Origin of the sequence: Flavobacterium franklandianum (genome assembly GCF_007097365.1) — a bacterium.
In the GTDB taxonomy this organism is placed as follows: domain Bacteria; phylum Bacteroidota; class Bacteroidia; order Flavobacteriales; family Flavobacteriaceae; genus Flavobacterium; species Flavobacterium franklandianum.
The window spans coordinates 1-57,671 of the sequence record NZ_VJZR01000011.1; the positions used below are offsets into that span (position 1 = coordinate 1).

General features: G+C 34.0%; 44 protein-coding genes, 1 tRNA gene and 1 pseudogene. 28 read left to right on the forward strand and 18 right to left on the reverse strand.

The genetic code is table 11. The features are described 5' to 3' along the window. Nucleotides 1-81 precede the first annotated feature (81 nt). The gene (locus FNW17_RS11930; protein ID WP_143391440.1) at nt 82-717 is read left to right on the forward strand and encodes a porin family protein; all 636 of its coding nucleotides are present in this window, start codon (nt 82-84) and stop codon (nt 715-717) included. Between the two features lie 70 nt (nt 718-787). Here the strand turns inward: FNW17_RS11930 and purL are convergent, their stop codons facing one another. The 3 genes from purL to FNW17_RS11945 all read right to left on the reverse strand — a co-directional run bounded on the left by purL (nt 788) and on the right by FNW17_RS11945 (nt 8,227). Beyond that, complete coding sequence (purL, locus tag FNW17_RS11935; protein ID WP_144071745.1) at nt 788-4,456, reverse strand: phosphoribosylformylglycinamidine synthase; 3,669 nt, start codon at nt 4,454-4,456, stop codon at nt 788-790. 93 nt (nt 4,457-4,549) lie between these two features. Next, nucleotides 4,550-6,604, reverse strand: coding sequence for an endonuclease (locus tag FNW17_RS11940; protein WP_144071746.1), 2,055 nt, complete (start codon nt 6,602-6,604; stop codon nt 4,550-4,552). Between the two features lie 96 nt (nt 6,605-6,700). Continuing rightward, on the reverse strand, nt 6,701-8,227 hold the full coding sequence (locus tag FNW17_RS11945; protein ID WP_144071747.1) for a hypothetical protein: 1,527 nt from the start codon (nt 8,225-8,227) through the stop codon (nt 6,701-6,703). 127 nt (nt 8,228-8,354) lie between these two features. On the opposite strand from FNW17_RS11945, the gene FNW17_RS11950 reads away from it, so the two are divergent. The 4 genes from FNW17_RS11950 to FNW17_RS11965 all read left to right on the forward strand — a co-directional run bounded on the left by FNW17_RS11950 (nt 8,355) and on the right by FNW17_RS11965 (nt 10,846). Beyond that, entirely contained in the window at nt 8,355-8,828 is a 474-nt protein-coding gene (locus FNW17_RS11950) for a PaaI family thioesterase (RefSeq protein ID WP_144071748.1), read from the forward strand. Next, on the forward strand, nt 8,828-9,901 hold the full coding sequence (locus tag FNW17_RS11955) for an isochorismate synthase (RefSeq protein ID WP_144071749.1): 1,074 nt from the start codon (nt 8,828-8,830) through the stop codon (nt 9,899-9,901). Before FNW17_RS11950 ends, FNW17_RS11955 begins: the two co-directional genes overlap by 1 nt. A gap of 92 nt (nt 9,902-9,993) precedes the next feature. Next, complete coding sequence (gene bshB1 / locus FNW17_RS11960) at nt 9,994-10,710, forward strand: bacillithiol biosynthesis deacetylase BshB1 (RefSeq protein ID WP_143391434.1); 717 nt, start codon at nt 9,994-9,996, stop codon at nt 10,708-10,710. 62 nt (nt 10,711-10,772) lie between these two features. Then, nucleotides 10,773-10,846: transfer RNA gene (locus FNW17_RS11965), tRNA-His, on the forward strand. Between the two features lie 104 nt (nt 10,847-10,950). Here FNW17_RS11965 and FNW17_RS11970 read toward each other — a convergent pair. The 3 genes from FNW17_RS11970 to FNW17_RS11980 all read right to left on the reverse strand — a co-directional run bounded on the left by FNW17_RS11970 (nt 10,951) and on the right by FNW17_RS11980 (nt 13,325). Then, entirely contained in the window at nt 10,951-11,967 is a 1,017-nt protein-coding gene (locus FNW17_RS11970) for a M28 family metallopeptidase (protein WP_144071750.1), read from the reverse strand. A gap of 37 nt (nt 11,968-12,004) precedes the next feature. Then, entirely contained in the window at nt 12,005-12,778 is a 774-nt protein-coding gene (locus FNW17_RS11975; RefSeq protein ID WP_143391432.1) for a dienelactone hydrolase family protein, read from the reverse strand. 94 nt (nt 12,779-12,872) lie between these two features. Then, the gene (locus FNW17_RS11980; RefSeq protein WP_143391431.1) at nt 12,873-13,325 is read right to left on the reverse strand and encodes an Lrp/AsnC family transcriptional regulator; all 453 of its coding nucleotides are present in this window, start codon (nt 13,323-13,325) and stop codon (nt 12,873-12,875) included. Between the two features lie 142 nt (nt 13,326-13,467). Here FNW17_RS11980 and rocD point away from each other — a divergent pair, with 142 nt between their 5' ends. Then, nucleotides 13,468-14,751, forward strand: a complete 1,284-nt coding sequence (gene rocD / locus FNW17_RS11985) for an ornithine--oxo-acid transaminase (RefSeq protein WP_144071751.1) — start codon at nt 13,468-13,470, stop codon at nt 14,749-14,751. A gap of 216 nt (nt 14,752-14,967) precedes the next feature. Further along, complete coding sequence (gloA2, locus tag FNW17_RS11990) at nt 14,968-15,351, forward strand: SMU1112c/YaeR family gloxylase I-like metalloprotein (protein ID WP_144071752.1); 384 nt, start codon at nt 14,968-14,970, stop codon at nt 15,349-15,351. Nucleotides 15,352-15,427: 76 nt separating this feature from the next. On the opposite strand, the gene FNW17_RS11995 is transcribed toward gloA2, so the two are convergent. After that, entirely contained in the window at nt 15,428-17,068 is a 1,641-nt protein-coding gene (locus FNW17_RS11995; RefSeq protein ID WP_143391428.1) for a CoA-disulfide reductase, read from the reverse strand. Nucleotides 17,069-17,289: 221 nt separating this feature from the next. Between FNW17_RS11995 and FNW17_RS12000 the strand changes: the two genes are divergently transcribed. The 16 genes from FNW17_RS12000 to FNW17_RS12075 all read left to right on the forward strand — a co-directional run bounded on the left by FNW17_RS12000 (nt 17,290) and on the right by FNW17_RS12075 (nt 30,087). Beyond that, the gene (locus FNW17_RS12000; protein ID WP_143391427.1) at nt 17,290-17,919 is read left to right on the forward strand and encodes a Crp/Fnr family transcriptional regulator; all 630 of its coding nucleotides are present in this window, start codon (nt 17,290-17,292) and stop codon (nt 17,917-17,919) included. Nucleotides 17,920-17,983: 64 nt separating this feature from the next. After that, nucleotides 17,984-18,787 carry a sulfite exporter TauE/SafE family protein gene (locus FNW17_RS12005; protein WP_143391426.1) on the forward strand — a complete coding sequence of 268 codons (804 nt, stop codon included), beginning with the start codon at nt 17,984-17,986 and terminating at the stop codon, nt 18,785-18,787. A gap of 82 nt (nt 18,788-18,869) precedes the next feature. Next, nucleotides 18,870-20,276 (forward strand): MBL fold metallo-hydrolase, encoded by a 1,407-nt coding sequence (locus FNW17_RS12010; protein ID WP_143391425.1) that lies wholly within the window; start codon nt 18,870-18,872, stop codon nt 20,274-20,276. Nucleotide 20,277: 1 nt separating this feature from the next. Further along, nucleotides 20,278-20,481, forward strand: coding sequence for a hypothetical protein (locus FNW17_RS12015; protein ID WP_143391424.1), 204 nt, complete (start codon nt 20,278-20,280; stop codon nt 20,479-20,481). Continuing rightward, the gene (trxA, locus tag FNW17_RS12020) at nt 20,478-20,783 is read left to right on the forward strand and encodes a thioredoxin (RefSeq protein ID WP_143391423.1); all 306 of its coding nucleotides are present in this window, start codon (nt 20,478-20,480) and stop codon (nt 20,781-20,783) included. Before FNW17_RS12015 ends, trxA begins: the two co-directional genes overlap by 4 nt. Further along, nucleotides 20,780-20,974, forward strand: a complete 195-nt coding sequence (locus FNW17_RS12025; RefSeq protein ID WP_143391422.1) for a DUF6132 family protein — start codon at nt 20,780-20,782, stop codon at nt 20,972-20,974. The genes trxA and FNW17_RS12025 overlap by 4 nt, the downstream gene beginning before the upstream one ends. A gap of 31 nt (nt 20,975-21,005) precedes the next feature. Beyond that, nucleotides 21,006-21,209 carry a YgaP family membrane protein gene (locus FNW17_RS12030; RefSeq protein ID WP_143391421.1) on the forward strand — a complete coding sequence of 68 codons (204 nt, stop codon included), beginning with the start codon at nt 21,006-21,008 and terminating at the stop codon, nt 21,207-21,209. 106 nt (nt 21,210-21,315) lie between these two features. Beyond that, nucleotides 21,316-21,909 (forward strand): TetR/AcrR family transcriptional regulator, encoded by a 594-nt coding sequence (locus FNW17_RS12035; protein ID WP_143391420.1) that lies wholly within the window; start codon nt 21,316-21,318, stop codon nt 21,907-21,909. Beyond that, a complete protein-coding gene (locus tag FNW17_RS12040) occupies nt 21,906-23,150 on the forward strand; it encodes a TolC family protein (protein WP_143391419.1) in 1,245 nt (414 codons plus the stop codon). Before FNW17_RS12035 ends, FNW17_RS12040 begins: the two co-directional genes overlap by 4 nt. Before the next feature lie 38 nt (nt 23,151-23,188). Continuing rightward, the gene (locus FNW17_RS12045; protein WP_143391418.1) at nt 23,189-24,064 is read left to right on the forward strand and encodes an HlyD family secretion protein; all 876 of its coding nucleotides are present in this window, start codon (nt 23,189-23,191) and stop codon (nt 24,062-24,064) included. A 7-nt stretch (nt 24,065-24,071) separates the two neighbouring features. Continuing rightward, nucleotides 24,072-24,968, forward strand: a complete 897-nt coding sequence (locus tag FNW17_RS12050) for an ABC transporter ATP-binding protein (RefSeq protein ID WP_144071753.1) — start codon at nt 24,072-24,074, stop codon at nt 24,966-24,968. A 190-nt stretch (nt 24,969-25,158) separates the two neighbouring features. Next, nucleotides 25,159-25,893 (forward strand): ABC transporter ATP-binding protein, encoded by a 735-nt coding sequence (locus FNW17_RS12055; RefSeq protein ID WP_143391416.1) that lies wholly within the window; start codon nt 25,159-25,161, stop codon nt 25,891-25,893. A 95-nt stretch (nt 25,894-25,988) separates the two neighbouring features. After that, a complete protein-coding gene (locus FNW17_RS12060) occupies nt 25,989-27,095 on the forward strand; it encodes an ABC transporter permease (protein ID WP_144071754.1) in 1,107 nt (368 codons plus the stop codon). Nucleotides 27,096-27,207: 112 nt separating this feature from the next. Beyond that, nucleotides 27,208-28,332 carry an ABC transporter permease gene (locus FNW17_RS12065; RefSeq protein WP_144071755.1) on the forward strand — a complete coding sequence of 375 codons (1,125 nt, stop codon included), beginning with the start codon at nt 27,208-27,210 and terminating at the stop codon, nt 28,330-28,332. Nucleotides 28,333-28,522: 190 nt separating this feature from the next. After that, entirely contained in the window at nt 28,523-29,392 is an 870-nt protein-coding gene (locus FNW17_RS12070; RefSeq protein ID WP_143391413.1) for a DUF5050 domain-containing protein, read from the forward strand. Between the two features lie 302 nt (nt 29,393-29,694). Continuing rightward, nucleotides 29,695-30,087 (forward strand): LOG family protein, encoded by a 393-nt coding sequence (locus FNW17_RS12075; protein WP_394344375.1) that lies wholly within the window; start codon nt 29,695-29,697, stop codon nt 30,085-30,087. Here FNW17_RS12075 and FNW17_RS16800 read toward each other — a convergent pair. Both FNW17_RS16800 and FNW17_RS16440 read right to left on the reverse strand, forming a co-directional pair. Further along, nucleotides 30,070-30,132, reverse strand: a pseudogene (locus tag FNW17_RS16800) (hypothetical protein); the annotation flags it as partial. The gene FNW17_RS12075 and the pseudogene FNW17_RS16800 overlap by 18 nt on opposite strands. A gap of 57 nt (nt 30,133-30,189) precedes the next feature. After that, on the reverse strand, nt 30,190-30,429 hold the full coding sequence (locus FNW17_RS16440; protein ID WP_218043870.1) for a carbonic anhydrase: 240 nt from the start codon (nt 30,427-30,429) through the stop codon (nt 30,190-30,192). 285 nt (nt 30,430-30,714) lie between these two features. On the opposite strand from FNW17_RS16440, the gene FNW17_RS16740 reads away from it, so the two are divergent. Both FNW17_RS16740 and FNW17_RS12085 read left to right on the forward strand, forming a co-directional pair. Further along, nucleotides 30,715-30,978: a YhjD/YihY/BrkB family envelope integrity protein gene (locus FNW17_RS16740; RefSeq protein ID WP_317129779.1), complete on the forward strand. Its 264-nt coding sequence runs from the start codon at nt 30,715-30,717 to the stop codon at nt 30,976-30,978. A gap of 1 nt (nt 30,979) precedes the next feature. Then, entirely contained in the window at nt 30,980-31,651 is a 672-nt protein-coding gene (locus FNW17_RS12085) for a YihY/virulence factor BrkB family protein (protein WP_317129780.1), read from the forward strand. 46 nt (nt 31,652-31,697) lie between these two features. On the opposite strand, the gene FNW17_RS12090 is transcribed toward FNW17_RS12085, so the two are convergent. From FNW17_RS12090 to FNW17_RS12125, 8 genes are all read right to left on the reverse strand, one after another. Further along, nucleotides 31,698-32,834 carry an acyltransferase family protein gene (locus FNW17_RS12090; protein WP_144071757.1) on the reverse strand — a complete coding sequence of 379 codons (1,137 nt, stop codon included), beginning with the start codon at nt 32,832-32,834 and terminating at the stop codon, nt 31,698-31,700. A gap of 640 nt (nt 32,835-33,474) precedes the next feature. Then, entirely contained in the window at nt 33,475-35,700 is a 2,226-nt protein-coding gene (locus FNW17_RS12095) for a glycoside hydrolase family 3 N-terminal domain-containing protein (RefSeq protein ID WP_144071758.1), read from the reverse strand. A gap of 77 nt (nt 35,701-35,777) precedes the next feature. After that, on the reverse strand, nt 35,778-38,189 hold the full coding sequence (locus tag FNW17_RS12100; protein ID WP_144071759.1) for a cellulase family glycosylhydrolase: 2,412 nt from the start codon (nt 38,187-38,189) through the stop codon (nt 35,778-35,780). A 25-nt stretch (nt 38,190-38,214) separates the two neighbouring features. Further along, nucleotides 38,215-39,678 (reverse strand): glycoside hydrolase family 30 protein, encoded by a 1,464-nt coding sequence (locus tag FNW17_RS12105; protein WP_144071760.1) that lies wholly within the window; start codon nt 39,676-39,678, stop codon nt 38,215-38,217. A gap of 1 nt (nt 39,679) precedes the next feature. Next, nucleotides 39,680-41,419 carry a glycoside hydrolase family 30 beta sandwich domain-containing protein gene (locus tag FNW17_RS12110; protein ID WP_144071761.1) on the reverse strand — a complete coding sequence of 580 codons (1,740 nt, stop codon included), beginning with the start codon at nt 41,417-41,419 and terminating at the stop codon, nt 39,680-39,682. A gap of 405 nt (nt 41,420-41,824) precedes the next feature. Beyond that, the gene (locus FNW17_RS12115; RefSeq protein WP_144071762.1) at nt 41,825-43,318 is read right to left on the reverse strand and encodes a RagB/SusD family nutrient uptake outer membrane protein; all 1,494 of its coding nucleotides are present in this window, start codon (nt 43,316-43,318) and stop codon (nt 41,825-41,827) included. Between the two features lie 23 nt (nt 43,319-43,341). Further along, a complete protein-coding gene (locus FNW17_RS12120) occupies nt 43,342-46,284 on the reverse strand; it encodes a SusC/RagA family TonB-linked outer membrane protein (protein WP_143389326.1) in 2,943 nt (980 codons plus the stop codon). Nucleotides 46,285-46,542: 258 nt separating this feature from the next. After that, nucleotides 46,543-47,787 (reverse strand): T9SS type A sorting domain-containing protein, encoded by a 1,245-nt coding sequence (locus FNW17_RS12125; RefSeq protein WP_144071763.1) that lies wholly within the window; start codon nt 47,785-47,787, stop codon nt 46,543-46,545. Nucleotides 47,788-48,087: 300 nt separating this feature from the next. On the opposite strand from FNW17_RS12125, the gene FNW17_RS12130 reads away from it, so the two are divergent. Further along, nucleotides 48,088-51,027, forward strand: coding sequence for a triple tyrosine motif-containing protein (locus FNW17_RS12130; RefSeq protein ID WP_144071764.1), 2,940 nt, complete (start codon nt 48,088-48,090; stop codon nt 51,025-51,027). Between the two features lie 32 nt (nt 51,028-51,059). On the opposite strand, the gene FNW17_RS12135 is transcribed toward FNW17_RS12130, so the two are convergent. Continuing rightward, a complete protein-coding gene (locus FNW17_RS12135; RefSeq protein ID WP_143389329.1) occupies nt 51,060-54,785 on the reverse strand; it encodes a PAS domain S-box protein in 3,726 nt (1,241 codons plus the stop codon). Nucleotides 54,786-54,957: 172 nt separating this feature from the next. Here FNW17_RS12135 and FNW17_RS12140 point away from each other — a divergent pair, with 172 nt between their 5' ends. Both FNW17_RS12140 and FNW17_RS12145 read left to right on the forward strand, forming a co-directional pair. After that, nucleotides 54,958-56,271 carry a TolC family protein gene (locus FNW17_RS12140; RefSeq protein ID WP_144071765.1) on the forward strand — a complete coding sequence of 438 codons (1,314 nt, stop codon included), beginning with the start codon at nt 54,958-54,960 and terminating at the stop codon, nt 56,269-56,271. Between the two features lie 239 nt (nt 56,272-56,510). Next, nucleotides 56,511-57,590, forward strand: a complete 1,080-nt coding sequence (locus FNW17_RS12145) for an efflux RND transporter periplasmic adaptor subunit (RefSeq protein WP_144071766.1) — start codon at nt 56,511-56,513, stop codon at nt 57,588-57,590. The last annotated feature ends 81 nt before the right edge of the window (nt 57,591-57,671 follow it).

Genomic DNA, 57,671 nt, shown 5'->3' on the forward strand with positions numbered 1-57,671 from the left:
ATCGTTTAACAAAAACCAGCTACGGTTAACTTTCGAGTAACACGATACCTCGAGGCTCTGCCTCGGGGTAATTCATTTAAAATGAAAAAAGTAATCTTAATGATTGCATTCGTTACTATTACGGTAATAAATGGGAATGCACAAGCGACAACCGACAATCGAGAAACATTGTCATTTGGATTAAAAGTAGGTGCCAATTATGCTAATGTGTATGATTCTAACAACGAGGATTTTGTTGCCGATGGTAAATTTGGACTTGCTGCAGGGGCTTTTGTCGCCATTCCTTTCGGAAAATTTATTGGAATTCAGCCTGAGATTTTGTATTCCCAAAAAGGGTTTAAATCTACTGGAACGTATTTTGGAAGTACTTATGAAATGATCAGAACTACTGATTTCATTGATGTTCCACTTTTATTTGCCGTGAAACCAATTGGACAGTTAACATTGTTATTTGGTCCTCAATTCTCTTATTTGATGAAACAAAAGGATGAATTTACAGGTGGAAACATTAGTTCGACCCAACAACAAGAGTTTGACAATGAAGACATCACAAAAAACATCTTAGGTTTAACTGGTGGTGCCGATTTCAATGTGGATAATTTGGTTTTTGGTTTGAGAGCCGGTTGGGATATTAAAACCAATGAAGGTGACGGAAATTCTTCAACACCACGTTATAAAAATATGTGGTATCAAGCAACGGTAGGTTATAGATTCTAATTTAAGACATACATAAAAAAAGAAAAGCGTCCCGATTTTAGGACGCTTTTTCTATTTTGTAAAATTAATGCTACTGTTTTTCAATCCACAATCGTGCATTCACAAAAGCTTCGTGCCAAGGCGAAACTTCATCGTTTCTATCTTTTGGATAATGTGCCCAGTTCCATTGGAATGTCGAACGCTCAATGTGTGGCATCATAACCAAGTGACGACCTGTGGTATCACATAACATCGCTGTATTGTAATCCGAACCATTTGGATTCGCAGGATAACTATCGTAACCATATTTTCCTACGATGTTGTAGTTTTCTTCGGCTAAAGGCAAATTGAATTTTCCTTCACCGTGCGAAACCCAAACTCCTAAAGTTGATCCCGCCAACGTAGATAACATCACCGATTTGTTTTCTTGAATCGTTACCGAGGTAAAAATACTTTCGTGTTTGTGACTGTCGTTGTGCAACATTTTTCCGTGAACTTCGTGCTCTGGATTCACTTTTTCCAATTCCATAAGCAATTGACAACCGTTACAAATTCCAACGGATAAAGTATCTTCTCTTTTGAAGAAATTATCTAAAGCAGTTTTGGCTTTTTCGTTGTATAAAAATGCTCCAGCCCAACCTTTGGCAGAACCCAAAACATCGGAATTCGAAAATCCACCAACAGCTCCAATAAACTGAATATCTTCCAGATTTTCACGTCCCGAAATCAAATCGGTCATATGTACATCTTTTACATCAAAACCAGCTAGATACATTGCATTCGCCATTTCACGCTCAGAATTACTTCCTTTTTCACGGATAATAGCAGCCTTTGGCCTTGGTTTTGAATTGTCAATAATTGGTGCTTTTCCCGTAAAATGAATTGGGAAAGTATAGTTTAATACTTGGGTTGCGTAATTTTCGAAACGCGCTTTTGCAGTTCCGTTTTTGGTTTGTTTTTGGTCTAACAAGAAAGAAGTTTTAAACCAAATGTCTCTGTATTTGGCAATATCCAATCCACAAGGGCCAAAATCTAAAATTCCATTGGTAGTTGCTGTTCCTAATTTGTAGAAAGAAACGCCTTTGTTATTCAATACATTTTCTATTGCAGCATCGTCTTTCGCTTGGAAAACTACTGCAATATTTTCAGAGAATAAATATTTGATGATGTCTTTTTCTTCAAAAACGGAGAAATCAATTTTAGCTCCCAAATTCACATCGGCAAAACACATTTCCAATAAAGTAGTAATCAATCCACCACTTCCAATGTCGTGACCTGCCAAAATTTGATTGTCTAAAATCAATTCTTGTAAAGTATTAAAAGCATTTTTGAAGAAAGCGGCATCCTTGATAGTTGGTGCTTCGTTTCCGATACTGTTTAAAGTTTGTGCTAATGAAGAACCTCCCAATTTGAATTCGTCTTGAGATAAGTTGATATAATAGATTGAACCACCGTCTTTTTGCAAAACAGGCTCCACCACTTTTCGAATATCGATACAGTTTCCTCCAGCCGAAATAATTACCGTTCCCGGTGCAATTACTTCGTCGTTTGGATATTTTTGTTTCATCGAAAGGGAGTCTTTTCCGGTTGGAATATTGATTCCTAATTCGATGGCAAATTCAGAACAAGCTTCAACGGCAGCATACAAACGAGCATCTTCACCTTCGTTTTTACAAGCCCACATCCAGTTAGCCGAAAGCGAAATTCCTTTCATTCCGTCTTTTATTGGAGCCCAAACAATATTCGATAACGATTCGGCAATAGCAGTTCTAGTTCCTGCAACAGGATCAATTAAAGAGGCAATAGGAGAGTGCCCAATGGAGGTCGCAACTCCTTCTTTTCCTTGATAATCCAAAGCCATTACACCAACATTGTTCAATGGCAATTGCAAAGGCCCAGCACATTGTTGTTTGGCTACTTTTCCACCCACACAACGATCGACTTTATTGGTCAACCAGTCTTTACAGGCTACGGCTTCCAGTTGTAATACTTGCTCTAAATAAGTGGAGATATTTTTTTTGTCATATTCTAATGCAGGATAGTTGTAATTAATGGTTTTATCCGTCATCACTGTTTTTGGCGAACTTCCGAAGAAATCTTCCAACGCATAATCCATTGGTTTTAAACCTGTAGTTTTAGACTCGAATGTAAAACGGTGATCGGCTGTAACGTCGCCCACTTGGTACATTGGAGAACGCTCCCGATTTGCAATTTTTTGAAGTAAATCGATGTCTTTTTTGCCAATAACCAATCCCATTCTTTCCTGAGATTCGTTACCAATAATTTCTTTTGCCGAAAGGGTAGGATCGCCAACTGGCAATTTGTCCAAATCAATCAAACCGCCTGTTTCTTCGACCAATTCCGATAGACAGTTCAAGTGTCCGCCAGCACCGTGATCGTGAATGGAAACTATTGGATTATGGTCGCTTTCTACCAAACCACGAATGGCATTTGCAGCACGTTTTTGCATCTCAGGGTTCGAACGTTGTACGGCATTCAACTCAATGCCAGAACTCATCGCTCCAGTATCGGCAGAAGAAACGGCAGCACCACCCATTCCAATTCTATAATTTTCTCCTCCAAGAATAACGATTTTGTCACCTTCTTGTGGTTTGTGTTTTATGGCTTGATCTAATTTTCCGTAACCAATTCCACCCGCTTGCATAATTACTTTGTCGTAACCAATTTTGCGATTGTTTTCCTCGTGTTCGAAAGTCAAAACAGAACCGGTAATAAGTGGTTGTCCAAATTTATTTCCAAAATCAGAAGCTCCGTTCGATGCTTTTATCAAAATATCCATCGGAGTTTGATACAACCATTTTCGTTCTTTCATTCCGTTTTCCCAAGGTTTGTCTTGGTTTAAACGAGAATACGATGTCATATAAACTGCTGTTCCTGCCAATGGCAACGAACCTTGACCACCAGCCAAACGATCTCGAATTTCACCTCCAGCTCCTGTTGCAGCTCCGTTGAAAGGTTCTACAGTGGTTGGGAAATTATGGGTTTCTGCTTTTAAGGAAATAACCGAATCAAATTCTTTTATTTCGTAAAAATCAGGTTTGTCAGCAGTTTTTGGAGCAAATTGTTGCACTCTTGGACCTTTTACAAATGCTACGTTGTCTTTGTAAGCCGAAACAATATCGTGTGGATTTTCTTGTGATGTTTTTTTGATTAATTTGAAAAGAGACGTTTCTTTTTCAACCCCATCTATAACAAAAGTTCCGTTGAAAATTTTGTGACGACAGTGTTCTGAATTGGCTTGTGAGAAAGCAAAAATCTCAGAATCGGTTAATTTTCTACCTAATTTGGTTGACAAATTATCTAAATAATCTACTTCTTCGCCACTCAAAGACAAACCTTCTGATTGATTATAAGCCGCAATATCTTCAATGTTTAGAATGGCTTCAGGTTGGATGTGAATCGTGAAAATATCTTGATTCAACTCGGTGTATTTTTGCGAAAGCATCGGATCGAAATCAAAAGAATCGTCAGTAGCTTTGTGGAATTCTTCGATTCGAATGATTCCGGAAATCCCCATATTTTGAGTAATTTCTACTGCATTGGTACTCCAAGGCGTAATCATAGTGGCACGAGGGCCAACAAAAAAATCCGACAATACGGATTTTTCTATTTTATGGGAGTCGGCAAAAAGCCAGTTGAGTTTTGAAATGTCTTGAGCTGACATTTCGTCTTCGCTCAATGCATTTTGCGTCTGAACAGCATATACCGTTTTGCTTTGGTTTTCAAAGAAATGAATCATTATGATAGTGAAGTTAGTATTGTTTTGGTTGCAAATTTAATCAATTAAGATTTAAAAAAAAAGCGTCCCGATTTTTATCTGGACGCTTTGAATTTAGTTGATGATAATCTTCTTGGTGGTTGATTTGGAATCTTTGGTGACCTTGAGCAAGTAGGTGCCTTTTGGAAGATTCGTTACCAATATTGATGAACTTTGTGTGTTGCTCTTTTCAAAAACTTTCTGCCCTAATAAAGAAAATATTGCAACAGAATGAACTCCATTGGAATCATCAAAAAGAATATTGAAATTCCCTTTTGATGGATTGGGATATATTTTGAAATCCTCTTGACTTAAAGTTTCCAATCCTAAACCTGAAAAACAAGTCCAAGAAAGGTCGTCAAAAGCCACACGATTTGTTGCAGTACTATTATCGGTAATACTTATAACCACATCCCCTGCAATATTGATTCCTGAAATGGTTGTGGTTGTCGATACACCTGTAGTGCTGTATGGAATGGTTCCCACAATATTTCCATTGACACGAAGATTGAAAGTTCCGCTAGTTCCAGTGAATCTTAGTTGAGTCGTAACGGTTAAACTACCAATTCCGTCAGCAGATGTTGAAGCCGAAAGAGATCCGTTTCTGATACAGATGGCTCTTGTAGTGTTTAATTTTTCGTCAGTCCGCGCATCAGTTGCTGTCCAATTCAAGCCTGAATCTCCTGTCCAAGTTTTTGGTAGCGTGTAGGATGAAGCAGCAGCAGGAATATTTTCGAAACTTTCGCTGGCACAAGAAGTTGAAATAACTGTCGTTGTTCCGTTTACGGAATTACTTTGCAGGGAAGAATTTCCTGCAGCATCTTTGGCAATTACATAAAAAGAATAAGTTGTTGTTGGTGCAAGTCCATTTACTAGTGCAGTTGTTCCAGAAACGGATGATTTAAAAATGGAATTCAGATACACATCGTAACTGGTTACCCCAATATTATCGGTGCCGGCAATCCAACTCAAGGATACCGTGCTTGATGAACTTCCTGTGACAGCCAAGTTTGATGCTGTTGTTGGATTTTGGGTGTCAGGAACAAAAACGGTTGTTGTTCCATTTACCGAATTACTTGCAAGAGATGAATTTACAGCAGCATCTTTTGCTATTACATAAAATGTATAACTTGTTGTGGCTGAAAGTCCAGTTATTGTTGCATTTACACCTGAAACAGAAGTTTTTAAAACACCGTCCATATAAATATCATAACTGGTAACGGCAACATTGTCTGTGCCAGCAGTCCAACTTAGGGAAACAGAACTGGATGTTGTTCCTGTAACTACTAAATTTGTGGCAGCGGTTGGTGTTTGTGTATCTGCAACTGGGTTCCAAACGGCTTGCACATATTCTGGATGATCGATATAAGGATTTCTATTATTCTGGCGGGCATAAATGGCATTATTTCTAGTGATTTCTCTAGCATTTACCGGGTCTTGAGCGTGCCAAGTCAATAGCATATTTAAGAATGATGTAGTGAAAACTTGATCTGTAGTACCGTTGAACATTGGAAAAGAATATCCAGCGACAGTATTTTCATAACGAGTTGCAAAATAAAAGTACATTCGAGCTATGTCACCTTTAAATTCATCGAGGGGTTCAAAAATATTTCCGCTATAACCCGCAATGGCACTTGAACCAAGTTTACTTCCATTTTTTGAAGTCCAAGATACTGAGCCAACAGTTCCGTGAGGATAATTACTCCTCATTCCATTTACTTTACCATCGGTTGGAGTGATGGAATGGGCATCGGATACCATTGGAGCATTAGAACCAAAAACCGATTGAGGAATAATGTGCTCTCTATTGTAACAATCACCTTCTGCAGAATAATTTCCACATCTTTGAGTTGAAGCTATAGAATAATTGTAGGGATCGACACTCGTGGGGTTTTCAGAATACATATCTAAAACGGTTCCATCATTTTCATAAAAATTGTCTATGTCTGATGTTTGATAGGTGGTATATAAACCACCATAACCATTATCGATGTGGCCTTTTATAATGTTATATAAATTTGTTTTTAGTGTATATCCTGTGCCTGTTGCTGTAGAATAATATCCTGCGGGAACTTGTGCATAAGAAATTAGAGAAAATAATAATGCTGTAAAAAGTAATTTTAGGTTCATTGAATGCAATTTAATAATGTAAATGTTTATTTTTGAAGTGCAAAATTAGATAAAAGTCAAACGGATTTAACTAGTTTGAACGTTAATTTAATACTATCATTTAGGAAATGGCTTGTTTTGGTAAGCACCCAAATCAGGAGGTAAAGTTCGGGTGTTTCCTAGAATATCCAACGAAATTAAATAAGTAGCATTGCCTTTGGCAAAAGCCGCAGAAGTATTGTCAATATTGAATTTATTTTCTGCTATTTTGAAGAATTTTGGGTCTTTATTTTGGATAATTGCGTTATAATGCAAAGGATCTGTAGTAAACTGATATTCAGGATTATTGGTGTATTGATTTGAATCATTGTTGAATTTAATCAAGCAATTATTGAATTGATAAACAAAGGCAGATCCCGTTTTTTTATTCAAAATCATTTCGTTGGAATAAGAACCATAAATAATACAATTATTGAATGTGGCAGCCGTTAAATCTTTGACTTCTGGCGTTGCACCAGTGTAGTAATTATTAACCAAAACCGCCACTTGGCTTGAACTGTTCCAATTATTATTGAAAGTACAATGAGTAAACTTATAATCTCCACCATAAGTGCAAGCCAAACTGCCTAATCCAGCATTATTGACAACTAAATTTTCGCCATTAATTTTCGCTGTTTGGGCAAGAATTCCATAATTAGAAGAATTGTAAATTTGGGTATTTTTTATATCAACCGTTGTACCGTTATTGTTTTGAATCAATAAACCAATCGCCGCATTTTTTATGGTTAAATGATTTATTTTATGATTGGTGCTTCCATCGGTAAGCCAAATAGCACCCCATTGTCCTGGAACATCGAAAAAATCGGGTTCCAATCGATCACCTTCAAAAACAACTTCATTCTCCATCTTATCTGTTGTAGAAGTAGTTCCATTTACATTTAATGAAGCATTTTTCGCTAAAATAAGTCCTGAATTTGCATGAAAATGAACTCTCGTTCCCGGATCAAAACTGACAGTTTTCCCAGAAGGAACCGCTGCATAACCATAAATCACATACGGTTTTTGCTTGGTGAATGTCAATTCATTGCCATTTACAGGATCATTTTCGTCTAAAAAGAAACCGTAAATTTCTTCATTACCAATAGGAAGTGATTCGGTTGTGCCATCGTCATAACGTTGCGGATAAAGAAAAATCGCATCTTGAATCAGTGTTACCAATTCCACTTTTTGAAGATTAGTTCCACCATCAAATAAAATTTGGTCAGTGTATAAAAAATCAGTTGGATTGGCATCGGCAATATTGGCGGTAGTTTCTACAAAAATATACACGCTGTCTTTAGCCAAAAGATTGACATTATTAAATATTTTGCCTTGATTTCCTTGCGTGCCATCAACGGTCATTCTGTATTTCGAATTGAGGCCTTTTCCTAATTGAATGGTCGGAATTGTGATATCATTTTTACTATTATTATAAACTTTCAGCGTATAAGTACTAGAACCAATGTTAGTAAAAACGGTATCTAAGTAGATAGTATCTCTCGAAAATTTTAAATCTCCTGTACTTGCAACGGTTTCAAAATCAGTTCTACAAGAACTAAGAGCTATAAGAATACCAATAATAAACAAAAATGTAAACTGACGCATTTTGATTGATTTTTTTGTAAAAATAGGAAATTCTAATTGTATAAAAGAAAGAAAATAAAATTTGAACTTCGATTAACATTTGTTTTTACCGTCTTTTATCTAAATTTACACTTTTAAAGCAAAATCAATGACATTCGACAAAGAAAAAATACTGCAGTATTGCAATTCTATTTCAGAAAATACTTTAATGCAAACACTAAATATCAAATATACCGATGCTGGACCAGATTTTTTAGTAGCAACAATGCCAGTAAACCCTACGGTTCACCAACCTATGGGATTACTGCACGGCGGAGCTACTGTGGCTTTGGCCGAAAGTGTAGGCAGTGCAGCTTCGTTTCTATTTGTAAATGAAGAACATAGCGAAGTACGTGGAATCGAAATCTCGGCCAATCATGTCAAAGCAAAACGCAACGGTCTGGTAACTGCAACGGCAAGAATTATTCACAAAGGAAGTAGTATTCACCTATGGGAAATTCGTATCACCGACGAAAACGAATCGCTAATTTCGATTTGCAAATTGACTACGATGATTTTGCCAAAAAGAAAAATTCCCCTAACCCCCGAAGAGGGAATTAAAGTTGAACCTACTAAACAATAATGAAACAATTTTTAGATAAAGCCAAGAACCATTTGGCACAAAATCTTCCTTTTGTACTTTATAAAAAGCCAAAAGAAACCAATATTACAGGTCTTTTTCAGAAAAATGATACGCTTTTCGCTGTAACTGATTTTACCGAAAAAGGGTTCGTTTTTGCTTCTTTTGATGGAACTAAAATAGTTTTGATTCCCGAAAAGGAGTCCGAAATAAGGAATACTGTTTTCCAAAAAACAGAAATTGTAATTCAGGAAAAAACCCTCAATTTATCGGATGAAACTGCTCAAAACCAATTCGAAAACTTGGTCAAAAAAGGGATCCAGGCTATTGAAAATAATGAATTTAAAAAGGTAGTTTTATCACGAAAAGAATCACTGAATTTAACTGATTTTGATTTAATTACTGCTTTCCAAAATTTGGTTCAATTGTATCCAACCACTTTTGTGTATTGCTTTTATCATCCAAAAATAGGCACTTGGTTAGGTGCAACGCCAGAACAATTGTTGAAAGCAAATGACGCTGAATTCAAAACCATTGCTTTGGCGGGAACACAAAAAGCCACAGGTTCTAATGAAGTGGTTTGGCCAAAAAAAGAACAAGAAGAACAGCAATTCGTCACCGATTATATAGTAGAAAAACTAAAAAATGTGGCCTCTGAACTAGTGGTTTCAATACCTTACAGCCTAAAAGCAGGAAGTATTTGGCATATCAAAACCGATATTTCAGGAAGATTGAATTCGAGTTCCAGTTTGCAACAAGTGATTCAATTATTGCATCCAACACCCGCAGTTTGTGGCTTTCCAAAGGATAAATCCAAAGCATTTATCTTAGAAAACGAAAAGTATGACCGTACTTTTTACACCGGTTTTCTAGGAGAATTAAATATGGGCGACAAAACAGATTTGTTCGTAAATTTGCGCTGTATGGAAATTGAGGTTGCTTCGAAAATCGCACTGGCACAAGCGCATTTATTTATGGGTTGCGGCATCACAAAGGACAGTATTCCCGAAAAAGAGTGGGAGGAAAGCAAGAATAAATCAGTAACGATGAAGAAAATTTTAGATTGCAGATTTTAGATTGCAGATTTCAGAATACAAATCAACGATTGTATCTGTTTTACAGATATTGCCATTGAAATTGCCATTAAAAAACTTAAACAAAACAGAAAATGAAACTAGACATATTAGCATTTGGTGCGCATCCCGATGATGTAGAATTAGGTTGTGGCGGAACTATTGCCAAAGAAATTTCGCTTGGAAAAAAAGTGGGAATTATCGATTTGACTCGCGGAGAGCTAGGAACTCGCGGTTCAGTCGAAATTAGAAATCAAGAAGCTGCCGTAGCTGCCAAAATTTTAGGAGTTTCCGTTCGTGAAAACCTCGATATGCGCGATGGTTTTTTTCAAAATGATGAATCACATCAATTAGAAATTATAAAAATGCTTCGGAAATACAAGCCCGAAATAGTTTTATGTAATGCTATCGAAGACCGTCATATCGATCACGGAAAAGGAAGCAAATTAGTATCAGACGCTTGTTTTTTATCGGGTTTAATAAAAATTGAAACAGAGCTTGATGGAGTAAAACAAGATGCTTGGCGTCCCAAATTAGTGTATCATTATATACAATGGAAAAATCTAAATCCTGATTTTGTGGTAGATATTTCTGGGTTTAATGAAAAAAGAATAGAAGCTATTTTAGCGTATAGTTCTCAATTTTACGATCCCAATTCAAATGAACCCGAAACACCAATTGCATCTATAAACTTTTTAGAAAGTCTCAATTATCGTGCGCAAGATATGGGTAGGCTAATAGGTACTGATTACGCAGAAGGATTTACAGTCGAAAGATATTTGGCAGTCAATAGTTTAGGAAATTTGATGTAATTTTTTAAAATTTTTCTTTGTAAATGCCAACTTAAGTGTTATATTTGCACTCGTTAAAAATGGTGGTTGTAGCTCAGCTGGTTAGAGCGCTGGTTTGTGGTGCCGGAGGTCGCCGGTTCGAAACCGGTCATCCACCCAAAATATAAAAGCTTCGAAGAAATTCGAGGCTTTTTTTGTGGCCAAAAAAAAGAGCTTAAAATTTCTTAAAAGCTCTTTTAAATTCTATTGATTTTTAATTACCTAACTCCCACTTTTATCTACCACAGGACGATTGTCTCTATTGGCTAATTCCCAAGCAATAGCAAAGGCAAGTTGGGTTCTTTTGGTCAAAGCATCAAATTCAATTTTTTCTACATCATCTGTAGGTTTGTGATAATCGGCGTGAACACCATTAAAAAGAAAAACCGATGGGATTCCATTTTTGGCAAAATTGTAATGGTCTGAGCGATAATAAAAACGATTTGGGTCAGATCTGTCGTTGAATTTATAATCAATAAACAAGTTGACATAATTTTTATTGGCCTCTTCGCAAATATTGTATAAATCACTCGAGAGATAATCGGAACCTATTAAATATACATATTTATTGGATTCTTTATGAAATTCATCACTTCGTCCAATCATATCAATATTAATATCGGTTATGGTGTTGGCCAAGGGAAACAAAGGATTTTCGGCATAGTAACGGGAACCGTGAAGTCCGTGTTCTTCTCCCGTAACGTGAAGAATTAGTATAGAACGCTTTGGCCCGTGACCTTCATTTTTAGCGATTTGGAAGGCTTGTGCAATTTCGAGCAAGGCTACAGTTCCAGAACCATCATCATCGGCACCGTTGTAAACTACTCCATTTTTTACACCAACATGATCATAGTGAGCCGAAATTACGATTACTTCATTTGGTTTTTCAGAACCTTCAATGTAGGCCCAGATATTTTCGGAATCGGGTAAGTTTTCATTTTTACTGGCATTCAAAAAAGCGGCAGGAATTCTTTGGTAATAATCTGTTGCCCCTTTTGGAAAAGGAATCTGGTCGATTTTGTATTGATTTATCAAATAGTTACCTGCTTTTTTCTGTCCCAAGGAACCAGTTTCACGTCCTTCCATTTCATCAGAAGCTACAATGTAAAGATGTGTTTTTAAATCTGTTTCAGTGATAGTATTAATATATTTTGTAGGTGGCACATCGGAAACACTGTTTTTTTGTGAAGTACACGAAAGAGTAGATGCAAGCAAAAAAAGGATTAGAATTTTTTTCATTTTAAATGTATTCATATTAATAACTAATGATTAATGCTTATTTTTTTAAAACTTCAACTAAGAAAAGTTTCAAATGTTCCCAAGAGCGATTTGCAGCAATTCCGTTGTAAGCAGCTCCTTTTGAATTGTCAGTTCCTGATTCAGGATTAGTAAAAGAATGCACCGCATTGGCATAATAAATCATTTGCCAATCGGCTTTTGTATCTCTCATTTCTTGTTGAAAAGCGTCGATTTCTTCCTTGGATTCATAAGGATCATCGGCTCCGTGACAAACCAAAACCTTGGCTGTTATAGGTTCTATAGTTCTTTTAGCATCTTTTCCTAATCCGCCGTGAAAGGAAACTACACCTTTAATATTCAAGTGACCTCGTGCAGCTTCAAGCGCTCCGGTTCCACCAAAACAATAGCCTATGACAACTATATTATCTGGATTGGCACCTGAAAGAATTAATTGTTCCAATGCCAATGAAATTCGTTTTTGATAGTCCACAAAATTGGTTTTGTAATAACCCGCATTTTTTCCTGCTTCATTGTAGTCTTTTGGATAATTTCCTTCGCCATAAATATCGGCAATAAAAGCATAATAACCTAATTTTGACAAGTTTTCAGCAGTATCTTTCGATAATTTATCAATTCCCATCCAAGCGGGAAGTATCAAAATTCCTGGTTTTTGTACACTTTTTGACTTGGGTTGAATGCCAAAACCATTCAAAACCTGATTACCATCCTTGTAGGTCACTGGTTTCAATTGCGCAAAAGAACCATTAGCATACAAAACGAGTGCTAAAAATAAAGAGACAAAATTTTTCATAACAATATTATTTTTAACAAATATCTGAAATAAAACAGAATAATTAAAGATGAACGATTGTTAATTAAGGAATTTTTACCAAAACGAAGCACATTTACAAACTCACATTCCGCTTAAAAGCACAACCCAATTCCATAATTGAATCCGTTTTTGAAATGCCCGGAATATTGTCAATTTTTTCATAAAGAATCTTCCGCATATGTTCGTGATTTCGAGCACTGATTTTGATATAAAGCGTGAACAAACCCGAAATATAATAGCATTCCGTGATTTCGGGAATTTTTTTCAACTCTTCGATAATCCGAGTCGAATCCTGATCCTTATTCAAAGTAATTCCGGTAAAGGAACCCCAATCATAACCTGCTTTTTTCTCGTTGATTACGGGTTTAATACCCAACAAAATGCCTTGTTCCATCAACCGATTGACCCGCTGATGCACCATCGTATTCGAAATTTTGAGATTAGCGGCTATGGTCGAATACGCCATTCGACCGTCTTTTTCCAATTCTTTGATAATTAAAATATCAAATTGGTCTAGGTTTTCCATATCTTTTAATATTAAATTGACTTAAATTTTGCTATAAAAAATAAATATGACTTATTTAGTGTAAATGTAAGTCAAAATCATCATTTTTTATGGTAAAATAAAATATTATAGTATTTTTGTGTTCTAATTTAAACCATTCACAATGCAGCACATACATCCAACTCTTTCCTCAAAAGCGGAAGTTTTAATCGAAAAAGAAAACCAATACGGAGCACACAATTACCATCCACTTCCTGTTGTTTTAGAAAAAGGGGAAGGTGTTTTTGTTTGGGATGTTGATGGCAAGAAATACTACGATTTTCTATCGGCTTATTCGGCTGTAAATCAAGGGCATTGTCACCCAAAAATTATCGGGGCAATGATCAAACAAGCGCAAAGATTGACTTTGACCTCTCGTGCATTTTATAATGACCAATTGGGAGTTTTTGAAGAATATGTGACCAAGTATTTTGGGTTTGACAAAGTATTACCAATGAATACAGGAGCCGAAGCAGTAGAAACAGCACTTAAATTATGCCGAAAATGGGCGTATGAAGTTAAAGGTATTCCTGAAAATCAAGCACAAATTATCGTGTGCGAAAACAATTTCCACGGACGAACTACCACTATTATTTCCTTTTCCAACGACGAAAGTGCGCGCAAAAGTTTTGGTCCTTTCACCGAAGGTTTTATAAAAATACCGTACGATAATATTGAAGCGCTTGAAAATGTTTTGAAATCATCGAAAAACATTGCCGGATTCTTGGTCGAACCCATCCAAGGCGAAGCGGGAGTTTATGTGCCAACGGAAGGTTATTTGGCTAAAGCAAAAGCCCTTTGTGAAGCGAATAATGTATTGTTCATTGCTGATGAAGTGCAAACGGGAATTGCTCGTACAGGACGATTATTAGCCACTTGTGGAAATTGTTCTTGCCAAAATGGATGCGAAAATAATCCGGAGGTAAAACCTGATATTTTAATTTTAGGTAAAGCAATTTCAGGTGGAGTCTATCCTATTTCGGCAGTTTTGGCCAACAACGAAATTATGAATGTCATCAAACCCGGCCAACACGGTTCTACTTTTGGCGGAAACCCAATTGCCGCTGCCGTTGCCATTGCCGCACTTGAAGTAATTAAAGACGAAAAACTAGCCGAAAATGCCGAACGATTAGGAATTCTTTTAAGAAAAGGATTGAACGAAATAGCCCAACGAAATCCGTTAATTGAATTGGTTCGCGGAAAAGGATTGTTGAACGCCATTGTGATCAATTGTGGCGAGGATTCTGATTTGGCTTGGAATATCTGTCTTTGTTTTAGAGATTATGGCTTATTGGCTAAACCCACTCACGGCAACAAAATACGCTTTGCACCACCATTGGTAATCACAGAAGAACAAATTCAGGAATGTTTGGAAATTATTGAGAGAGCGTTGAATGATTTTAAATAGTTGGAATCTTTAACTTAATTCAAGAAAAAACTACTATAATTGACAATTTACATTGGTTTTTTCTTTGTTTCTGTTTCTAACTATGAACCGGTTTCCAAAGCCCATATCCGCCATTTAAATTCATGGAATAGATACCAGCTATTCGTAGTGTTATTTGAAAAATTAAACATTATTAAAAGTCGAAATTGCTGTGTATTCTATGTTAAAAAAACAACTATGCTAAACAAAATACATCATACAGCCATTATCTGTTCGGATTATCAAAAATCCAAAAAATTCTACACCGAAGTCTTGGGATTGGCCATAATCCGTGAAGTGTATCGAGAAAATAGGCAATCCTATAAATTGGATTTGGCACTCAACGGAACTTATGTTATTGAATTATTTTCATTTCCTAATCCGCCACAAAGAGTGTCAAGACCAGAGGCAGCAGGACTAAGACACCTTGCTTTTGAAGTAGATGATTTAGAGAAAATTATTGAGCATTTACAAAAATTCAAAATAGAAGTTGAACCCATTCGGATAGATGAGCATACAGAAAAACGATTTACTTTCATTGCTGATCCTGATAATTTGCCAATAGAGTTTTATGAAGAATAAAAATTAAAGATTTGTCAACATTTATAAGAATGTTGGCAAATCTTTTTTCAATTCAAATTAGATAAGCCGCTACATTTTAACTATTCACAGGTTTCCAAAGCCCATATCCGCCATTCAAATTCACAGAATAGATATTGTGGTTTCTCAAGATGCGTTGCGCCAAATAGCCTCTCAATCCAATTTGGCAATAAATAACATATTTCTTTTTTTTGTCAAAGAAATCTAGATTGTCCCTCAAAGTATCCACATCCATATTAATAGCATTGGGAATAGCACCGTTTTCAAATTCGGTTTTGGTTCTTACATCAATCAGAATTGCTTTTTCAGTCAAAAGATAGTCGTCTAATTGGTCGTAATTGATGAAACGTACATCGTCGTTCAGCATATTTTCGGCAACGTAACCCAGAATGTTCACAGGATCTTTGGCAGAATTATAAGGCGGAGCATAAGCTATTTCTATTTCTTGTAAATCATAAATAGTCAAATTCCCTTTGATGGCCGTAGCAATCACATCGATCCGCTTATCAACACCTTCTTGTCCTAAAGCTTGTGCGCCATAAATAGTTCCGTCTTCTCCAAAATTCATTTTCAGGACAATATTCGTAGCTCCGGGATAATAACTGGCGTGATTGGCACGAGTTACGGTCACAGTGCGGTAGGGAATAGCGTAACGTTTCAATAATTTTTCATTGAGTCCGGTTGCGCCAACAGTCAAATCGAATAATTTAATAATGGAAGTTCCTAAAGTTCCTTTATACGAAATTTTGTTTCCTCTCGTAATATTATCAGCCACAATTCGCCCTTGACGATTGGCTGGCCAAGCTAGTGGAATCAACACTTTCGCCTGATTGATGTAATGCGAAACTTCGACAGCATCGCCCACGGCATAAATATTAGGATCCGAAGTTTGCATAAATTCGTTTACGGCAATTCCACCTGTAATTCCTAAATCCAACCCTGCAGCTTTCGCCAATGCGTTTTCAGGCTTCACGCCAATAGCAAACACAACAGTATCAGCCAAAATGGTTTTGCCAGTATTTAATTTCAATTCAATTTCATTTCCCATTTCCTCGAAAGCTTCAACACCTGTATTTACAAGAATATTCAGGTTTTTAGCAGTGGCATGATGTTCCACCATTTTTGCGAACTCATAATCCACTGGAGCCATCACTTGGTTTCCCAATTCGATAACGGTGACATTTAATCCTTTTTCAACCAAATTTTCGGCAACTTCTAATCCAATAAAACCACCACCAACAACAGCTATGTTTTTCAAATCCTTAGTTTTGGCAATGATTCGATCCATATCAGCCACATTGCGAAGCGTCATTATTTTATCGGAATCAATTCCGGGAATATTGGGTCTGAAAGGTTCTGCACCGGGCGATAATAAAAGTTTATCATAGGATTCGATATAAATTTCTTTGGTAATCAGGTTTCTAACTTCAACAGTTTTGGCTTCTTTGTTAATTTTTAAAACCTCGTTAAAAATGCGAACATCAAGGTTATATCTTGTTTTTAAGGAAGCAGGTGTATTCAATAATAACTTCGAGCGATCTTCGATAACACCGCCAATATGGTAAGGAAGTCCGCAATTGGCAAAGCTTACATGTTCTCCTTTTTCAAAAATAATGATTTCATTTGCTTCGCTCAGTCTTCTCAATCTTGCTGCAGCAGTTGCACCACCAGCAACGCCACCTATAATTAATATTTTCATCTGTAAAATAGTATTTATGTCTAATTATGATGCAAATTTCATAAAACAGTTCCTAGTTATATGTAGCTTTTGTTACATAAAACGAAATGATTTTAAAATAAAATGAAATAATCAACCATAAACTTTAAATAGTAAATTATCTGACAAAGTGTTTTGTGTTTTTATGTTAAATGTTAAATTTTTTAGCGAAATTTACATTCAATAAAAGGCATAACTAAATAATGAAAGAATTACTTAAACAAACTTACGGATATCTATTTGAAGATAAATTAATTGAGGAAATTGTAGAAACTTCTTTGCTCAGAGATTTCAAGGAAGGTGATATTCTAATTGATTTTGGCGATTCTATTAGAAAAATGCCTTTGCTGCTTTCAGGAGCTATTAAAATATTACGTGAGGATTTTGACGAAGGAGAATTGTTGTTGTATTTTATTGAAAAAGGCGATACTTGTGCGATGACAATGGCCTGCTGTTTAGGCGAAACTAAAAGCGAAATTAGAGCCGTTGCCGAAACTAAAGGACAATTAATTATGATTCCAGTTAGTAAAATGGAAGAGTGGTTAGGAAAGTATAAAAGCTGGAGAAACTACGTTTTCAATAGTTATAACAATCGTTTAAAAGAAATGCTTTCAGCTATTGACAATCTGGCATTTATGAATATGGACGAACGATTATTAAATTATCTAAATGACAAATCAAAAGTAGTCAAATCCAATGAAATTCATTCGACACATCAGGAAATTGCTTATGACTTGCACACTTCTAGAGTTGTTGTTTCACGCTTGCTCAAAGCATTAGAAAACAAAGGCAAAATTAGTTTGAAAAGATCTTCGATTGTGTTGCTGAAATGAGGTAACATTTGTTACAAAACAGGAATATTTAATACCCTATTTTTGCGATTATAAATTTTTATAAATGGAAATATCTCAATTAATAGGATACATTTTGGCTGTTTTTGTTGGTATGACTCTTGGGATGTTAGGTAGCGGGGGTTCGATACTTTCGGTTCCTATTTTGGTTTATGTAATGGGCATTGAACCAACATTGGCAACCGCATATTCCTTATTTGTTATTGGAACAACCTCTTTAGTGGGTGGAATTCATAAAGCCAAACAAAAATTAGTCGATTTCAATAAAGTAGTTTTATTTGGGATTCCTGCGGTAATTTCCGTTTTTATTACTCGAAAAATTATAGTTCCTAGGATTCCCGATATTATTTTTTCGATTGAATATTTCACTCTGACAAAATCAGTTTTGATAATGATAGTTTTTGCTATTGTTATGATTTTTGCATCGGTAAGAATGATAAAACCGTTGAAAGAAAAAAACTGTACTGATGCTGAAAAACTCAATTATAATAAAATTGCATTACTGGGAATTTGTATTGGACTTCTTTCTGGATTTGTGGGAGCTGGAGGTGGCTTTTTAATCGTTCCAACTTTATTGATTTTTGCCAAAACACCTATGAAAATGGCAGTTGGAACCTCACTTTTTATAGTTTCCTCACAATCTCTAATTGGGTTTATTGGAGATATTATGAGTGACCAAATTATCGATTGGAAGTTGCTGGAATACTTTACTTTAGCTTCAATTATTGGAATATTTATAGGAAATTTTATTTCAAAAAAAGTAGCGGATGAAAAACTTAAAATAAGTTTTGGTTGGTTTGTGCTTTCCATGGGAATTTACATCATCATTCGAGAGCTTTTCTTATCATAATAATTTCCCAAAAAACAGCCTTACAAATTAGAAATCGATTAAAAAATAAATAAATTTACAGTATAAAAAACACGTTTAAGAAATGAAAATCAAGCAAATTTATACTGGATGTTTAGCACAAGGGGCTTATTATATCGAAAGTAAAGGCGAAGTAGCTATTATTGATCCTTTACGTGAAGTGCAACCTTATATTAATAAGACCAATAAAAATAACGCAAAAATTAAGTATATTTTTGAAACTCATTTCCACGCCGATTTTGTGAGTGGTCACGTCACTTTAGCCGAGAAAACTGGAGCTCCAATAATTTTTGGACCAACTGCCAATCCTAGTTTTAAAGCACATATTGCAGCCGATGGCGAAGTTTTTTCTTTGGGAGAAATTACAATAACTGTTTTGCACACACCTGGACATACTTTAGAAAGTGTATGTTATCTTTTGAAAGACAAACATGGAAAAGATTATGCCCTTTTTAGTGGTGATACTCTGTTTTTAGGAGATGTAGGCCGACCAGATTTAGCTCAAAAAGCAGCGAATATGACTCAGGAAGAATTGGCAGGAATCTTATTTGATAGTTTGAGAAACAAGGTAATGACATTGGCAGATGATGTCATTGTTTATCCAGCTCATGGCGCAGGAAGTGCTTGTGGTAAAAACCTAAGCAATGAAACCGTTGGTTCTATAGGAGATCAAAAGAAAACCAATTATGCGCTTCGAGCTAATATGACTAAGGAAGAATTTATCAAGGAAGTTACCGACGGTTTATTGCCGCCACCTTCTTATTTTCCGATGAATGTAAAGCTCAATAAGGAAGGTTATGAGAATGTAGAAGATATTATTAGTGATGCCATAGCTTATGATGCAGAAACTTTTGAATTAATTGCCAATAAAATCGATACCGTAATACTTGATGTTCGCCATCAGGATGATTATTCTAAAGGACATATCCCGCAGTCCATTTTCATTGGTATTGACGGTGATTTTGCTCCTTGGGTTGGAGCTTTAATTCCTAATATCAAACAACCAATTCTTTTGGTTGCTCCGTTGGGAAGAGAGGAGGAAAGCATCACACGTTTGGCTAGAGTAGGGTACGATAATACTTTGGGTTTCCTAAAAGATGGATTTGATACTTGGAAAAAAGCAGGAAAAGAATATGATACAGTAAATTGGATTACTGCCAATGGTCTGGAAGAATTAATGGAAGAAAATGTTCCTATTTTTGATGTTAGAAAATCGGGTGAATTTACTGCTGAGCATATCGAAGGTGCTCAATCAACTCCTTTGGATTTTATTAATGATCATATTGCCGAATTTCCAAAAGAAGAGGAATTTTATGTACATTGTGCTGGAGGATATCGCTCGGTGATTGCATCTTCCATCTTAAAAGCTCGAGGATATCATAATATTGTCAATATTTTAGGAGGATTTGCCTCTATCAAAAAAACGACAATAAAAACAACCAATTACGTTTGTCCGTCAACATTAAAATAATTTGAAAAATCTACTATTTACAAATTGGCACACGATGAGATGGGTAAGATTGGCTTTTGCTTTGTTTTTATTCATGCAGGCTTTCACAACAATGGAGTGGTTTTTTGTAGCATTCGGATTGTTTTTCTTGTTTCAAGTTGTTTTTAATTTAGGCTGTGGACCAAATGGTTGTAGCATTCCTAATACTAAATATTCAAAAAAATGAGCACAAATTTTGATACAATTATAAACTCAGAAAAACCAGTTTTAATTGATTTTTTCGCTACTTGGTGTGGCCCGTGCAAAACGCTTGCGCCAATTTTAAAACAAGTAAAAGACAATCTTGGAGAAGGAATTACTGTCCTGAAAATTGATGTCGATAAAAACCAACAATTGGCTTCAAAATATCAAGTTCGTGGAGTACCTACTTTGATTTTGTTCCAAAACGGGAAGCAATTGTGGCGACAATCGGGAGTTTTGACCAAAGATGAAATTATAAAAACCATCGTCGAAAAAAGCAACGAATGACTAATAAAGCCATAATTATCACAGGAATTGGAGTAATAGTTGGAGCCATTGCAGGTTATTTATATTACTTTTATGTAGGTTGCGCTTCTGGAAGTTGCGCCATAACTTCAAAACCCTTAAATAGCACTTTATACGGTGCCACAATGGGTGGATTAGTTTTTAACATGTTTATAAAATTACCAAAAAAATAATACTATTTTAACCAATTTAAATTTAATTATCATGAAAAAAAATATGGGATCAGTAGACAGAATTTCTCGCATTATTTTTGCAATTGTTATTGGTGTATTGTACTTCACAAAAGCAATTGAAGGTAAAGCTGCTTTGGTTTTAGGAGTTTTTGCAATTGTTTTCTTGCTAACAAGTTTAATTAGTTTTTGTCCGTTGTATGTTCCATTTGGATTTACTACCTGCAAAAAGAAATAATAATAGTTTTTTCAAACAAACAATTATTATGAAAAGTACTTTATCACGAAATACTTTTTTAGTTATCTTTGTTAACCAAATGGTTAAACCGTATAGTTAAGTCAAAATGACAACCGAAGAAAAAATATTCAACGCAGCCCGAATTATCTTTCAAAGAAAGGGCTTCGCAGGAGCAAGAATGCAAGAAATCGCAGATGAAGCGGGTATCAATAAAGCGATGTTGCATTATTGTTTCAAGAACAAACAAATGCTTTTTGAAGCTGTTTTTATGAATGCCTTTAGTCAATTGGCTCCACAAATCAATGGCATTTTCTTTTCACAAGATTCTCTTTTTGACAAAATCAGGAAGTTCACTCATAGCTATATTTCATTTGTAATTTTAAATCCCTATTTGCCAGCATTTATAATTCAGGAAATGAACAATAATCCAGAATTTGTAATGTCTTTTTTTAAAAATGAAAACAGACCTAATCCAACTATTTTAATTTCCCAAATCGAAAAAGAAATCACCGACGGCATCATTAAACCCATCAATCCAAAACAGCTATTGATGAATATCATTTCGATGACGGTTTTTCCTTTTGCAGCGCAAATGTTGGTCAAAGGAATGTTACAAATTTCAGATACAGAGTTTTATACAATGATGGAAGAACGAAAAACCAGCATTGCCGAACAAATAATAAATTCCATAAAAAGATGAAAAGAATTGTAATTATGTCCTTTTTATTGGCAACATTTTATGCTAATGCACAGCAATCATTGACTTTGGAAGATTGTTATGCTTTGTCCAATAAAAATTATCCAATAGCCAAACAAATTGGATTATTGCAACAAAAATCAGATTACGAAGTGGAGGCTTTGCAAACCGGAAAGCTTCCCAAAATAGATTTAGTTGCTCAAAGTACTTATCAAAACCAAGTTACTTCAGTTCCGATACAAACAATCCAATCAGTCAATAAAGACCAATATCGAGCTACTTTAGATGTCAATCAGCTTATTTATAATGGCGGATTGATTGATGCCAACACCAAACTCAAAGAAACACAAACCAAAACGCAACAACAACAAGTTGAAGTTAATTTGTACCAAATCAAATCCAGAGTCAATCAGTTGTTTTTTTCTATTTTGCTTTTGCAAGAGCGAAAAGAGTTGCTGATTTCCAAACAAGAACAGTTGGTTTCCAAAATAAAAGAAGTAAATGCTGGAATCAAATACGGTGCGATTTTGCCAGCTTCCGAAAAAGTATTGGAAGCCGAAAACTTGAAAATTAAACAGCAACTTTCAGAAATACAATTCGATAAAAAACGCTTGTTCGAAAACCTTTCATCCTTGACATTTACGACTATTTCTGAAACCACTATTTTGCAACAACCAATACTAATTACCCAAGAAACGGCTGCAAACAATCGCCCGGAATTAAAATATTTTGAATTTCAAAACCAACAAATAGAAGCCTCGAAAACTGTTATTTCCAAAAATAATCTACCCAAAATTAATGCTTTTGGAAATGCAGGCTATGGAAATCCGGGTTTGAATATGATAGACAATTCATTTCAACCTATATTAATGGTGGGATTGAGAGCCAATTGGAATGTCTTTGATTGGAACAAATTGAAGGCTGAAAAAGACGCATTATCAGTTTCGGCCGATATAATAGCTACAGAGAAAGAAACCTTTTTGCTCAACAATTCTTTGCAATTGCAGGAAATGAGTAACGAAATTCAGAAATCGGAGGAAATCATCAAAACCGATTCAGAGATTATTGATTTAAGAGAATATGTCGAAAAATCGGCAAACTCCCAATTGAAAAATGGAGTCATTACCACTTCCGAATATTTGGTGGAATTCACGAATTTATATGAAGCGAAAACGAATCAAAAATTGCACGAAATTCAATTGGCTTTGGCGAAAGCGAACTATCAAGTTGTCAAAGGAAATTAATTAATAACGACTTTGGTCAAAGTTTTAAAAATAAAAAAATGAAAAAAATAATCACATTCTTGATACTTGCAAGTTTACTTTCCTGCAACAAAAACAACGAAAAAGCTGATGGGTATGGCAATTTTGAAGCCACTGAAGTTACCATTTCGGCAGAAGCTAATGGAAAAATACAATACTTAAAACTTGAAGAAGGCGAGATACTAGAATCCAATAGTCAAGTGGGTTTGATAGACACGACACAATTGTATTTCAATAAACAGCAATTGATCGCCTCTAAAAGTACGGTCTATTCCAAATCGACCAACGTTTTATCTCAAAGAAAAGTCTTGCAAGAACAATTGAAAACAGCCCAAATCGAGAAAAAAAGAATCCTAAATATGTTTGCCGAAAATGCTGCCACCAAACGCCAAGTCGATGAAATTGATGGGAAAGTAAGCGTTATTCAGGAACAAATAAAAAGTGTTGAAACCCAAAACGCTCCCATCGTTAACGAAGTGAAATCTATTGATGTCCAAATCGAAAAAATCAACGACCAAATCCAAAAAAGCAAAATCATCAATCCTATAAAAGGAACGGTTTTATCCAAATATGCAGAACCAAATGAGGTAACTGCTTTTGGAAAACCCATCTATAAAATTGCCGATATTTCTGAAATGACGTTGCGTGTTTATGTGAGCGAAACTCAATTATCAAATATAAAAATCGGACAAGTTGTAACTGTAAAAATTGATTCTGGAAAAGAAATGAAATCCTTTCAAGGAGCAATATCTTGGATTTCTTCATCGGCCGAATTTACTCCAAAAATTATTCAAACTAAGGAAGAAAGGGTGAATTTGGTTTATGCTGTGAAAGTAAAAGTGAAAAATGACGGCAGTTTAAAAATAGGAATGCCCGCCGAAATGTGGGTTAAATAACTATTTTATGAGTATCAAAGTCCAAAATATATCTAAATCGTACAACAAAATAAAAGCTGTTGAAGCCATTTCTTTTGAGGTAAAGGAAGGAGAATTGTTTGGACTTATTGGACCCGATGGAGCAGGGAAGACCACGATTTTTAGAATATTAACTACGCTTTTATTGGCCAACGAAGGCACAGCTTCAGTGGCTGGTTTTGATGTGGTGAAAGAGTATAAAGCCATTCGGAATTCAGTAGGTTATATGCCCGGAAAATTCTCTTTGTATCAAGATTTAACCGTCGAAGAAAATTTGAAGTTTTTCGCCACGATTTTTGGAACAACAATCGAAGAGAATTTCGATTTAATCAAGGATATTTACATTCAAATAGAACCTTTCAAAGCGAGAAGGGCAGGAGCACTTTCGGGTGGAATGAAGCAGAAATTAGCTTTGTGTTGTGCCTTAATTCACAAACCAAAAGTCCTTTTTTTAGATGAACCTACAACTGGAGTTGATCCTGTTTCTCGAAAAGAATTTTGGCAAATGCTAAAAAGATTGCAACAAAAAGGAATCACGATTTTAGTTTCTACACCTTATATGGACGAGGCAGCACTTTGTGATCGAATAGCCTTAATCCAAAAAGGCAGTATTTTGAAAATTGATTCACCAGAAAATATCATCAAAAAATATGATAAGATTATTTACGATATTAAAGCTAAAAACAAGCACCAATTGATTCTGGATTTAAAGAATTATCCGAGTCAATACAGCGTTTTTGCCTTTGGTGAATGCATTCATTATATTGATAAAAATTCTGTATTTAATTCAACAGATTTACAGAATTATTTACTAGAAAAAAAGCATATGGAGATAGAAATTAGCGTTTCGAATCCAACAATCGAAGACGTTTTTATGGACTTGTAGAAAGTGTTCAGTGTTCAGGAATTAGTGTTCAGTAATCAGTAATAGACAAGTATTGAGTTTTGATTATTAGTACTTTAGGAAGAAATGATTAAAAAATAAAAAATTAGTGTAATTAATAATACTTTACAATTCGTGGTTAAAAATCTTTGATACTTTGTGTTTTCGTGTCTTCGTGGTAAAAAAATGATAAATGAATAAAGAAAAAATTATAGAAGTTCAAAACCTAACCAAACAATTTGGCCACTTTACTGCTGTCAATAGTATTTCTTTTGATGTATATAGAGGAGAAATTTTTGGTTTTCTTGGCGCTAATGGCGCTGGAAAAACCACTGCAATGAAAATGCTTATCGGGATTTCGAAACCTACTTCGGGAGAAGCTCTTGTTGCAGGATTTGATGTGAAAACTAATACCGAAATGGTAAAACGGAGCATTGGATATATGAGTCAAAAATTCTCGATGTATGATGATTTAACGATTAAAGAAAATATCACCTTTTTTGGTGGAATATACGGTTTGAGTAAAATTCAAATCAAAGAAAAAACAGAACGATTAGTCGAAGAATTAAAACTTGAAGAAGTTATTGATAAACTAGTTGGATCATTACCTTTAGGATGGAAACAGAAATTATCCTTCTCCGTTGCTTTGCTACACGAACCTAAAATTGTATTTCTTGATGAGCCCACAGGTGGTGTTGATCCCATTACGAGAAGGCAATTTTGGGAAATGATTTATGCCGAAGCCAATAAAGGAACTACTATTTTCGTGACCACACATTATATGGATGAAGCCGAATATTGTGACAGAGTATCAATTATGGTCGAAGGAAATATTGAAGCGCTTGACACTCCCAAAAACTTGAAAAGCAAGTACAATGTTGCATCAATGAATGATGTTTTTTTGAAATTAGCCAGAAACGCAGAATAAAATATTTAAAACCATTAAGATGTTAAGATTAATTAAGTTAAAACGATGCTTAATTTTCTTAATATCTTAATGGTTCAAAAAATAAAAGTTTTAAAATGAAAAGATTCATCGGGTTTGTAACAAAAGAGTTCTATCACATTTTTCGTGACAAACGCACTATGTTCATTCTTTTCGGTATGCCAATTGCTCAAATTATGTTGTTTGGTTTTGCTATTACAAACGAAATCAACAATGTTAATATAGCAATATTGGACAAATCGAAAGATGCTGAAACTCAAAAAATAATCAACAAAATTAGTTCATCAAAGTATTTCAAAATCAATGAAGAAATCACCAACGAAAACCAAATCGAATCTGTTTTCAAAAGAGGAAAAGTGAAAGCCGTCTTAGTTTTCGAAAAGGATTTTATTAAAAATATTCAAACAATAAAACAAGCCAAAGTACAAGTAATTACTGACGCTACCGACCCAAATGTGGCCAATACAATATCAAATTATGTTAATGCAATTTTACTGAATTATACCCAAGAAATCAATAAAAATAACAAGTCAAGTCATCAAATACAAACCCAGACACAGCTTTATTACAACCCAGAATTAAAGAGTATTTTTACTTTTGTTCCAGGTGTAATGACCATCATTTTGATGCTCGTTTCGGCAATGATGACTTCAATATCTATTACTCGCGAAAAAGAGTTAGGAACTATGGAAGTGTTGCTGGTTTCTCCATTAAAACCATTTCAGGTGATCATAGGAAAGGTATTTCCATATATTTTCTTGTCTATAATCAATGCTGCAATTATTCTTCTTTTGGGATTTTTTGTATTCGGAATGCCAATCGAAGGAAACTTATTTTTATTAGCTTTTGAAAGTGTTTTATTCATCACAACAGCATTATCATTAGGCATATTAATTTCGACTGTTTCGAATTCGCAACAAACCGCAATGATGCTTTCGTTAATGGGGTTAATGCTGCCAGTTATCATCCTTTCGGGCTTTATTTTTCCAGTTTCGAGTATGCCTTTGCCATTGCAAATCATCAGTAATATAATTCCTGCTAAGTGGTTTATCATCATCATTAAAGCAATTTTACTCAAAGGAGCAACAATAAGCGTGATTTGGAAAGAAACACTAATTCTAATTGGAATGACAGTTTTTTTCATCGCCATAAGTGTCAAAAAATATAAAATACGATTGGAATAATCAATTGCAATGACAATATCAATGGTAATAAAAAGAAATAATCCGTGTCAATCTGTTCTATCCGTGTAATCTGTGGCTAATAAAAAACGTTGCGCCTTAGGGGTAAATAAAAATGAAAACAATACTATTCATCATCCAAAAAGAGTTCCGGCAAATCTTTAGAAATAAAGCAATGCTTCCTATTATATTTGTTTTGCCAATGATTCAATTGCTCATTTTGTCAAATGCAGCCAGTTTCGAAATCAAAAACATTAAATTCTCCTATATAGATAACGATCATTCCGTAACTTCGAGAGAATTGATTTCGAAGTTTCAAGCTTCAAACTATTTCAATGTTATCGAAAGTTTCTCCTCGAAAAAAGTAGCCGATTGGCAAATGCAAACCGGAAAAGTAGATGTCATTCTCGAAATTCCCAATCATTTTGAACGCGATATAATCAAAGAAAATGGTTCTAATCTTTCGGTAAGTATCAACGCTATTGATGGTGCGGCGGCAGGAGTGGAGAGTGTTTATATTTCGCAAATAATAAACAGTTATAACCAAAAAATCCAAACACAATTGTATCAATACAACGAGGCTTCATACATTCGTCCGGTGAATATTGTTACGATTCCTTCATTTTGGTATAATAATACCTTGAACTATAAAACCTTTATGGTTCCGGGAATTTTGGTTTTGCTGGTCACGATGTTGACACTTTTTTTGTCTTCGATGAATATTGTTCGTGAAAAAGAGATGGGCACTTTGGAACAAATTAACGTGACGCCCATTCGAAAATACCAGTTTATTATAGGTAAATTGTTTCCTTTTTGGGTTTTGGGATTGGTTATTTTGACCGTAGGATTGACCATTGCCAAAGTTGTTTTCAGTGTTCCCATTTTAGGAAGTATTGGCTTGATATATTTCTTTACGTCGATTTATTTGTTAGTCATTCTGGGCATCGGATTAATTATCTCCAATAATTCTGACACCCAGCAACAAGCAATGTTTATTGCTTGGTTTTTCTCGGTTATCTTTATCTTAATGAGTGGATTGTTTACCCCAATCGAAAGTATGCCTCAATGGGCGCAAAATCTGACTTTGCTCAATCCTATCCTTTATTTTGTGGAGATTATTAGAATGGTAATGCTCAAAGGTGCTACTTTCTCAGATATTTCGAGACCGTTTTTTATTATTATTTTTTATGCCTTTGCATTAAATGGAATAGCAGTTTGGACTTATAAGAAAGTGAATTAGGGAATTGTTTTATCTGATTTATTTTAAGCATAAATATATTTTTTCATAGTATATCTCATTTAGTATTATTGATTGATATATTATAGATGGATATTTTATTAAATCAACTTTTAATATTTTTCAAATCCTATTGAATAAAACCATAAATTGCAAGTAAAATTATATTAATCAAAAATAATTAATCATAACTATGGCAGACGTAGAACAACAGCAAAACATATATAGCAATTTAATATTGCTGAACTTAAAGACGAATAAAGAAAAAATAATCTTAAGAGAAAAGAGGCATTTTGAAGCTCCAAATTGGTCAAGAGACAATGATTATTTGATAATAAATAGTAATGGATTACTAGAAAAGATCTCCTTAAATGGAAATTTTTTAGAAACTATTGATACGCATTTTGCCATTAATTGTAATAATGATCATTTATTGAGTTTTGACGGTAAGACTTTAGCAATAAGTCATAATGATACTTCTGTAGCTGAAAAAGATAATTCACGTATATTTATTTTACCAGCTGAAGGAGGAATTCCTCAATTAATAACTAAGAACTTCCCAAGTTACTTACATGGGATCAGTCCTGATGGAACTACTTTTATTTATACCGCTAAAAGAAATGAAAAATGGAATATTTACAGCATCAATAGTTCCGATAAAATAGAATATCAATTAACTGATGGAGCTCTTTTAGACGATGGTCCTGAATTTAGTTACGATGGAAATTGGATCTATTTTAATTCTCATCGTACTAATAGAATGCATCTTTATAGAATGAAGCCTGATGGCAGTAAACAAGAACAACTTACTGATGATGATTATGATAATTGGTTTCCACATCCAAGTCCTGATAATAAAACAATAGTTTACATTTCATATCTCAAGGATCAAAAAGGGCTACATCCTTTTGGGCAAGATGTAAAGCTTAGACAAATGGATTTAGAAACCAAAGAAATTAAGGATTTAACCCCTGTTTTTTATGGTGGTCAAGGTAGTATTAATGTACCGAGTTGGTCTCCAGATGGGGAATGGATAGCTTATGTGAAATATGAGAAGATTTAAATGGGTTTTGAGTTTCGAAATTTTAGAAGAACTAAAATTTGATGACAATACTATTTTACCCATTTTCAATTAATCTAATAATGATTGCATAAAGCGTTATTAATGAAATCGTTGTATGAAATGAAACTTCAGTTTGGTCGTGCAAATAACTATTTTGTATTTTTATTATACTAATGAAAAAAGAGCAACAAAATCGACTTTATAGAGAAGAATCTCTGTTTGTACAAGGTCTGCTGTCCCGATTTAGGGATTTGGTATTTGTGTTTAAAGTATTTATTAGTTTTATTCGGGCATTTCGAAAAATGCACTTTATTGGGCCTTGTGTTACGATTTTTGGTTCCGCGCGTTTTGGCCCCGAAATGGATCATTATCAGGATGCGGAACGAATTGGTGCCGCAATGGCAAAATTGGGTTTTACTGTTATGACTGGTGGCGGTCCAGGAATTATGGAAGCTGCTAATAAAGGCGCATATGAAGCTGGAGGTTATTCCGTAGGTTGTAATATAATACTTCCCATAGAACAAAAACCAAATCCATATCTTCATAAATGGATTTATATCCCTTACTTCTTTGTTCGTAAAGTGATTTTAGTTAAATATTCTTTCGCTTTTATTGTAATGCCCGTCAGATGTAATAAATGCCTTTATAACGCCACAATCTTTGTGTCCCATAACGACAATCAATTTACAATCTAAATGTTCGACAGCATACTCAATACTACCCAATTCATAATCTCCCATAACATTTCCTGCGGTGCGAATCGAAAAAATATCGCCAAGACCTTGGTCAAAAACCAATTAGGCGGGCACTCTCGAATCGGAACAACTGACCACAATAGCAAAAGGGTGTTGTCCTCTTTTCAGTTCACGCAACCTTTCGAGTGTTGCATCAGGATGAACAGGTTTTCCTGTAGCAAATCGTTTGTTTCCTTCTTCGAGTTTATGTAGTGGAGAAAATTTTGATTCGTCTATTTTATTCGTTTGATTACAAGCAATAAAAACACTTATGAATACTAAAGAAATTAGTCTTTTTGTCATGATTCTTATTTTTAAATTACAATATCATTAAATCTATTTGAAAAAATTAAACAAATTAATTCTTAACAATTAGGAAAAAAAATTAGACACATGAAACCTCTTAAATATTGATATTTATCATACTTTGAAGTAAAATCAAATCAGTATTGGTGTCAAACCAAGTATTCTATTACAATTATCATTTTGTTTGGATTGTTGCGCACCAATTCAGCACAATAGGCCTAGTTTTGTCTAAAGAAATGGATTTCAATATTTTATTGGAAAGCCGTAAAGAAGAATATACAAATGAAAAAAAAAATAGTAGCCTTGTTAAGTTGGAATTTACTAAAGAAAACCTTTCAAGAATTTGATGATGACAATGCTTTAAAACTGAGTGCTTCACTGTCTTATTACACTATATTTTCATTGCCCCCCTTGTTGATTATCATCATATCTATTTTTAGTATTTTCTTCGGACGAGAAGCGGTTACGGGACAATTTTTTGGTCAAATCAACGGAATGGTTGGTAATGAGGCTGCTATCCAAATTCAGGAAACTAAAGAATATTGAATTGACTGAGAACAGTGCATTTGCCGCCCTATTTGGAGGGATTATGTTGCTTATTGGGGCTTCGGGAGTTTTTGCCGAAATTCAAAGTTCCATCAATTACATTTGGGGTTTGAAAGCGAAACCCGACAAGGGCATTGTGAAATTCCTAAAAAACCGATTAATGTCCTTTTCGATGATTGCTTCGGTTGGTTTTTTGTTATTGGTAAGTTTAATGGTCAATACCGTTATGGATTTGATTAATGCTCGTTTGCTTATTTATTTTCCAGATTCGACCATTTATGTGTTTTATGTGCTCAATATTTTAATCTTGTTTGCTACAACGACCGTTTTGTTTTCAATTATTTTCAAAACGCTACCCGATGGATATATTGCTTGGAAAGATGCCTTGATTGGTTCTAGTTTTACTTCTTTTTTCTTTATGTTTGGCAAATTTGCCATTGGGTTTTACTTGGGCAGTTCGACCGTTGCCACCGTTTATGGTGCTGCCGGTTCTGTAATTATTATTTTAATTTGGGTGTATTATTCGGCTATAATCTTGTATTTTGGAGCCGAATTCACAAAAGTGTATGCCAATGCTCACGGAAGTAAAATCATTCCAAATGATTATGCTGTCGCTATCAAAGTAGAGGTGACTGAACTTCGGCCAGTAGCCACAAAGAAGGAGTTAGGTTAGGTTACCTTATTTTAGTATGAGACAAGGTAAGTTTTGATCATTTTTTTCATCTAACAACAATGTCAAGAAAAATATCTTTTGGAATAAATCTATTGATATACTTGGATTTTAATAGTCTGATTTCGTCTTTGTTTAATACAATTACTTTTATAGGGTAGAATATAATGCGAACAAATGGAACTCTCTGTAGGAATCTATAAATAAGACAACACAGTATGATGTTTGAAATAAACAGCAAAGTGTGCAATACAGGATTATATGTTTTTAGGTCAAACAGAACATAATATACGTCTTTGATAAATATATGAAATGCCAAAATATAAAAACTCGCTTTGGAACAATAGACCAAAAAAGAATTTAGGATTGGTATTTTTTCAATGTAACGACATAAATAAAGTACCGTAAAAACACCCAGAAGCGATAGTGCCAAAAGATAATGAAAATTAAATTCGAGTCCTCCTAAACTAAAATTAATTTTAATATTTAATTGATTCATTATAAAGATTGAAATAAAAAATAAAATGGGGAATACTATCATTATCTTACTGTAAAAAAATGAAGTCTCATTAAGAAAGCGCTTGCTGATTTTTTGGAAACTATAACCTATCAATAAATAAGTAAAGAAAATAGGGATATATTCTGTCCAATAAAATTTGATTTTAATTGAATTCAAAACGAATAGTACTACAAAAAAAGCTATCAACAACCTATAATTTAAAGGTTTATTCAATCCTTTAATTTCTAAAAATCCTTTTAGTGTCACCTGACCTAAAAACAGCGCCAAAATAAACCAGAAAGAAACATATATTCCATCAAAACTTCCGTGGTAAAAGTATCGAGCCAAATTCGCAATCAGTCCTAAGACAACATTAAAAGTTGCCACATCGGAAACAATAGCATAAAAAATTATATTTAACAAAGTTAAACTAAGTATAAAGCTAATTAATGGCTTTAGTAAACCATCTATTTTATGGTATAAAAAACGCTTAAAATTTAACCGCTCGCTAAATAGATAACCTGAGACAAAAATAAAAGTAGGCATTCTAAAAAACAATGCCACTTCTTGGAACTGCATTAAATAGGGATACATATTAATAAAGTCATAGCGGCCAATTGTCATCAAAATAATACTAATTCCTTTTGCAATATCAAAAATTAAAATTCTTTTGTCATTTTCTTTCATAAATTTGACCCTTTGAGTTATTCAATTATTTTCTGTATTATTTGATTATGATAGGTTCATATACGTAGCATTATTCTTTTTTTTTCAATACTATATTTTGCTTTTAACGGAGATTACTATCTGGAATTGTGAGTTTTATGTGTTTATTATTGATTTTGCGAATCTACAATTCTTTCTTGATAAATCGATTTTGTTTTTATTTTTTTTTAATTGCTTTATTGGGGTTTGATTTTATTTGTAGGAACAAATGAGACGTTAGAGCTTTCGGGGTAATATGGCTTTTTTACCTGTTCTCGATTTTTGTTTTTATTAGTAAAAATCAATATTTATCAGTGTTGAAATGACCTTTTTGGGTACTTGTACTATAGGAAGTTTCCCTTCTCATCGTACCCATGGTCATTTACCATTACAATTTTATGCTTGTGTTCGTTTCGCATTTGAATGGCTTCGGGAGACTTCGCCTAGCAATTCACGAATTTCAAGAAAGCTTTTTTTATGGAATAATTCGGGGAGTAAGGGATATTTAATATGAATTGTTTTTTGTTTTATTTACTCATGATTATGGGCACAGATTACTTCGCCAGCTCGCTGGAATCCTTTGCAAATTGGCTATTGGATAAAATAAATATTAATTAATTAATTAATTAATTAATTCAAAATTATCTCTCAATCGAATATCGGTAGAGGAGGAGCCAATCATTAAATCGAAATCTCCGGGTTCTGAATTGAATTCTAATTTACTGTTATAAAACGATAATTTTTGATTGTCAATTGTAAATTTGATGGTTTTGGTTTCTCCAACTTCGAGATTTATTTTTTTGAAATCTTTTAGTTCAAGAATAGGTCTTACCACTGAACCTACTTTATCTCTCAAATACAACTGAACCACTTCTTCTCCGGCAAATTTCCCTGTGTTTTTTATAGTTAGGGAAACCTCGATTGATTCATCATTTTTCATTTTCTGTTTTGATAATTTCAAATCAGCATATTGAAATGTGGTATAACTCAGTCCAAATCCAAATGGGAATTTAGGTGAATTTGGCAAATCAATATAAGCAGAAACGTAGTTAGTATTCGTTTCATTTTGGGCTGGTCTTCCTGTATTAAAATGATTGTAATAGATTGGGATTTGACCTTCCTCTCTTGGGAAGCTCATCGGTAATTTTCCCGATGGATTGTAATCTCCAAAAAGCACATCAGCAATGGCATTTCCTGCTTCTGAACCTAACCACCATGTGTAAACAATTGTTGGCATAGTATCGGCAGTCCAATTAAAAATTAAAGGACGACCAGCGTTTATTAAAATCACGATTGGTTTACCCGTTTTTTGAAGCTCCTTTATCAAGTTTTCCTGAACTTCCGACAGGTGAATATTACTTTTACTTTTGGCTTCACCTGACATATTCCAACGTTCGCCAATGCTTAAAATCACTACATCTGCTTGATTAGCAACATCAATAGCTTCTTGAAAATCAGCTTTGCTTTCGTCTTCAATTCCACAACCTTTGGCATAAAGTAATTGGGTGTTTTTGCCTACTTTTTTTTCTAAACCTTCCCATTGCGAAACAATGTAAGTACTATCTACGTCTTTTAAATCTATCGCCCAAAACCCGTGATTGGCTCTTTTTAATTTAACCATTGGACCAATAAAAGCAATTGTTTTTATGTTTTTTGAAAGTGGTAAAATATGTTGCTCATTTTTTAGCAAAACGATACTTTTTGAGGCTATTTTTCTAGCAATTTTTGCGTGTTCCGGATTGTTTAAGGCATCTTTCTCTCTTTCGGAATTGCAATATCTAAACGGATCATCAAATAAACCTAATTCGAATTTCTTGCGGAGGATTCTTTTGACTGCCTCATCAATTAATGATACATTAATCTTTTTTTCTTTGACTAATTGGGCTAAATTATTTCGATAGGAATTACTTTCCATATCCATATCAGTACCAGCGATAATAGCAGCAATTGCCGCTTCTTTGCTATCTTTTACATAACCGTGATTGATCATTTCTCCTATGGATCCCCAGTCTGAGACTACGAAACCTTTGAAATTCCATTTTCCTTTCAGAATATCCCTTATTAAATAGTTGTTTCCCGATGCAGGAATTCCATTTAAATCGTTAAATGAATTCATTAAGGTTGCTGCTCCGGCATCGATTGCTGCTTTGAAGGGAGGCAAATAAGTCTCCCACAACATTCTTTCACTCATATCTACGGAATTATAATCACGTCCACCAACGGCTGCTCCATAGCCTGCAAAATGTTTAGCACAAGCCATAACTGAATTCAAATCGCCTAATTTTTTTCCTTGAAATCCTTTTACACGGGCATAAGCTATTTTTGAACCAAGGTAAGTATCTTCGCCAGCTCCTTCCATAACACGTCCCCATCTAGGATCACGAACTATATCTACCATTGGGGCAAATGTCCAATGTATTCCACTTGCCGATGCTTCTATTGCAGCAATTCGGCAACTTTGTTCGATTTCGGGTAAATCCCAAGAGGCTGCTTCGGCCAGTGGTATTGGAAAAGTAGTTTTATACCCGTGAATAACATCTTGGCCAAATAACAATGGGATTTTTAAACGAGATTGCATTGCCAATTCCTGATATTGTCGAGTATATTTTGCACCTAGAATATTAAGCATAGAACCAAGTTGTCCGTTTTTGATTTCGTTTATTTTATTTAGATGTATTGTTATTGGTCCCGTTGCGGCGTTATCCCCAGAATACTGATTGAGTTGACCTATTTTTTCTTCAAGAGTCATTTGCTTTAACAAAGCATCTATTTTTTGATCTATTGTTTTTTGTTGTGAAAAGGCAAAAAAGAATGCCAATAATAGTGTTGTAGTTGCAATTTTCTTCATTTAAAACCTTTGTAATATTGTAAATAGTTATTTTTTAATTTTAAGTTCATTTTTTTATTAGGTAAAGTAACTAATTTCTATTGAATATTTTTAATAAATTTAAGGGTCTCTGTTTTCTCTGAGCCTATAATTTTTATAAAATAAATCCCTGCTGAAATAGTACTAATATCAATGCTTTTTTGTTTGTCTGCTAATGAAGTCTTGATTACTTCTCTTCCGTTTACATCACAAACTGTTATGGATAATTTTTCGTCTAATACTGAATTTATAGTGATAGAATGCTGAGCAGGATTTGGAAATAGTTCAAAACTAGGTGTGGCTTTTTCAAAAGATTGAGTTTTTAAAACTTCAACACCCGTTATACCCCAATTGAAGTATTCCCATCCACCAGGGGAAATCCTATTGCTAGTCATACCTGAAGTTGAACCATTTTCGGATGAAATATACAAATTGTTGAATCCTTGTATTGAATAGGCTCCACTCAAATCATTGAGCGTAAATTTTTGATAGCTACCAATAGCTGTAGCATTACAAGATAATTTTTGAGTGCCTGGACTTAAACTTACATACTTTCCATTATTTCCTCTAAGGGCAATTTGTCCGTTTCCAACATCAATCACGGTAAACTTCTCGTTTATTCCTAAAGTTAGACTAGTGCAAGTCATCAAACTACTAGCACCAGAAAAAGTTACATAACTGCCATTATTTCCTTTTAAATATATGATATTGGCGGTTTGAACCACTGCAACTTCAGCTGGAATTGTTACATTTAAGTACACAAAATTCACTGAGTTTATGTTAAATTCCCCTGACATATTTACTAGTCTAATTCCTTGAGAACCAGCCAAAGCAAATCCGCCAGTAGTGGTTATGGTTTGCCAAGTTGACCAACCACCTGTTGGTGAAACATAGGCAGTAGCTAATATTTGAGTACCATCGGCATTTTGAATTTGAATGGTACCTGTGGTCCCGTTACCATTGGCTACCCTAAATTCAATTGTGTACGTTCCTGCAGAAGCAACATTAGCGGTGTATTTCATCCATTCGCCCCTATTAAACCACCCTACGGTATAACCATTTGATATATTATCAGACGTAGATTCTATATCAACACCGCTGTTGCGATAAGCCCAACCATTATTCCAACCCGAATTATTTCCAGTTGTACCTTTTACGTCTTCCCAGCCTTGGTCTGAATAGGCATAACCATTCATTCCTAGGTCGTAGTTTGGTGCAAAAATTCTGCCCGGGATATTATTCACTGAGAACGGTTCTGTATTTCTATTTCCGGGTTGAGTAAAAACCGATCTTAGCACTTCGGTATTAGGAGAGCAGTTTGCTAATTTGACATTTTCGGCTAATTGCATTACCGTATTAAATGCTGTAGTAGGATTAAGGCTTGGATTTATTCCGCCAAAATAGTTTAAAAGATTGGCATATCCAGCAGGCCATTGCCCGTTAACAAAATCATTTATGCTTACAAATTTTTTCATTGGCCACCACGAAGATCCAATGTTATTTGCTTTGAAGATTTCGGCCGTTTTTGTAAAGTGATCATTACTATTTTCTCCGTGTTCTCCACACCATATTGGTCTGTTTTGTGTGTCTCGAAGATCAGTTATCCATTTTATGTCTTGGTTAGTCGCTGCTGACCAATATTTATGAAAAGAATAAACCATATTAGTATCCCAAGCTGGTGTTAAGCCCGTAAAATCATTTGCATACCAATTTCCTTCAATAAATAATATATGATTGTCTCCGTTGGCTCTTATAACATTGGTAATTCTATCATAAATACTTCTCAAATCGGTTCCTCCGGGCAAATTCCAAGCGGGTTCATTTATTAAATCATAGCCTGCAACCCATGGCTCGAGCTTGTATCTTTCTGATATTTTTTTCCAAAGTTCCACTGTTTTGGTTTTATTTGCTTCACTCTCCCATAGAGAAGGTTTTGTACTATCATAATCACTGATATTATTCGCACTTTGACCTCCTGGTGCAGCATGTAAATCAATAATTATATAAATTCCTTCGGCACTGCACCAGGAAATTAAATTATCCAAAATTGTAAATCCTTGATCATTCCATACATCTGGCGTACCAGCATTTACAAAATATTCATAGTGAAGCGGCACACGCACAGCGTTAAATCCCCAAGTTTTCAGTTGAATGATGTCTGCTTGAGTTACATGGTTTGAAAGCCAAGCATTATAAAATGTTGCTGTGTTTTGGCTTCCTATTAATGTTGTTAGTTTTTGTTTCCAAGTATGTTGGTCAGGCGCTTGGTTGACAGAATTCATCATATACCCTTCCATAACCATCCAATTGCCAAAATTCATAGCATTAAGAATTACCTCTTGATTGTTTGAACTATTCACAATTTTCTTTCCGCTAACGGATAATAGTTGTGCATTTGTATTGAAAGATAGTACTACAATTAATCCCGTTAGTATGTGTCTTATTTTATTTATGTCGAAAATGTTTTTCATAAATTAGATTTGTTTTCTTATGATTTTAATATACCAAAGTTTGTATAGCATGTGGTAAAATAGAAATTTCTGATGATGAAGTTCCTACACATAAATTATACGTTATTTTTTTATTGCTTTGATTCATCACAATAGTTATCACTTTTCCATCATTGTTTATAAAAGAGGTGGTTAGCAATTGACTTCTACTGGCAATTGAACCAATTCGTTTTGCATTTTTATCAATAAATTTTGAAAAATGTCCAATAAAATAATAAGAAGGAGTGTATATCAACTCGCCTGTTTTTGTGTCAGCGTGAATAGGTGAAAAACAAAAATTACCCACGTGATTTGGCCCGCCATTTTCATCGAGTAAGATGTTCCAATCTGTCCAACCCACTGTTCCATTGTTGAAATCGTTTATCATTGATTTTCCGTAGCGCTCTCCATTTTTCCATAGTTGGTATTTTAGAGCATCGAATTTTTCAACACAACCTTCGGTAAAAAGTAAATTCTTGTTAGGATACATTTCGTGAACCTTGCCTACGTTTTCGAACATCATTTCGCCTCCACTCCAGTTTTCGTACCAGTGAAATCCAATTCCCCAAACATATTTACTAGTTTCTGGATCATCAAGAATTGTACTTGCTCTTTGGGACATTAAATCTCTGTTATGATCCCAAATGGTAATTTTTTTGTCGCCAAGTCCTGCCTTTTTTAATGTTGGTCCAAGATAGTTTTTCAAGAAATCACGTTCTTCTTCTGCGGTATAAATACAAGACTCCCATTTTTGAACTGCCATTGGTTCGTTTTGAATGGTTAGACCCCAAACTGGAATTCCTTCTTTTTGATAACTATTAATAAATTTTACATAATAATTTGCCCAAGATTGATAAAATTCGGGCAATAATTTACCGCCTTTTAGCATCGAAGCATTGTCTTTCATAAAAGCTGGAGGACTCCAAGGACTTACAAAAAAAGTCATTTTACCAGCTGCCATTGCAATTGCTTTTTTTATCAAAGGTAGTTTGTATTTCCTGTCGTGGTCTATACTGAACGTTTTTAAATCTTTATCGCCTTCCTCAATATAAGTATAGGAATCGCTACTAAAATCACAACTATGAATATTCGTTCGCATTAAAGAATAGCCAATTCCTTTGTCTTTTGAATAATAAGCTTCAAGAAATTCTTGCTGTTTATCTTGCGATAATTTTGCAAAAACTTCAGCAGAAGCATCTGTTATTGCGCCACCAATTCCAAGGAATGTTTGATAAGTCTTGTCTGGATTTACAAAAATACAAACTTGAGTTTCTACTGGTTGTTTTAAATCTGAAAATGTAAGATTATCGGTTTTTGATAACCTCAAATTAGTACTATCCGCAGAAGTATAAACGGTTATTATTTTATCTTTTGTTGAAAAAGATTTTGGTTGTATTTTACTTTTTTGTTGCGAAAACCCAAAAATCGAAATCATTAAAAGTAGTGTTGTTGCAGTTTTTTTTGTTTTCATTTTACCAAATGTATGTTCCAACAGAGCCACCTTCTAAAGATGTGGTAATCCATTTTCCGTTAAATTTTATATTAAAAGTTTCAGTTGTATTTCCATCATTTTCAACAATAAGTACTTTTTTTTCAGATGGTGATTTAAAGGCTACATTACTTAAATTCCCACTTATATTTGACGCAATTCTGATGGAACCTGTAGGAACAAATTTAGAAGCATGTGCAATATTGTAATAAGCAACATTGCGTGTATAAGTAGTACTGTTATTAATTGTAATAGCACCTTTGCATTGAGAACATCCACCAGCAGTATGCGGCCCAAAATTGGGGTCGTTGGCTACATTCCATTCTAATGCATTGACACTCCAATTTCGCATGGAACCAATGATAACATTTTTCACATGCCATTTCAGATCGTTTCTAAAATCACTAGTAGATGAGGTCCATTGTTCTGTAAAATATACTTTTTTATTCGGAAAAGCATCGTGAACGGTGGACAAAGCACTAATATCTCCACCATATAAATGAAAAGCAGAACCATCAACAATAGGGTAGGCTGTAGCATCGCTTAAAATACTTATTGGATAACTAGGAACATCACAATTGTGATCGTAACTAACTATTTTAGTAGTTATACTTGCGTTTTGAAATGCTAATCCTAGTTTTTTTATAAAACTTAACTGTTGCTCCGCTGACATAGTCATACTTGGATTATTGTTAGGATTTAAAGGTTCGTTTTGTGGGCAAACCGCATCAACTGTAATGCCATTTGATTTCATTCCTTGAATGTATTTTACAAAATAAGTAGCATACGAATTATAATAAATAGCTGCTAAACTACTTCCCACTGTAGTGAAATTGTTTTTCATCCACGATGGAGCTGACCACGGCACAGCCATTATTTTTATATTGGGATTGATAAGTAAAATTTCTTTTAGTAAAAGAATTACCGCATTGTCAGCGGCAAGACTAAAATTTGTTTGAGCAGTATCCACTTGGCCATTTGGCAAGTCATTATATGAAAAAACAGTTGAATTCAAATCAGAAGCTCCAATACTAATCCGTAAATAACTTATGCCAATAGAAGTTGTTGCATTGCCAAAAAGTTCTTGTAAAAGTTCTTGTTTTTTTGTTGCATTCAAAGAGTTGATAACTTCTACACTTCCACCTGTTAGGGTGTACCCAAATCCGTCTATGGTTTGGTAAGTTTGATTTTCATCAATAGTAATTGTTTGAAAAGTGTTGGCCGTAGTTCCAAATAGTTGTGTTGTATTTTGTTTTTGAAGTAATACGGATTGGTCACCTTTTGTTAACCAAATGTCCAATTCACTAGCAAGAACAATTCCGTTATCTAAGATTGTTCCAATAGCTAGTATTGGAGAAGTATTAGAAGTATTGTTAGAGGTTACTGTTCCTGTGAGGGTAAAAGTTTCTGTCAATTCGCCAATAGAATCATTATTTGTTGGAATAGTTACAGTTACTGATGTTTGTCCTGCTGGTATTGTTGTGGATACATTAGTTGTGGTATAATCCGCAGTCGAAGCAGTGTTTGGTGACGTTACAATATCAATTGTAGTTGCAGAAACACTACTAATACTTAATGCTATTGTAAATAACACATTAGTTCCTTCAGTAACAGGAGCACTTGTAATACTTACTACGGGTTTTGTAACAGGAGTAGGATCTCCATTTGGCGAAGAACATTTAGAGAGAAAAGCGGTAAATGTTAATAAAAGTATTAGTTTCATAATTCTATTTATTGGAGTCATATTTGTTATTTAAAATTTATTTTATCATAAACAGGAAGATGCTACCTGATGGTTCAAATGTATTTTCTTTTGTTATAATTTGAGTATCAAGCTCATTAATGCGAAAAATAGAGTGCGTTATATTTTATTTGAATTATTCATTTTAAATGGAATTACTATTGCTTTTTAAAGCAGCATAGAATAGGAGGGATGAATGGGTATTGTCTAACTTAAGAAATAATTTTACTAAATTCTGCAATTTAATATATTATTCAAAGCATAATCATTCGAATCTCTTTTAAAAAAACGAATCACTAAAATTTATTACTCATTCAGATTATAAAAAAATAAAACAATGAGGCATTTTGTGATTCGTTTTAAAAAAAATAGTACAAATTATTTGAATTAATACCCTGGATTTTGTGAAAGATTTGGGTTGTTGTCTAAAACTGCCTGTGGAATAGGCCATAGTAAATCGTTAGCGGTAATATTAGTAGCATAAGGCATAAGAACTATATCAAATACTTGTGTTACAGGATTATATTTTGGATAGGTTTGTTTCGATAAAACTTCAATCGATTTGCCTTCTCTTTTTAAATCAAACCATCTTTGTCCTTCAAAAGCCAGTTCCACAAATCTTTCATTAAGGATTTTATTGATGGCATCATCTTGAGATGTTGCTGGAGCAATGTTTGGCATTGATACTCTAGTTCTCACTTGATTGACTAATGCCATTGCACCCGTAAGGTCACCGGTATGAGCCAATGCTTCAGCTTTTAAAAGCAATATATCTGCCAATCGGAAAATGTAGAAATTTTGAGTAGCATCAGAAACTCTCATCTTCCAAGGGTTTGGAAATTGGGTATAGCTTGTCCAATATGGATCGGCAAATGTGGTTGGAAATTTTTTAATTGAAGAAGTTCTTCTTTTATTTTCTGTGGCTAACGCATTACTTATAGCATGAGAAGGGGTATTAAATTTTTTCCAATTAGATCCTAAGAAAACATCTGTACACCAAGCACTAATAACGCTTCCATTTCCTTCTCCATTTATTTCCCAGATAGATTCTGCATTTCCTTCGTGTTTGTTGTCGAATAAAAAATCATACGTTGGTAATAAAGTGTATCCTCCAGCAATCACAGCATTTGAATGTTGAATAACTTTTGCCCAATCGGGGTTTGGCATTGTTGCATATACTTTAGCTAATAATGCGTTTGCGGCACCTTTATTAGGTTTATATTTACTTGCAGGTGTCGAAGTTGCGGCCGGTGCTTTTACTAAAGCTACTTCACAATCTGCAATTATAGCAGCATAAACATCGGTAACAGGTTTTCTGGATGGATATAACGATGGATAAATTGTTTCGAAATTGTCTTGGTTAATTGAGGAGATGTATTCTGTCACAATAGGAAATTCCCCCCAAGTTTGTACCCCTTGAAAACGAAATAAGGCTCGGTATAATGAGGCTTCACCCATCATTTCGTCTTTTCTTTGTGGAGACAAATCGGGTACAGTATTTACATAGTTAATCACTTTGTTACACAACTTTACAAAATCATTTAGATGATTCCAGTCTCTCGCCACCACATAATCTGTCGAAATTATTCGATACTCATCAATTTGAAAAAAATCTTCTCCATCTCCACCAGCATAAGCCACATCTGAACCTGCATCTCCTAAAAAGAAATAATCAAACTGCCAATATTCGTTTCCAAAAATTTGATAACACGATTTAATTGCATTTTCAGCATCTTGAGCATTTTTTAATACCTGTGCGTCTTGAGGAGGGCTAATTTCACTTGTAATAGGTTTAGTGTCTAAAAAATCACTACACCCCGAAAACAATAAAACGCTGATACAAACGAGTAACACTTTATTATTTATACTATATTTTTTCATAATTTCTATTTATTAAATTGGTATTAAAATCCAGCTTTTAAGCCGAAGATAAAAGTTCTTACTTGTGGATAAGTTCCGTAGTCAATTCCTTGAGCTTTTCCACTATTACTGCTAGAGGAATTTACTTCGGGATCAAATCCAGAATAGTTGGTCCATGTTATTAAATTTTGTCCAGTGGCATACAATTTTAAAGCATTTATACCCCAAAATATTTTATTAAAATTATAGCCAAAAGTTACCGCTTTTAGTCTCACATAAGAGCCATCCTCAATAAATCTATTAGAAGCTAAAGTTGAAGTGGCGTCACGTGCTTTAGGAATATTGGTAATTTGTCCTGCTGATGTCCATCTGTCCAATACTGCAATAGATTGATTTTTTGAATTTTGCATTCCTTCTAAATCTACTCGAGAAGCATTAAAAATATCATTGCCTTGAACACCGGTAAGCAAAGCGTCTAAAGAGAATCCTTTGTAAGAAAATGTGTTTGTAAAACCAAAATAATAATCGAACATTGCGTTTCCAATAATTGTTCTGTCTTGAGGAGTTAGTGCGCCATCTCCATTGGTATCTTTATATTCTAACACACCCGTTGCTGGATTCACTCTATCTACTACATAGCCATAAAAATTACCTAATGGTTGTCCTTTTTCTAATCGATTGACGTTTTGATAACCCGCATATTCAATAGGTTGTAATCCCATTTCAAGGATTTTGTTTTTAATAAATGTGATATTAAAATTTGTATTCCAGTTGAAATCTCCTCTAAAATTAATAGTATTTAAGGCTAACTCGAGTCCCTTATTTTCCATTTTCCCAGCATTATAAATATAAGCCGCTCCTTCAATATAAATGGTATTAATTAAATCTGTAGTTGTCTTCTGGAAGGCGTCGGCAGTTAGTTTAATTCTATTGTCAATCATTCCAAAATCGATTCCTATATTCCTATCGGTAGTCGTTTCCCAAGACAAATCAGTATTTATATAATTTAAAAGATTGCCTCCATCATCACCCAGTAAACCATAAGAAGAATAGGGACCAATTCCAGAAATATTTCCTGTTTGTCCCCAACCGAGTCTTAATTTTAATTCAGAAACCGTGGTATTGCTTTTTAAGATATTTTCGTTTGAAATTATCCAGGCAGCAGAAACTCCAGGAAAAACTCCCCACTTGCTGTTAGTTGCTAATTGAGAAGCACCCGTGGCTCTAACTACACCATTAACAATATATTTTCCTTTATAATTGTAGGTAGCTCGACTAAAATAGGAAACATAATTTTTTTCGGTAGCAATGGTATCAGAGGCTAATGGATTAGTGTACATCATTTTAGAAATATCTAATTTTCTTAACAAAGGATCAAAACCTGTGCCTTCAATTTTAAGTTGGTCGTATCTTTCTTTTTGAATACTATTTCCCACTAATACATTTAAATCGTGATTTTCAGATTTTATGGAATAATTCAAAGTATTTTCAAAATTTCGATTATAAGAACGGGCGGTATGTTCTCTTCCAATCCCTAATGTTGTGGGATCAGTATTGTTATTATTACGACCATAATTGGATCGATAACTATCTACAAAATATTCGTAAACACTTCTATATATTTCAACAGACGAAGAAGGTTTCCATACTAAATTTTTTAGTAACGTAATATCAAAACTCAAATTGCCCAAATATCTAACCGTATTATTATCCTCTTGTCTGCTTTGAAATGAGACCGGATTTTCTAAGGAAGCTGTTGGATTTGCAGCAAATTGCCCCGGTAATTGTCCGCCAGCAGCAGCACCTCCAGCTAAATCATCTGCATAAACCGGTAAGAAAGAGGGGGTAGTAAGGGCGCTAAGAATAACACCGCCTTGATTTGCACTATTATTATCGCTAGTGTTGTTGAGTTCTGTATTGATAAGATTCATTCCAATATGAGCTTTTAACCAAGATGTTGCTTCTACATCTAAATTTATTCTACCCGATAATCTTGAAAAATTAGAAGGTTTAACTATCCCCTGAGTATCTTGATACCCAAATGATACAAATGCTTTTATTTTATCTGTTCCTCCTGCATAAGATAAATTATAATTCTGATCTTGTCCTGTTTGAAAAACTTTTTTTGTCCAATCCGTATTGATACCTGCGTATAAAGGATTGCTAGCATCTGAGACATAGGTTGGGCTAATTTCTGCCATCAAGGATTTGTATTGATCTGGATTTAAAATAGGGATGTTCTTTACAATTTCTGAACTTCCATAATAGGAACTAAAGTTAAATGTGTTTTTATTGGCTTTTCCTTTTTTTGTAGTAATTAAAACAACACCAGCACTACCATTTACACCATAAATGGCTGTTGATGTGGCATCTTTTAATATTTGTATATCTACTATATCATCGGTATTTAATCCATCACTAGAATAGGTTTGAACCCCATCAATAACAAATAACGGATTATTACCAGATTGAATAGAGCTTAAACCTCTAATTCTAATATCTAACCCAACACCCGGTTTTCCAGATGGTTGAACTACATTTACACCAGAAGCATTACCTTGGAGAGCTTGAGCAACATTATATAGAGGGCGATCATCAAAGGCATCCGATTTTACCGTTGAGATAGCACTAGTTACATTTTTTTTCTTTTGAGTTCCGTATCCTACATTGATAACAACCTCTTCTAATTTGTTAGCTTCTTCAATTAAACTGATATTTAAAACTTGCGATTTTTGAACTTTAATTTCTTTTGAAGTAAAACCAACATTAGAGAATAGGAGTACATCACTCGGGTTAACCTTAATACTATAGTTCCCATTGATATCAGTTGTTACTCCTTTTTTTGAATTTTTAACAACAACATTGGCTCCAAAAACAGGATCTTTATCTTTTGAATTGGTAATTGTACCTTTAATCTCTATTGTTTGCGCATTAACAAATGCAGCAATAAATAAGAAAAGTAAAATGAAATAATTTTTAAATTTCATAACAGTATGGTTTTAGTTTTGTGTTTTTAAGTAGAGAGATTCATTTTTACAAAAAATATTTTTGATAATTTTTTATGAACATTTATTATCTTTTGAAAAAATGATTATAAAAGATCACTTAATGCTAGTGTATTTTGGTTAACACCTATCTTCTTATAAAAAAACGAAGACTCTCTTTTGAATGCAATACTATAAATGTGGGATTAAAAAAATCCCTTGCGATGTTGATTGCAAGGGATTTATAAGTATAAAAATGTATTAATTTTTAACAACTTTTAAAGTTTGAACTGAATCTCCAGAGGTCACTTTTGCTAAGTACATCCCTTTTGATAGACCTGATGCGTCAACCGATACTTCTCTTGAAGAAGTGTTTTTGCTCATAATTGTTTTACCTAAAACATCAACAATTGATATAGAAGTAATATCACTGTTTGCTGAAGCAAATTTCCAAGAATTTAGTGTTGGATTAGGATAAACACTAAAGTTTTTCGCAACAAATTTATTCACTCCCAAAACTTCAGAAAAAACCCATTCTCCAGTAGCTCTATTAAAATCAACATTATATGTTTTTCCCCAAGGAATATAAATATCTCCTCCGCCACCAGCAATACCGTTTTTTGCGGTACCTGTCAATGCTAAGTTATTACCTCCATTAGTACCAGTACTCTCACCATATTGGGTTGCCCAATCGTGGTTGTCTCTAATTTTAAAATGTAAAGAGGTATCGGTGTTACTACCAATAACAGGCATCCAATTGTCTAATGTATAATGCATATTATCCACCGTTGTTAAATCAAGATCAGCTCCCCAATTACTTCCTGCAAAATTACCAATTATACTCACTACCACTGGCTCAAAAACATATTCTTTAGGAGTTGCAGCATTTTTTGTGAAATACACATTATAAGGTCCAGCATCTACTGTTATCGTTCCTCCAAGCACAGCTGCCGCATCATCAGGAAAGGCACCACCCCATTGGTTTGCGGTTCCATCCTCAATAAATTTACCAACACCTCCCGAAAAATACATACTTTTCTTGCTGTAAGCAATCCCGTTAGCTGAATTCAATCTTACATCCGCTGCTAAACCACCACCACTAATTTTTATCACTGGATTAGGGTTAACTCCTGCAGTAAATGAATACGCTTTGGTTATTGCATTATAGGTAACGTTCCAGAAACCTGGCGTACCTTTAATATCATTTCCGCCATCAATCGTTAAAGTTCCGCTCGGGAAACCAAATGGTGCAACATTAGCTCCTGTAAAACCACCAGTTGTAGCCCAAGTTCCTCCTTCAGAAAATTTCATTGCTCCATCTCCAACAATTTCAAAATTCGAAGCAGTCCAAGTTGTACCGCTATCCGTAGTAGTTAGAGTTAAGCCTCCAGGTTGATTCCAACCTCCAGTTCCGGTTCCTGTAATGGTTACTGGACCTGTAACTTGTGCAATCATGCTAAATACAAACAGTAATGCGATAATTAAATAATGTAATTTTGTTTTCATAATAAAATTAAATTTAGTTAAAATAATAGGTTATAAATAATTTTGTCCTTCTAGTATTGTTTTTTATTAAAATTCAAACGAAATAAATAGCAATACCATAATTGACATTACAATATTAGTTTTAGTTTAGCTACATCGTTGTAATTTCACTACACTTGAATTACGCTAATTCTATAATTGACTACGGAATAATTACTTTTATTATTTTAAGATATTGTTAAACAGCGTTTTAATTTAAATTTTAACTGTCGAAATAGCCGATAAAAAATGATTACTTTTGTTTTATTATAAAAAAATACAATGATTGCATTAAACATTAAAAAGATAATTCACTTGTGGTATAAAATTTATTCTTCAAGAATAGTATTTAGTATTGGTTTACTCTATACCTCAATTGTCTTTTGCCAAACAAAAACCATCCCGAATCAAAGTCAAACTAATTTAGGTATACCAAAAATTGTTCATTACAATAGAACAGATTTTAAAGCTGATCCTCAGTTTTGGACTATGTGTGAAAACAACGACGGTACATTAATTTTTGGTAATAATGACGGTGCGCTAATTTATGATGGTGAACATTGGAAAAAAGTTTTTCTTCCTAATAATTCTTCCGTACGGAGTTTGGTTAAAACTAAAGAAGGGAAAATATATGCTGGAGGTTATAACGAATTTGGAACTTTACAAAAAAACAAGTTTGGAAATTATTTTTACAAATCGTTACTGTCAGAGTATCATTTAGAAAATAAAAATATTGAAAATCTTTGGCAAGTACATCAATTTAACAAACTGATAATCTATAGATCATTTACGGAACTTATAGTTATTAACGGAAGTGAAATTTCTCAACTTCCTGCTAATAAATCATTTGTTTATTCTGAGAAAGTAAATGATACTTATTTTGTACAAGATTCAGGTTTTGGGATTTATAAATTGAATGTTAAAACAATGACACTTCAACTTGTATTTGAAGAAATATCTTTTTTAAATGGAGAAATAGCTTCTATTCTTCCTACTTCGGATGTAAATACAGTAACAATTATTTCAAGATCAGGGAATGTGTTTAAGGGAAATATAAACACCAAAACAATCAAAAAAAAATACAATCTTTTTGAGAATTCAAAAAAAGACCAAGTAACTTTTGGATTACTTGACAATAATGGCGATTATTTATTAGGAACTAGAAGTTCTAAAATAATTAAAATTACAAAAGCAGGTGCCATTCAAAAAGAGGCTACTACTTTTTCTGGGCTTTCAAATGCAACCATCCATTTTCTATATCAAACCAAAAATCACAATACGTGGGTACTACCCAATAATGGATTGAATTTTTTAGATTACAAACCCCCTTTTGTTTCTATTTTTGACCAAGCCTCTATCTATGATATAGTTATAAAAGATAAAGTTATATATACAGCCACCAATAATGGTGTTTATTTTTCAAGTAATAATAGTAGTTATGATTTTAAAAAAATTGAAGATTTACAAGGTCAAACTTGGGCAATTCAAAATTTTGAAGGCACTTTAATGATTTCACACGATACAGGTCTTTATGAGTTGACCAATGGTAACGTTAAAAAAATTGGTAAAGAAGCTGGATTTTGGAAATTAACAAAAATAAAAGATAGCCCAGGATTATATCTGGGGTCCAATTACAACGGCTTGTTTCTTGTAGAAAAAAAGAACAACCAATGGAATATAAAGCATAAAATAACTGGTTTTGATGAATCTACAAGAGATTTATTAGCCGATTATGAACCCAATACGTATTGGATTTGCCACGGCTACAAAGGGGTGTATAGAATCCATATTAACAATGATTATTCTCGAGTGGATATTGTTGATCATTTTACAAATAAAAATGGATTCAAATCACCCTATAACATAAATGTTTTTAACTGGAATGCTAAAATTGTTTTTACAACTAATACTGGAATCTATTTTTACAATACTACCACCAATAGGTTTGAACCTTTTGAACCTTTAAACAAACTTTTTGATCCTTCAAAAAATATTCGAAAAATACTTCAATCTCCAGATAGAACATGGTTTATTCAAGATGATGAGGCTGGTTATTTTTTATCCAAAAATCAACAATTAAACATCGATTTATTTCTTAATTTAAAAGGAAGTTTTAACCGAGGAATGGAATGTATCTATCCTTTATCCAATAATAAAGTTTTATTTGGAACTAATTCTGGGATTTTTCAATATAATTTAGACCAAAGTCAAAACAATCAAATCTATCCCACATTAATCAATCAAATAACCTATTCTCACAATCAAAAAACAGAATTTGTAGAAATTAATTCTACTAAAAAAGATATAGATTTACCCAACAAAACCGATATATTGCGCTTTGAGTTTTCTGCTCCAAAAATGCTGTCAAGCACTGAAACTAATTATAGCTATAAACTTGAAAATGTCGATGAAAATTGGTCTCCATGGCAAAATACTGCTTTTAAAGAATATACTCATCTAAGACCTGGGAACTATATTTTTATTGTAAAAAGCAGAAATTTAGCTGGGATTATAGGCATAGAAACAAAATTTAAATTTTCAATTTTACCTATATGGTATCAAACTAATCTTGCCTATTTATTATATTTAATAGGTCTATTTTTCTTTATTAGATACATCATAACTTATGTTAAAAAGAAAATAGCATATGAACGTCTTAAATCAAAAGTTGAAATAAAAAAGACACAACAACTTTTAGAATTAGAGCTTGAAAGATTAAATCTAAAACATGATAAAGAGGTTATAAGTAAAGACAAATTAAATTTAGAAGTTGATATTATCGATAAAAGCAAAGAATTAGCCAATTATACCCTTTTACTTAGCCAGAAAAAAAACATATTTGGTGAGTTGCAAGACGACCTAAAACAATTGAGAGAACTTCTAAAAAGTGATGAATCAAGAAGAAAAATAACCGAAATCTTCCAAAAGCTGAATCAACATCGAATAGGCGAAGAATTTATGGAGATTTTTGATGTTAATTTTGAAAAAATAAATCAAGAATTTTTCGAAAAACTCAAGATAATTGATCCTTCATTAACCAAACGTGAACTTCGTCTTTGTGCTTTTATCAAAATGGATTTAACTAATAAAGAAATATCTCCATTATTAAACATTTCTATTAGAGGCGTTGAAACTGCAAGATATAAAATCAGAAAAAAATTAAAACTTTCTCATGATGAAAACTTTATTTATTTTTTAGAAGACTTGAATAAGGATAAGTAGTCGTATTTAGAAGTTTAAAAACAAATTAAAAATCATTTATTCAGCCATTTATTCAGAATCTGCTTTAAGTCTTCTCTAATAATTGGTTTTGGTAAATAATCATTCATTCCAGAAGCTAAACACTTTTCTTTGTCTCCAGCCATTATTCCTGCTGTCAATGCTATTATTGGAATTGTCTCGGAATCTTTTAATTTTCTAATTTCCTCAACAGCCTCATAACCATTTTTATTTGGCATTTGAATATCCATCAGGATAAGATTTGGTTTTACCATAATGTATTTTTCTATGGCTTCATTTCCATCTTTGGCAACGTAAATAGTAGCATTAGGAATTATGGCTTTCACCAGTTTTTTTGCCAAAAGCATATTAATACTATTGTCCTCCACAATTAAAATCTTTTTATCACTATGGACTATTTCGGGAATACTATTTTTATCTTTTGCGGTATTCGTTTGGCTAGACTCTATATTTTTTCTATGATTCGATTTTCTAAATTTAATAATGAAGAAAAAATTGCTTCCTTCGCCATAATGGCTTATTAATTCCAACTTACTGTTCATTAGGGCTAAAAGATTATTTGAAATGGCCAAGCCTAAACCTGTACCACCAAATTTTCGATTTGTGGAATTGTCTTCCTGCATAAAAGATTTAAATATTCTTTCATTGTTAGTTTCTTTGATCCCTATACCGGTATCTTTTACAGAGAACATAATGGTTGACCTTTTTTTATCTGGCACACCAATTTCATTGATGTCTAATCGGATTTCTCCAAAACCTGTAAACTTAATGGCATTGCTTAATAGATTTACTAGTACTTGTTTTATTCTCACATAATCTCCCAGTACATATTGAGGTACTTTTTGATCAATACTTAATGATAATTCTATGTTTTTTTTATCAGACTGATATTTAAATAAATCAACGATATAATTGGATAGTTTAAACAGATTTATTTCCTCTATATTTAATTCTAATTTTCCGGATTCGATTTTGGAAAAATCCAATACATCGTTGACAATGTGCATCAATAAATTGGCTGATTCATTGACGGTAGCCATGTATATTGCCTGATTTTTTTTTAGATTTGATTCCATCAATAAATGGGTAAACCCAATTATTCCGTTCAATGGTGTTCTAATTTCGTGGCTCATATTAGCTAAGAAATCGGTTTTGGCTTTATTGGCTGCTTCGGCTAATTCTTTGGCTTTTATTAATTCGGTTTCCATCAACTTAAGCTCTGTGATATTAGTTATTGTACCAATAAAACTAAGTACTTTATTTTCGTTATTTATTTCAGGAATTGATTGACCTAATACCCAGACAATTGAACCATCAGGGTGAACGAAACGAAATTCATGAGCCGATTTTGTTTTTTTTGCTACCGAATTCTCCCATTCACTAACTACAGAATCTAAATCCTCCTTATGTATCGCGTCAACCCATTTACCTTTTAATACGTCCTGCAAAGACACTCCTGCAATTTCAGACCAACGTGTATTGACATAGGTTATCTTACCTGTTTCATCAGAACGAAAAATTCCTACCGGCGATACTTCAGTAAGTGTGTGATACCGGTTTTCGCTTTCAAAAACTGCTTCTTCTGCTTTTTTACGCAAACTTTCTTTTTCAAAATTCTCTAACGCAAAAGCTACATCGCCTGTTGCTTCTTCTACTAATGCAATCTCTTCGGCATCAAAAAAGTTTTTCTCGTCTGAATAAAAAGTTATTACTCCAAATACTTTTGCGAATTTTATTATTGGGGCGGCCATTAAAGAAAGATATCCTCTACTTAAAGCTTCTTCTCTCGATGACACTGTACTGGAATCATTTTCAATATCATTGCAAATGATACTTTTGCCTTCTTGAATTGCTGCTGAAGTTGCATCTTCTTGCTGAAAATAGCCTAATGAAGTTGTATTAATTGTTGAAAAATAACTTTTATCATCGCCACCAAGCATTCTGGGAATTACCTTTTTAGTCTCTGGATCAATCACGCCAATACAAACCAACTTAAACTTTCCTAGGTTAACAGCAATGTCACAAGTTTCTTTGAACAGCGTTTCTACATCAGTGGTGCGAACAATCATCTGGTTTATTTGGCTGATAAATAAGTAAAGTCGATTTGCTTTAATGATTTTTTTCTCTGATAAAACTTGTTTGGTTACATCTTTTAGATTAGTAATTATCCCTCTAATTTCAGGAACATCAAGCATATTATTGATAAAACCCTTCATCCAAATGTAATGTCCTTCTTTATGTTTTACTCTTATTAAAACAGAAAAAGGGCGTCCAGGATTATTCATTACTTTTTGCATTGTGTTTTGCAACTCCTCAAGATCATCAGGATGAATGTATTCTTTAGTAGAAACTTTTTCAAACTCTTGATGATTCCACCCAGTTATTCGTGTAGCAGATGCACTGCGAAAAATGGTGTTTAAATTTTCGTCTATCAAAGAAATAATTCCATCATTATTTTCTAACAAGGCCCGAAAATGCTTTTCATTTTGGGCAATTTTGTCTATCGCCTTTTTACTTTCGGTAATGTCTTTTGCAAAACCCAAAAACCTGTTTTCGGACAATTTTACGGCTTCTACTGACAACCATCTCGTTTCTCCATTCTTATGAATGGCCTTAATTTCTTTTTTTGCTATTCCATTATCTAAAAGATTTTGGAATTCCTCAAGGTAGTCTTCTACAGATTCTAAAGAAGACAAATCCCCAAACTTCATTGTCAAGAGTTCCTCTTTAGAATAACCTGTCAATAAGGTTGCTGAAGGATTTACATCCAAATAATTTCCTTTTTCATCCAAGACAAAAACGCCGTCCGGTGCATTATCTATGTAATGCTTAAACTTGGCATTACTATCTTCTTTTACTTTTTTTAATTTACGAGCAACTTCAGCTTGTTTTTTTAATTTAAGAATTTCTCTGAGTTGTTTTTTTTCTGTAACATCTTGAGTATTGCCTCTTAAAGCAATTACAGTTCCTTTTTCATCGATAATAGGATAAACAATTGCGTGAACCCATTTTGATTTATCCTTATTAATGATTGCACATTGCTCTACTTCAAATGGATTTTTATCAATTTTACATTCCTTTATTTTATTTAAGAACAAGGCAACATCAGATTTTGAAAACCGATTTACATATTCCTGATATAAATCTTGATTGTCCATTTTCTCTAATTCATAAATCGAATACAATTCGTTCGACCAAATCATTTTACGACTTTCAAAATTGTACTCCCAACTACCAATTTTGGAAATTTTCTGTGCATTCTCATGTAGTTTTTTACTTTCTAATAAATCTACTTGTGTATTTGTAATAGCAGTAATATCTCGTCCGATCGCATAAATGGTTTCTTTTGAAATATCCATACTCGTTGTCCATTGGATAAAAACGATTTCTCCATTTTTTTTGACCAGTCTGTTTTCAAAATTTATTGATGAAATCCCTTGCGATAACTTTTCAAACTCATTTTTAGATTTCTCCAAATCATCCGAATGAATAAAAGTAATAAGGGGGTTAGTAAGTAAATCCTCTTTTGAATACCCTAATGTTTTAATAAAGACTGGATTTATTTCTTTATAAAAACCGTCTGTTCCAGCTTTACAAATTAGATCTAATGATTCATTAAAATAGAAATTTAAATTTGTTTCAGATTTTTTACTATTATGTAAACGAATAATTTCTGACTCTTGGTCCTTAGTTTTTTGAAGTAATTCTTCGTAAGTCAGTTTTTTATCTATAGATTTCATATAGAAAATCAAAAATTTATATGGATTGTAAATATATTAATTATTAAGTTAGTATTAGAAGTATCCATTATTAAATTAATTTCTAATTATTTCTTTTATTCAATTGTAACACTTGTTACTGAACAAAAAATTTTGCCAATATATCTTTGCCCCATAATCAAGAACAATCATTATGAGGAACATCAATTTTATACTAATTATCGGCAGCCTTTCGGTTTCGGTTTTGGGTTTTGGGCAAGATACCTTGACGATTTCCAAAAAAGAGATTGGGCAAAAAGCCAACAACAAAAACCTGCAACTCCAGATTGCAAATCAAGCGTTCAAATCGGCACAAGCGGATTACCGACAATCCAACGCCTTGTTTTTGCCTAGTATTACCGCTTCGCACACCGCAATTTCAACCACAAATCCTTTGATGGCTTTTGGTTCTAAATTGAATCAGGAGGTTTTATCAGCTTCGGATTTTAATCCCGCTTTGTTGAACAATCCATCGGCGACTCAAAATTATGCTACCAAAATTGAGGTGTTACAACCGCTTATCAATATAGATGGATTGTATGGAAGACAAGCCGCCAAATCCAAAATGGAGGCGTTTCAATTACAAACCGAACGCACGGGAGAATATTTGGCATTAGAAGTCAACAAATCTTTTATGCAATTGCAGTTGGCCTACAAAGCCGTTCAGGTTTTGGGAAAAGCAATCAAAACGGCGGAAGCCAATTTGATACTAATTGAGAATTATTTTAAACAAGGAATCCTTCAAAAAACGGATTTATTATCAGTTCAAGTTCGTGTCAACGAAATCAAAAACCAGTTGCAATACGCCAAAAGCAACGTGCAAAACGCTTCCGATTATTTGGCTTTTCTTTTAAACGAAGACTATACTAATAAAGTGTATAAACCATTGGAAGAGTTGGATAATACCATTGCTATTTCAAGTAGCAATACAATACTTTCGGGTAATAGAAAAGACATTCTGGCAATGGACAAATCATCCGAAGCCTACGCCAAAATGTGGCAATCGAGCAAGATGAATTTATTGCCGACATTGAATGCTTTTGGAAGCTACGAATTGTACGACGACACGCTTTTTGGAACCAATGCACAAGGGTATTTGTTGGGCGCGCAATTGTCTTGGAAAGTTTTTGACGGTTACAAATCCATTGGGAAAATGGAAAAAGCCAAAGCCGAATATCAAAAATCGGTAGTGGAAAATCAACAATACAAATCGCAAAGCCAACTGGAACTCAACAAAACGAATCGCCAGTTGAAAGATGCCGAAAACAAAGTAAATTTAGAAAAATTAGGCTTGGAACAATCTCGTGAAGCTTATAGAATTCGTAGCAATCGATTCAAACAAGGTCTAGAAAAAACAACCGATTTATTACAATCAGAAACTCAAATGTTTCAGAAGGAATTGCAGTTGTTGCAAGCCGTTTTCGAGTATGATTTTACACAGGAATATTTACAATTTTTAGCAAAATAAATAAAAATTTTAAACGCATAGAATCATAGAAAAAAAGAGTTGGATAGCCCAATTGCTTCGCCTGTTCGCTATCGCTCGGGTCTTGGGCTCACATAGCTATGATTTGCTATCATAAAGTGAAACGCCTTTCAAAATTAAAACGAACTATGTTTCTATGCGTTTAAAAAAATACAAGTTTAATTGTCCTCAAAAGAGGAGTGAATACATAAAAGAAAAAACAACTAATTAAAGTTATCAATATGAAAAAAATAATAGCCATTCTTTCCATTTCCGCAATTGTATTGACTTCTTGTGGAGGAGACAAAAAAGAACAGATTAAGGCAGAACCAGCCATTGCTGTGAAAGTTAGCGGAGTTACTGAAAACACCGAAGGCGGATTTATAACAGCCAGCGGAAAAATTGAAGCCGAAGAATCAGCCAATTTGAGCACCCGAATGATGGGTTATGTGACCAAAATTCACGTAAAAGTGGGACAAAAAGTAGGAGCAGGGCAATTGTTGGTCAGCATTAACAACACCGATTTGCTGGCCAAAAAAGCACAAGTGGACGCCAGTATTTTACAAGCCATAGCGGGTTATAACAACACCAAAAAAGATTACGATCGTTTCGTGAATTTGTTCAAACAACAATCGGCTTCCCAAAAAGAACTGGACGATATGACCGCTCGTTACGAAATGTCAAAAGCAGGATTGGAAGGCGCCAAACAAATGCGAAATGAAGTCCTAGCGCAGTTTTCATATTCGAATATCACGGCTCCATTTTCGGGAACGGTAACCAATACTTTCGTGAAAGAAGGCGATATGGCGAATCCGGGAATGCCGTTGTTGAGCCTAGAAGGTGCAACTCGTTTGCAAGTAACTGCAATGGTTTCTGAAAATGATATTGCAAGTATCAAAAAAGGAATGGCCGTGAAAGTTTTGGTTAAATCGTCTAACAAAACGCTTAACGGAAAAGTAAGCGAAGTAAGTGTATCGGCAACGAATACCGGTGGACAATATTTGGTAAAAGTGAATTTAGACAAAACCGATTCGTCTGTATTGTCAGGAATGTTTGTCAACGTAAAATTTCCAATTGCTAATAAAAATCAAGTTTCAAAAAGTGAAATGGTTTTAATTCCAGTTGCAGCTTTGGTAAAACAAGGTCAATTGACAGGAATTTACACGATAGGAACAGGAAATATCGCCATTTTGCGATGGTTGCGAATTGGTAAAAACTTTGGCAATCAAGTGGAAGTTTTATCGGGATTGTCTTCGAACGAGCATTATATTATTTCTGCAGAAGGGAAGTTGTATAATGGAACTTTGGTCAGTATTCAGTAAAGAGTAGTGTTCAGTGGTAGATAGCAGATTTCAGGTGGCAGTTTAAACAATTTTAAACAACCTTAAACCCTAAACTAAAAA

Coding starts and splice junctions, on each gene's coding strand:
- FNW17_RS11930 (WP_143391440.1), top strand. CDS start 82: ATGAAAAAAGTAATCTTAATGATTGCATTCGTTACTATTACGGTAATA.
- purL (WP_144071745.1), bottom strand. CDS start 4,456: ATGATTCATTTCTTTGAAAACCAAAGCAAAACGGTATATGCTGTTCAG.
- FNW17_RS11940 (WP_144071746.1), bottom strand. CDS start 6,604: ATGAACCTAAAATTACTTTTTACAGCATTATTATTTTCTCTAATTTCT.
- FNW17_RS11945 (WP_144071747.1), bottom strand. CDS start 8,227: ATGCGTCAGTTTACATTTTTGTTTATTATTGGTATTCTTATAGCTCTT.
- FNW17_RS11950 (WP_144071748.1), top strand. CDS start 8,355: ATGACATTCGACAAAGAAAAAATACTGCAGTATTGCAATTCTATTTCA.
- FNW17_RS11955 (WP_144071749.1), top strand. CDS start 8,828: ATGAAACAATTTTTAGATAAAGCCAAGAACCATTTGGCACAAAATCTT.
- bshB1 (WP_143391434.1), top strand. CDS start 9,994: ATGAAACTAGACATATTAGCATTTGGTGCGCATCCCGATGATGTAGAA.
- FNW17_RS11970 (WP_144071750.1), bottom strand. CDS start 11,967: ATGAAAAAAATTCTAATCCTTTTTTTGCTTGCATCTACTCTTTCGTGT.
- FNW17_RS11975 (WP_143391432.1), bottom strand. CDS start 12,778: ATGAAAAATTTTGTCTCTTTATTTTTAGCACTCGTTTTGTATGCTAAT.
- FNW17_RS11980 (WP_143391431.1), bottom strand. CDS start 13,325: ATGGAAAACCTAGACCAATTTGATATTTTAATTATCAAAGAATTGGAA.
- rocD (WP_144071751.1), top strand. CDS start 13,468: ATGCAGCACATACATCCAACTCTTTCCTCAAAAGCGGAAGTTTTAATC.
- gloA2 (WP_144071752.1), top strand. CDS start 14,968: ATGCTAAACAAAATACATCATACAGCCATTATCTGTTCGGATTATCAA.
- FNW17_RS11995 (WP_143391428.1), bottom strand. CDS start 17,068: ATGAAAATATTAATTATAGGTGGCGTTGCTGGTGGTGCAACTGCTGCA.
- FNW17_RS12000 (WP_143391427.1), top strand. CDS start 17,290: ATGAAAGAATTACTTAAACAAACTTACGGATATCTATTTGAAGATAAA.
- FNW17_RS12005 (WP_143391426.1), top strand. CDS start 17,984: ATGGAAATATCTCAATTAATAGGATACATTTTGGCTGTTTTTGTTGGT.
- FNW17_RS12010 (WP_143391425.1), top strand. CDS start 18,870: ATGAAAATCAAGCAAATTTATACTGGATGTTTAGCACAAGGGGCTTAT.
- trxA (WP_143391423.1), top strand. CDS start 20,478: ATGAGCACAAATTTTGATACAATTATAAACTCAGAAAAACCAGTTTTA.
- FNW17_RS12025 (WP_143391422.1), top strand. CDS start 20,780: ATGACTAATAAAGCCATAATTATCACAGGAATTGGAGTAATAGTTGGA.
- FNW17_RS12030 (WP_143391421.1), top strand. CDS start 21,006: ATGAAAAAAAATATGGGATCAGTAGACAGAATTTCTCGCATTATTTTT.
- FNW17_RS12035 (WP_143391420.1), top strand. CDS start 21,316: ATGACAACCGAAGAAAAAATATTCAACGCAGCCCGAATTATCTTTCAA.
- FNW17_RS12040 (WP_143391419.1), top strand. CDS start 21,906: ATGAAAAGAATTGTAATTATGTCCTTTTTATTGGCAACATTTTATGCT.
- FNW17_RS12045 (WP_143391418.1), top strand. CDS start 23,189: ATGAAAAAAATAATCACATTCTTGATACTTGCAAGTTTACTTTCCTGC.
- FNW17_RS12050 (WP_144071753.1), top strand. CDS start 24,072: ATGAGTATCAAAGTCCAAAATATATCTAAATCGTACAACAAAATAAAA.
- FNW17_RS12055 (WP_143391416.1), top strand. CDS start 25,159: ATGAATAAAGAAAAAATTATAGAAGTTCAAAACCTAACCAAACAATTT.
- FNW17_RS12060 (WP_144071754.1), top strand. CDS start 25,989: ATGAAAAGATTCATCGGGTTTGTAACAAAAGAGTTCTATCACATTTTT.
- FNW17_RS12065 (WP_144071755.1), top strand. CDS start 27,208: ATGAAAACAATACTATTCATCATCCAAAAAGAGTTCCGGCAAATCTTT.
- FNW17_RS12070 (WP_143391413.1), top strand. CDS start 28,523: ATGGCAGACGTAGAACAACAGCAAAACATATATAGCAATTTAATATTG.
- FNW17_RS12075 (WP_394344375.1), top strand. CDS start 29,695: ATGCACTTTATTGGGCCTTGTGTTACGATTTTTGGTTCCGCGCGTTTT.
- FNW17_RS16440 (WP_218043870.1), bottom strand. CDS start 30,429: ATGACAAAAAGACTAATTTCTTTAGTATTCATAAGTGTTTTTATTGCT.
- FNW17_RS16740 (WP_317129779.1), top strand. CDS start 30,715: ATGAAAAAAAAAATAGTAGCCTTGTTAAGTTGGAATTTACTAAAGAAA.
- FNW17_RS12090 (WP_144071757.1), bottom strand. CDS start 32,834: ATGAAAGAAAATGACAAAAGAATTTTAATTTTTGATATTGCAAAAGGA.
- FNW17_RS12095 (WP_144071758.1), bottom strand. CDS start 35,700: ATGAAGAAAATTGCAACTACAACACTATTATTGGCATTCTTTTTTGCC.
- FNW17_RS12100 (WP_144071759.1), bottom strand. CDS start 38,189: ATGAAAAACATTTTCGACATAAATAAAATAAGACACATACTAACGGGA.
- FNW17_RS12105 (WP_144071760.1), bottom strand. CDS start 39,678: ATGAAAACAAAAAAAACTGCAACAACACTACTTTTAATGATTTCGATT.
- FNW17_RS12110 (WP_144071761.1), bottom strand. CDS start 41,419: ATGAAACTAATACTTTTATTAACATTTACCGCTTTTCTCTCTAAATGT.
- FNW17_RS12115 (WP_144071762.1), bottom strand. CDS start 43,318: ATGAAAAAATATAGTATAAATAATAAAGTGTTACTCGTTTGTATCAGC.
- FNW17_RS12120 (WP_143389326.1), bottom strand. CDS start 46,284: ATGAAATTTAAAAATTATTTCATTTTACTTTTCTTATTTATTGCTGCA.
- FNW17_RS12125 (WP_144071763.1), bottom strand. CDS start 47,787: ATGAAAACAAAATTACATTATTTAATTATCGCATTACTGTTTGTATTT.
- FNW17_RS12130 (WP_144071764.1), top strand. CDS start 48,088: ATGATTGCATTAAACATTAAAAAGATAATTCACTTGTGGTATAAAATT.
- FNW17_RS12135 (WP_143389329.1), bottom strand. CDS start 54,785: ATGAAATCTATAGATAAAAAACTGACTTACGAAGAATTACTTCAAAAA.
- FNW17_RS12140 (WP_144071765.1), top strand. CDS start 54,958: ATGAGGAACATCAATTTTATACTAATTATCGGCAGCCTTTCGGTTTCG.
- FNW17_RS12145 (WP_144071766.1), top strand. CDS start 56,511: ATGAAAAAAATAATAGCCATTCTTTCCATTTCCGCAATTGTATTGACT.